This window comes from Acidovorax sp. GW821-FHT11A03 (assembly GCF_058809075.1).
The window spans coordinates 219,060-276,430 of record NZ_JBXASG010000004.1; the positions used below are offsets into that span (position 1 = coordinate 219,060).

Annotated in this window: 47 protein-coding genes (2 of these 47 cut by a window edge); 33 read left to right on the plus strand and 14 right to left on the minus strand. The window is 69.1% G+C overall.

The window, feature by feature from the left end; all coding sequences use genetic code 11:
* Positions 1-304: the beginning of a bifunctional [glutamate--ammonia ligase]-adenylyl-L-tyrosine phosphorylase/[glutamate--ammonia-ligase] adenylyltransferase gene (glnE, locus tag AC1RVY_RS11465; RefSeq protein WP_492806815.1), read on the minus strand. The gene continues 2,444 nt to the left of window position 1, outside the view; 304 of the gene's 2,748 nt are visible here — the first part of the coding sequence; the start codon lies at positions 302-304; its stop codon lies beyond the left edge, outside the window.
* Between the two features lie 98 nt (positions 305-402).
* On the opposite strand from glnE, the gene AC1RVY_RS11470 reads away from it, so the two are divergent.
* Genes AC1RVY_RS11470 through AC1RVY_RS11485 form a run of 4 tightly spaced genes read left to right on the plus strand, consistent with a single transcriptional unit; the run spans position 403 to position 8,064 of the window.
* Complete coding sequence (locus tag AC1RVY_RS11470) at positions 403-4,563, plus strand: YhdP family protein (protein WP_492806648.1); 4,161 nt, start codon at positions 403-405, stop codon at positions 4,561-4,563.
* Positions 4,563-5,378, plus strand: coding sequence for a carbon-nitrogen hydrolase family protein (locus AC1RVY_RS11475; protein ID WP_218297221.1), 816 nt, complete (start codon positions 4,563-4,565; stop codon positions 5,376-5,378). Before AC1RVY_RS11470 ends, AC1RVY_RS11475 begins: the two co-directional genes overlap by 1 nt.
* A complete protein-coding gene (locus tag AC1RVY_RS11480; RefSeq protein WP_492806649.1) occupies positions 5,375-7,435 on the plus strand; it encodes a two-component system sensor histidine kinase NtrB in 2,061 nt (686 codons plus the stop codon). The genes AC1RVY_RS11475 and AC1RVY_RS11480 overlap by 4 nt, the downstream gene beginning before the upstream one ends.
* Positions 7,435-8,064 carry a response regulator transcription factor gene (locus AC1RVY_RS11485; RefSeq protein WP_218297133.1) on the plus strand — a complete coding sequence of 210 codons (630 nt, stop codon included), beginning with the start codon at positions 7,435-7,437 and terminating at the stop codon, positions 8,062-8,064. The genes AC1RVY_RS11480 and AC1RVY_RS11485 overlap by 1 nt, the downstream gene beginning before the upstream one ends.
* Positions 8,065-8,106: 42 nt before the next feature.
* Here the strand turns inward: AC1RVY_RS11485 and AC1RVY_RS11490 are convergent, their stop codons facing one another.
* On the minus strand, positions 8,107-8,754 hold the full coding sequence (locus tag AC1RVY_RS11490; RefSeq protein WP_218297132.1) for a YiaD family glycine zipper/OmpA-like lipoprotein: 648 nt from the start codon (positions 8,752-8,754) through the stop codon (positions 8,107-8,109).
* Between the two features lie 204 nt (positions 8,755-8,958).
* A complete protein-coding gene (locus AC1RVY_RS11495; RefSeq protein WP_492806650.1) occupies positions 8,959-9,123 on the minus strand; it encodes a hypothetical protein in 165 nt (54 codons plus the stop codon).
* 295 nt (positions 9,124-9,418) lie between these two features.
* Here AC1RVY_RS11495 and mltA point away from each other — a divergent pair, with 295 nt between their 5' ends.
* A complete protein-coding gene (gene mltA / locus AC1RVY_RS11500; RefSeq protein ID WP_369643732.1) occupies positions 9,419-10,549 on the plus strand; it encodes a murein transglycosylase A in 1,131 nt (376 codons plus the stop codon).
* 117 nt (positions 10,550-10,666) lie between these two features.
* Here mltA and AC1RVY_RS11505 read toward each other — a convergent pair whose 3' ends face one another.
* The 3 genes from AC1RVY_RS11505 to AC1RVY_RS11515 form a co-directional block, all read right to left on the minus strand.
* The gene (locus AC1RVY_RS11505) at positions 10,667-11,110 is read right to left on the minus strand and encodes a hypothetical protein (RefSeq protein WP_255594852.1); all 444 of its coding nucleotides are present in this window, start codon (positions 11,108-11,110) and stop codon (positions 10,667-10,669) included.
* 122 nt (positions 11,111-11,232) lie between these two features.
* Positions 11,233-12,972, minus strand: coding sequence for an MFS transporter (locus AC1RVY_RS11510; RefSeq protein ID WP_218339426.1), 1,740 nt, complete (start codon positions 12,970-12,972; stop codon positions 11,233-11,235).
* Between the two features lie 153 nt (positions 12,973-13,125).
* Positions 13,126-13,611: an Lrp/AsnC family transcriptional regulator gene (locus tag AC1RVY_RS11515; protein ID WP_218297128.1), complete on the minus strand. Its 486-nt coding sequence runs from the start codon at positions 13,609-13,611 to the stop codon at positions 13,126-13,128.
* A gap of 190 nt (positions 13,612-13,801) precedes the next feature.
* Between AC1RVY_RS11515 and AC1RVY_RS11520 the strand changes: the two genes are divergently transcribed.
* The 5 genes from AC1RVY_RS11520 to AC1RVY_RS11540 all read left to right on the plus strand — a co-directional run bounded on the left by AC1RVY_RS11520 (position 13,802) and on the right by AC1RVY_RS11540 (position 23,426).
* A complete protein-coding gene (locus tag AC1RVY_RS11520; protein ID WP_492806651.1) occupies positions 13,802-17,380 on the plus strand; it encodes an indolepyruvate ferredoxin oxidoreductase family protein in 3,579 nt (1,192 codons plus the stop codon).
* A 300-nt stretch (positions 17,381-17,680) separates the two neighbouring features.
* Entirely contained in the window at positions 17,681-18,016 is a 336-nt protein-coding gene (gene yajC, locus AC1RVY_RS11525; RefSeq protein ID WP_218297126.1) for a preprotein translocase subunit YajC, read from the plus strand.
* Positions 18,017-18,172: 156 nt separating this feature from the next.
* Positions 18,173-20,056: a protein translocase subunit SecD gene (gene secD / locus AC1RVY_RS11530; protein WP_218297125.1), complete on the plus strand. Its 1,884-nt coding sequence runs from the start codon at positions 18,173-18,175 to the stop codon at positions 20,054-20,056.
* Between the two features lie 26 nt (positions 20,057-20,082).
* Positions 20,083-21,033 (plus strand): protein translocase subunit SecF, encoded by a 951-nt coding sequence (gene secF, locus AC1RVY_RS11535; RefSeq protein ID WP_218297124.1) that lies wholly within the window; start codon positions 20,083-20,085, stop codon positions 21,031-21,033.
* 17 nt (positions 21,034-21,050) lie between these two features.
* On the plus strand, positions 21,051-23,426 hold the full coding sequence (locus AC1RVY_RS11540) for a DUF1631 family protein (protein ID WP_369643735.1): 2,376 nt from the start codon (positions 21,051-21,053) through the stop codon (positions 23,424-23,426).
* Positions 23,427-23,490: 64 nt separating this feature from the next.
* Here the strand turns inward: AC1RVY_RS11540 and dprA are convergent, their stop codons facing one another.
* Both dprA and AC1RVY_RS11550 read right to left on the minus strand, forming a co-directional pair.
* The gene (dprA, locus tag AC1RVY_RS11545) at positions 23,491-24,675 is read right to left on the minus strand and encodes a DNA-processing protein DprA (protein WP_492806652.1); all 1,185 of its coding nucleotides are present in this window, start codon (positions 24,673-24,675) and stop codon (positions 23,491-23,493) included.
* A gap of 90 nt (positions 24,676-24,765) precedes the next feature.
* A complete protein-coding gene (locus AC1RVY_RS11550) occupies positions 24,766-25,983 on the minus strand; it encodes a LysM peptidoglycan-binding domain-containing protein (RefSeq protein WP_218297121.1) in 1,218 nt (405 codons plus the stop codon).
* A gap of 199 nt (positions 25,984-26,182) precedes the next feature.
* Between AC1RVY_RS11550 and def the strand changes: the two genes are divergently transcribed.
* The 12 genes from def (at position 26,183) to AC1RVY_RS11610 (ending at position 36,260) form a co-directional block, all read left to right on the plus strand.
* Positions 26,183-26,692 carry a peptide deformylase gene (gene def / locus AC1RVY_RS11555; protein ID WP_492806653.1) on the plus strand — a complete coding sequence of 170 codons (510 nt, stop codon included), beginning with the start codon at positions 26,183-26,185 and terminating at the stop codon, positions 26,690-26,692.
* Positions 26,693-26,727: 35 nt separating this feature from the next.
* Positions 26,728-27,198 carry a hypothetical protein gene (locus AC1RVY_RS11560; RefSeq protein ID WP_492806654.1) on the plus strand — a complete coding sequence of 157 codons (471 nt, stop codon included), beginning with the start codon at positions 26,728-26,730 and terminating at the stop codon, positions 27,196-27,198.
* A 28-nt stretch (positions 27,199-27,226) separates the two neighbouring features.
* A complete protein-coding gene (gene fmt, locus AC1RVY_RS11565) occupies positions 27,227-28,216 on the plus strand; it encodes a methionyl-tRNA formyltransferase (RefSeq protein WP_492806655.1) in 990 nt (329 codons plus the stop codon).
* Positions 28,213-29,037 (plus strand): AzlC family ABC transporter permease, encoded by an 825-nt coding sequence (locus tag AC1RVY_RS11570; protein ID WP_369643740.1) that lies wholly within the window; start codon positions 28,213-28,215, stop codon positions 29,035-29,037. The genes fmt and AC1RVY_RS11570 overlap by 4 nt, the downstream gene beginning before the upstream one ends.
* Positions 29,034-29,387 carry an AzlD domain-containing protein gene (locus tag AC1RVY_RS11575; RefSeq protein WP_492806656.1) on the plus strand — a complete coding sequence of 118 codons (354 nt, stop codon included), beginning with the start codon at positions 29,034-29,036 and terminating at the stop codon, positions 29,385-29,387. The genes AC1RVY_RS11570 and AC1RVY_RS11575 overlap by 4 nt, the downstream gene beginning before the upstream one ends.
* A gap of 99 nt (positions 29,388-29,486) precedes the next feature.
* Positions 29,487-30,686, plus strand: coding sequence for a phosphoglycerate kinase (locus AC1RVY_RS11580; RefSeq protein WP_492806657.1), 1,200 nt, complete (start codon positions 29,487-29,489; stop codon positions 30,684-30,686).
* A 209-nt stretch (positions 30,687-30,895) separates the two neighbouring features.
* Positions 30,896-31,585 carry a hypothetical protein gene (locus AC1RVY_RS11585; RefSeq protein ID WP_218297114.1) on the plus strand — a complete coding sequence of 230 codons (690 nt, stop codon included), beginning with the start codon at positions 30,896-30,898 and terminating at the stop codon, positions 31,583-31,585.
* Positions 31,582-32,139 (plus strand): FlgO family outer membrane protein, encoded by a 558-nt coding sequence (locus AC1RVY_RS11590; RefSeq protein ID WP_218297113.1) that lies wholly within the window; start codon positions 31,582-31,584, stop codon positions 32,137-32,139. Before AC1RVY_RS11585 ends, AC1RVY_RS11590 begins: the two co-directional genes overlap by 4 nt.
* A 166-nt stretch (positions 32,140-32,305) precedes the next feature.
* Positions 32,306-33,133, plus strand: coding sequence for an orotidine-5'-phosphate decarboxylase (pyrF, locus tag AC1RVY_RS11595; RefSeq protein WP_218339420.1), 828 nt, complete (start codon positions 32,306-32,308; stop codon positions 33,131-33,133).
* A gap of 54 nt (positions 33,134-33,187) precedes the next feature.
* Positions 33,188-34,084 (plus strand): LysR family transcriptional regulator, encoded by an 897-nt coding sequence (locus AC1RVY_RS11600; protein ID WP_218339419.1) that lies wholly within the window; start codon positions 33,188-33,190, stop codon positions 34,082-34,084.
* Positions 34,085-34,281: 197 nt separating this feature from the next.
* Positions 34,282-35,271: a Bug family tripartite tricarboxylate transporter substrate binding protein gene (locus AC1RVY_RS11605; RefSeq protein ID WP_492806658.1), complete on the plus strand. Its 990-nt coding sequence runs from the start codon at positions 34,282-34,284 to the stop codon at positions 35,269-35,271.
* Positions 35,268-36,260 (plus strand): M14 family metallopeptidase, encoded by a 993-nt coding sequence (locus tag AC1RVY_RS11610; protein WP_369643742.1) that lies wholly within the window; start codon positions 35,268-35,270, stop codon positions 36,258-36,260. The genes AC1RVY_RS11605 and AC1RVY_RS11610 overlap by 4 nt, the downstream gene beginning before the upstream one ends.
* A gap of 80 nt (positions 36,261-36,340) precedes the next feature.
* On the opposite strand, the gene AC1RVY_RS11615 is transcribed toward AC1RVY_RS11610, so the two are convergent.
* Together AC1RVY_RS11615 and AC1RVY_RS11620 are read right to left on the minus strand one after the other, a co-directional pair.
* Complete coding sequence (locus tag AC1RVY_RS11615; protein WP_369643743.1) at positions 36,341-37,459, minus strand: helix-turn-helix transcriptional regulator; 1,119 nt, start codon at positions 37,457-37,459, stop codon at positions 36,341-36,343.
* Between the two features lie 333 nt (positions 37,460-37,792).
* Entirely contained in the window at positions 37,793-40,393 is a 2,601-nt protein-coding gene (locus AC1RVY_RS11620) for an FG-GAP-like repeat-containing protein (protein ID WP_492806659.1), read from the minus strand.
* A 319-nt stretch (positions 40,394-40,712) separates the two neighbouring features.
* Between AC1RVY_RS11620 and AC1RVY_RS11625 the strand changes: the two genes are divergently transcribed.
* The 6 genes from AC1RVY_RS11625 (at position 40,713) to AC1RVY_RS11650 (ending at position 45,368) form a co-directional block, all read left to right on the plus strand.
* Positions 40,713-41,393, plus strand: a complete 681-nt coding sequence (locus tag AC1RVY_RS11625) for a hypothetical protein (protein ID WP_492806660.1) — start codon at positions 40,713-40,715, stop codon at positions 41,391-41,393.
* A gap of 60 nt (positions 41,394-41,453) precedes the next feature.
* The gene (locus AC1RVY_RS11630; protein ID WP_218297106.1) at positions 41,454-42,788 is read left to right on the plus strand and encodes a right-handed parallel beta-helix repeat-containing protein; all 1,335 of its coding nucleotides are present in this window, start codon (positions 41,454-41,456) and stop codon (positions 42,786-42,788) included.
* Positions 42,789-42,844: 56 nt separating this feature from the next.
* Positions 42,845-43,534, plus strand: coding sequence for an IPTL-CTERM sorting domain-containing protein (locus AC1RVY_RS11635; RefSeq protein ID WP_492806661.1), 690 nt, complete (start codon positions 42,845-42,847; stop codon positions 43,532-43,534).
* Positions 43,535-43,607: 73 nt separating this feature from the next.
* On the plus strand, positions 43,608-44,024 hold the full coding sequence (locus AC1RVY_RS11640; protein WP_218297104.1) for a globin domain-containing protein: 417 nt from the start codon (positions 43,608-43,610) through the stop codon (positions 44,022-44,024).
* Between the two features lie 12 nt (positions 44,025-44,036).
* A complete protein-coding gene (locus tag AC1RVY_RS11645) occupies positions 44,037-44,402 on the plus strand; it encodes a hypothetical protein (RefSeq protein ID WP_218297103.1) in 366 nt (121 codons plus the stop codon).
* 42 nt (positions 44,403-44,444) lie between these two features.
* A complete protein-coding gene (locus AC1RVY_RS11650; RefSeq protein WP_492806662.1) occupies positions 44,445-45,368 on the plus strand; it encodes a DKNYY domain-containing protein in 924 nt (307 codons plus the stop codon).
* Positions 45,369-45,463: 95 nt separating this feature from the next.
* Here the strand turns inward: AC1RVY_RS11650 and AC1RVY_RS11655 are convergent, their stop codons facing one another.
* On the minus strand, positions 45,464-45,904 hold the full coding sequence (locus AC1RVY_RS11655; RefSeq protein ID WP_492254202.1) for an acyl-CoA thioesterase: 441 nt from the start codon (positions 45,902-45,904) through the stop codon (positions 45,464-45,466).
* 255 nt (positions 45,905-46,159) lie between these two features.
* Between AC1RVY_RS11655 and AC1RVY_RS11660 the strand changes: the two genes are divergently transcribed.
* Positions 46,160-48,142 carry a methyl-accepting chemotaxis protein gene (locus AC1RVY_RS11660; RefSeq protein WP_492245158.1) on the plus strand — a complete coding sequence of 661 codons (1,983 nt, stop codon included), beginning with the start codon at positions 46,160-46,162 and terminating at the stop codon, positions 48,140-48,142.
* A gap of 56 nt (positions 48,143-48,198) precedes the next feature.
* Here the strand turns inward: AC1RVY_RS11660 and AC1RVY_RS11665 are convergent, their stop codons facing one another.
* Both AC1RVY_RS11665 and ompR read right to left on the minus strand, forming a co-directional pair.
* Positions 48,199-49,602 carry an ATP-binding protein gene (locus tag AC1RVY_RS11665; RefSeq protein ID WP_492806663.1) on the minus strand — a complete coding sequence of 468 codons (1,404 nt, stop codon included), beginning with the start codon at positions 49,600-49,602 and terminating at the stop codon, positions 48,199-48,201.
* Positions 49,599-50,354, minus strand: coding sequence for an osmolarity response regulator transcription factor OmpR (ompR, locus tag AC1RVY_RS11670; RefSeq protein WP_492245156.1), 756 nt, complete (start codon positions 50,352-50,354; stop codon positions 49,599-49,601). The genes AC1RVY_RS11665 and ompR overlap by 4 nt, the downstream gene beginning before the upstream one ends.
* Positions 50,355-50,570: 216 nt before the next feature.
* Between ompR and AC1RVY_RS11675 the strand changes: the two genes are divergently transcribed.
* On the plus strand, positions 50,571-51,167 hold the full coding sequence (locus AC1RVY_RS11675) for a hypothetical protein (RefSeq protein ID WP_492806664.1): 597 nt from the start codon (positions 50,571-50,573) through the stop codon (positions 51,165-51,167).
* A 53-nt stretch (positions 51,168-51,220) separates the two neighbouring features.
* Positions 51,221-52,192 carry an alpha/beta hydrolase gene (locus AC1RVY_RS11680; RefSeq protein WP_492806665.1) on the plus strand — a complete coding sequence of 324 codons (972 nt, stop codon included), beginning with the start codon at positions 51,221-51,223 and terminating at the stop codon, positions 52,190-52,192.
* 82 nt (positions 52,193-52,274) lie between these two features.
* Here the strand turns inward: AC1RVY_RS11680 and uvrA are convergent, their stop codons facing one another.
* Complete coding sequence (uvrA, locus tag AC1RVY_RS11685; protein WP_492806666.1) at positions 52,275-55,319, minus strand: excinuclease ABC subunit UvrA; 3,045 nt, start codon at positions 55,317-55,319, stop codon at positions 52,275-52,277.
* A 117-nt stretch (positions 55,320-55,436) separates the two neighbouring features.
* On the opposite strand from uvrA, the gene cysC reads away from it, so the two are divergent.
* The gene (gene cysC / locus AC1RVY_RS11690; RefSeq protein WP_369643755.1) at positions 55,437-56,021 is read left to right on the plus strand and encodes an adenylyl-sulfate kinase; all 585 of its coding nucleotides are present in this window, start codon (positions 55,437-55,439) and stop codon (positions 56,019-56,021) included.
* Positions 56,022-56,290: 269 nt separating this feature from the next.
* Positions 56,291-57,371, plus strand: partial view of an MFS transporter gene (locus AC1RVY_RS11695; RefSeq protein ID WP_218339409.1) — the 5' portion only. It continues 98 nt past the right edge of the window; 1,081 of the gene's 1,179 nt are visible here — the first part of the coding sequence; its start codon is at positions 56,291-56,293; its stop codon lies off the right edge, out of view.

Consider the following 57,371-nt stretch of genomic DNA (forward strand, 5'->3'; position numbering starts at 1 on the left):
CGGCCAGCTCGGTGACGGCGCGGGTGATGTCGGCGAGCGGCGCCTGCGCGTCGCAGTCCAGCTGGACGAGCCGTTCCATGACGAGCTGGCGCAGCACGCGCAGGGCCGTGCCCGTGTCGCAGCCGCGCGAGCGCAGCGCATCGTAGGCCGTCTCCATGGTGGCCAGGACCGGCGCCCCTGCGGGCAGCAGGGACAGATCGTCCGCATAGCGGCGGTGCAGGCGCTGGTAGAAGCGCGAATGCGCGGCCAGCGGGCCCTCGGGACGGGGCTGGTGGCAGCGGGGATCAGCGGGAGACGCGGGCATGGCAGACATGGCAAGGGGCCACATACATAAGGACACTGGTTTGTAGTGAACCCGCGCTAAGGCCGCGGGTCATAATTCCTGCCACATTCAATCCCACCATGATCGCTCCCACCACGCACCCCACCCGCCTGCTGAAATTCGTGGCAGGTCTCGCGCGGTGGTCGCTGGGTTTGCTGCTGGCCTTCTGGCTGCTGCTGGCCATCGCGTGGGGGGCACTTCATGGCTGGATTGTGCCGCGAATCGGCGATTTCCGCCCGCAGCTGGAGGCGCATGCCGCACGGGCCCTGGGGGTTCCGGTGCGGATCGGGGCCATCGCGGCGCACACGGAGGGCCTGATCCCATCGGTCGAACTCTCGGATGTCGCGCTGCTGGACGCCGCGGGCCGTTCCGCGCTGCGCCTGCCGCGCGTGGTCGTGGCGCTGTCGCCCCGCTCCTTGCTCAATGGGGGTTTCGAGCAGCTCTACATTGAAGGGCCCGAGCTGGAGGCGCGGCGCACCGCCGACGGGCGCATCCAGGTGGCAGGCCTGGACTTTTCCCAGCAGCAGGGCGAGGACAACGCCGCGGCCGACTGGCTGTTTTCGCAGGGCGAAGTGTTCATCCGCAATGGCACGGTGCGCTGGACCGACGAGCAGCGCGGTGCCCCCGAGCTTGCCCTGGAGAAGGTGGACCTTCTGCTGCGCAATGGCAACTGGCACCACCACCTGCGGCTGGACGCCACCCCGCCGGAGGCCTGGGGCGACCGCTTCACGGTGGTGGGGCTGTTCCGCGCGCCGCTGCTGAGCGCACGCGACGGCAACTGGAAGCACTGGAACGGGCAGGTGTTTGCAGATTTCGCGCGGGTGGACGTCTCGCGGCTGCGCCACCACGCCGACGTGGGCGTGGAGGTAGCCCACGGCCGTGGCGCGCTGCGCGCCTGGGCCGACGTGCAGCGCGGGCAGATCGTGGGCGGCACGGCCGACCTGGCGCTGGCCGACGTCAACGCGAAGCTGGGCCCCGATTTGCAGGCGCTGGTGCTGCCCTCGATCCAGGGGCGTCTCGGCGGCCGCCGGCTGAACGGGGGTTTCGAGTTTTCAACCCAGGGCCTGCTGTTCCAGACCGATGACGGACTGACCTGGCCGGGCGGCAATTTGCGGCTGGTCCACACGGCCGCCGCGGGCAAGGTGCCCGCCCAGGGCGAGTTCCGCGCGGACCGCCTGGACCTGGCCGCGCTCGCGCAGATCGCGAGCCGCCTGCCGCTGGGGGCCACGGCACACGATGCGGTCCGCACCTACGCGCCGCAAGGCCTGGTGGATGAGATCCAGGCCACCTGGAAAGGCCCTCTGGACAACCTGCAGCAGTACCAGCTGCGCGGGCGCATCCGCGGCCTCGCGCTGGCCGGCGATACCTCCGCCGGGGCCACCGCCCACCTGGGCCTGCGCGGGGCCACGGTGGACGTGGACATGACCCAGGGAGGGGGCAAGGCGGCCCTGACCATCGCCTCGGGCGCCCTGGTGCTGCCCGGCGTGTTCGAGGACCCCGTGCTGCCCCTGGACCGGCTCAGCGCCGACGTGCGCTGGCAGCTCGAGGGCAGCCGCATCGCGGTGCAGGCCAACGACGTGCAGTTCGCCAACGCCGACGCGCAGGGCGAGGCACGGGCGACCTGGCACACGAGCGATGCGGCCAAGGTGCCGCACCAGTCGCGGTTTCCCGGCGTGCTGGATCTCACCGGCACGCTGCACCGCGCCGACGGCACCCGCGTGCACCGCTACCTGCCGCTGTCCATTCCGGCGGATTCGCGCCACTATGTGCGCGACGCGGTCGTCACGGGCAGCGCCAGCAACGTGCAGTTCCGCGTGAAGGGCGACCTGCACCACCTGCCGTTCAACGACCCCAGACAGGGCGAATTCCGCATCGCCGCGCGCGTCAAGGACGTGACCTACGCCTACGTGCCCCCCAGCCTGCAGCCGGCGGGCACCCTGCCCTGGCCCGCGCTGACGGAACTGGGCGGCGAGCTGATCTTCGAGCGCTCGTCCATGCAGGTGCGCGGCGCCACCGGCAGCTTCGCGGGGCGCCAGGGCCTGCGCCTGTCCAAGGTGGATGCCCGCATCCCGGACCTGGCCCACACCGTGGTCAGCGTCAGCGCCGACGCCCGGGGGCCGCTGCCCGAACTGCTCGCGCTCATGGGCACGTCGCCCCTGGGCCGCATGACCGGCAACGCGCTCGATCAGGCCAGCGGCACGGGCAATGCGGACTTCCAGCTGCGCCTGTCCCTGCCCATCAGCGACATCAACAAGTCCAAGGTCCAGGGCAGCGTCACGCTGGCCGGCAACGAACTGCGCATCACGCCCGACACCCCCGCGCTGAGCCGCGTGCGGGGCGTGGTGCAGTTCACCGAGGGCGGCTTCTCGCTCAACGCCGTGCAGGCGCAGGCGCTGGGTGGCAGCGTCAAGCTGGAAGGCGGCATGCGCGCGCTGCCGGCCCACGCGCCGGCGGCCGAGTCGGCCGTGCAGGTGCGCGCCCAGGGCACCGCGACGGCCGAAGGGCTGCAGCAGGCGCCGCAGCTGGGCATGCTCTCGCAGCTGGCGCGCCACGCCACGGGCAGCACGCCGTACGCCATGACGCTGGCGTTTCGCCGGGGCGTGCCGGAGGTGCAGGTGACGACCAGCCTGCAGGGGCTGGCGCTGGCGCTCCCGCCGCCGCTGGGCAAGACCGCGGAGACCAGCCTGCCCCTGCGCTTTGAAACCCAGGTGGCGCGCGAATCCCTGGCCGGCGTGACCCAGGCCGGGCACGGGAGCGGTGCCGAAGCCCCGCCCCTGCGCGACCAGGTCACGGTGGACCTGGGCGCGCTGGGTTCGGCCGTGTACGTGCGCGATATCAGCGGGCCCCAGGCCCGGGTGCTGCGGGGCACCATCGGCGTCGGCCTGTCGGGTGGCGAATCGGCCCCCATGCCCGCCCAGGGCGTGGCCGCCAACATCAACCAGGGCAAGCTGGATGTGGATGCCTGGGAGGACGTGCTGACGCAGGCCACCTCCCGCGTGGAAACCGCCGCGCGCGCGCCGGCCGCCGCGGCCCCGGCCAGCGCGCACAGCCTGGCGCAGGACTACCTGCCCACCACGCTGGCCCTGCGTGCGCGCGAGCTCACCCTCCAGGGCCGGACGCTGCACAACATCGTGGCCGGGGCCCTGCGCGACGGCACCACCTGGCGCGCCAACCTCGATGCCACCGAACTCAACGGGTACCTGGAATACCGCCAGCCCGGCGCCGCCGACCAGCCCAACGGGCGCCTGTTCGCACGACTGTCCCGCGTGAACATGCCGCAAAGCGATGTGAACCAGGTCGAAGCGCTGCTGGATGAACAGCCCGGAGCCCTGCCCGCGCTGGACATCGTGGTGGACGACTTCGAGTTGCGCGGCAAGCGGCTGGGGCGCGTGGAGATCGAAGCGCAGAACCGCGGCGGCGATGGCGCGCAGCGCGAATGGCGCCTCTCCAAATTCAACATCACCGCCCCCGAGGCGAATTTCACCGCCAACGGCAACTGGGCGGTGATGAATGCCGCGGGAGGCGGGCCGCGCACCCCCGACCGGCGCACGGTGCTCAATTTCAGGCTGGACATCCGCGACTCCGGCGACCTGCTGGGGCGCATGGGCATGCCGGGCGTGGTGCGGCGCGGCAAGGGACGCATGGAGGGCCAGGTGGCCTGGATGGGCGCGCCCTTCAGCCCGGACTACCGGTCCATGACGGGCCAGATCAACGTGAACATCGAAGCAGGCCAGTTCCTCAAGGCCGAGCCGGGCCTGGCCAAGCTGCTCAGCGTGCTCAGCCTGCAGTCGCTGCCGCGGCGCCTCACGCTCGATTTCCGCGACGTGTTCAGCGAAGGCTTCGCGTTCGACTTCGTGCGCGGCGACGTGCGCATCGAGCAGGGCGTGGCCACCACGAACAACCTGCAGATGAAGGGCGTGAATGCCGCCGTGCTGATGGAGGGCAGCGCCAACATCGACCACGAGACCCAGGATCTGCGCGTGGTGGTGGTGCCCGAGATCAATGCCATGACGGCATCGCTGGTGGCCACCGCCATCAACCCCGTGATCGGCCTGGGCAGCTTCCTGGCCCAGGTGTTCCTGCGCGGACCGCTCATCGAGGCCGCCACGCAGGAGTTCCGCATCGACGGCACCTGGACAGACCCGCGCGTCGTGCGCGTCCCCCGCCGCGGGCGCGAGCCGGGCCCCGCCAGCGACGCAGCGCCCCGCACCAGCCCCGCCAGAACCGGAGAAGCCTCATGATGAAAGTCGCCGCGATCCAGATGGTGTCGGGCACCCGCCTGGAAGACAACCTGCGCGCCGCGCGCACGCTGCTGGAGCAGGCGGCCGGCACCGGCGCCGAGCTGGCGGTGCTGCCCGAGTACTTCTGCGCGATGGGGCACAAGGACACCGACAAGCTCGCGCTGCGCGAGACCCTGGGCGAAGGCCGGATTCAGGATTTCCTGGCCAGCGCGGCGCGCGACCTGCGGATGTGGGTGGTGGGCGGCACCTTGCCGCTGCAGACCGCCGCGCCGGACCGGGTGCGCAACACCACCCTGGTGTTCGACCCCACGGGCGGCTGCGTGGCGCGCTACGACAAGATCCACCTCTTTTACTTCGACAACGGCCGCGAGCAGTACCACGAAGGCCGGGTCATCGAGGCCGGTGGCACGCCCGTGCAGTTCGAGCTGCCATCGCGCGACGGCCACCGCTGGCGGGTGGGCCTTTCCGTGTGCTATGACCTGCGCTTCCCCGAGCTGTACCGCCTGCATGCCAGCGCCGGAGCGGACCTCCTGCTCGTGCCCAGCGCGTTCACCCACACCACCGGCCAGGCGCACTGGGAGGTGCTGCTGCGCGCCCGCGCCGTGGAGAACCTGGCGTACGTGCTGGCCCCCGCCCAGGGCGGCGTGCACGAGAACGGCCGGCACACCTGGGGCCACAGCATGCTGGTGGACCCCTGGGGCACCATCCTGGCCGAGCAGGACCAGCAGGCGGGCGTGGTGTCGGGCGTGGTCGACGCGCAGCGCCTGCGCGACGTGCGCCTGCAGCTTCCCTCCCTGTCGCACCGCGTCCTGTGAAGATCCCGCAGCAGCGCACACTTTTCAGGCGCTGGCGGGGCGCATGGCGGCGCTGGTCGCTGTGGACCCTGCTGGTACTGCTCGTGATCTCCATGCTCGCCACCATGGTGTGGCTTGCGGGGCGGTACGAGGCCAGCCAGGTGCAGTCGCGCCTGGAGCGCGACACGGCCGACGCGGTGTCCGACATCCGCGTGGCGCTCACGCGCAACCTGCAGAGCCTGCAGGCGCTGCACGCGGGCGACCCGGGCCAGCTCGCCTGGGAAGTGGATGCCTCGGAGCTGCTGCGCAACCGGCGCGAGCTGGTGCGCATCGAGTGGCGGGATACCAGCCTGCGGGTGCGCACGCATGCCCAGTCGCCCTACCGCCCCGTGGCCTGGGACGCGCGGCTGCGCGAAGGCAACCAGTCCGACGCCGCCATTGCCTGCGCCAATGCGCGCCGCCTGAGCAGCCCCGCCTATTCCAGCAGCTACTTCCAGCCGCACGGCGACGGGCTGGGCTCGGAAATGATGGAGCTGTGCCTGCCCCTGAGCTCGGGGGGGCGCAGCACAGGCTTCCTCGTGGCCACCTACTCCCTGCAGGACGTGCTGATCAACCTGGTGGCGCACAACCTCACGCGCAGCCAGGAGGCCTCCTTCACCGAGGCCGACGGCACGCGGCTGGCCGTGCTGGGCGCCGCGCGCCGGGGCTCGCGCATGTTCACGGCCACGCACCTGCTGGATCTGCCCGGCAGCACGCTGGTGCTGCGCATGGACACCTGGCACAGCGCGCCCAGCCTGTTCCCCAATGTATTGACCGCGCTGGTCACCGCCATGTCGATCGCGCTGGTCACCGTGATGGTGGTGCTGGTGCGCGACAACCGCCGGCGCCTGCGCGCCGAGCGCGACCTGGCCGACGCGCTGGCATTCCGCAAGGCGATGGAGGACTCGCTGGTCACGGGCCTGCGCGCCCGCGACCTGGAAGGCCGCATCACCTATGTGAACCCCGCGTTCTGCGCCATGGTGGGGTTCAGCGCCCCGGAACTGCTGGGCCAGAGCGTGACCGCACCCTACTGGCCGCCCGAGCGCGTGGAGGAGTACCGCCAGCGCCAGGCCATCCGCTTCGCGGGCACCATGCCGCCGCGCGAGGGGTTCGAGTCCGAATTCATGCGCAAGGACGGCACGCGCTTTCCGGTGCTCATCATCGAGGCCCCGCTCATCAACGCCCAGGGCCTGCACACGGGATGGATGAGCGCGTTCCTCGACATCAGCGAGCAGCGGCGGGTGGAGGAGCTTTCGCGTGCCTCGCAAGAGCGGCTGCAGGCCACCGCCCGGCTGGCCACCGTGGGCGAGATGGCCTCGCTGCTGAGCCACGAACTCAACCAGCCCCTGGCCGCCATCTCCAGCTACGCCACGGGCTCCATCAACCTGCTGGAGGCGCCGGCGCCCCAGGCGGGAAGCCCGGCGGGCGCCGCACCCAACGCGGAGCAGCTGCAGGACGTGCGCATGGCCATGCAGCACATCGCGCGGCAGGCCGAGCGCGCCGGCAAGGTGATCAAGAGCGTGCACGACTTCGTGCGCCGCCGCGACCAGGCGCGGGAGGCCGTGCAGGCGCGCCAGCTGCTCGACGCCATCCTCCCGCTGGTGAGCCTGCAGGCGCGCAAGCTGGCCGTGCGGGTGAACACCACGGTGGAGCCGAACCTGCCCCCCGTCCTGTGCGACCGCACCATGGTCGAGCAGGTGCTGCTCAACCTGGCGCGCAACGCCATGCAGGCCATGGACGACCCCGCCATTCCCACGCGCGTGCTCGACATCCGCGTGCGGCGCGCCGCCTCGAACCAGCACAGCGGATGGATCGAGTTCGCGGTGACGGACCTCGGAACCGGCATCGCGGCGGACGTGGCGAAAAAACTCTTCACGCCCTTCTTCACCACCCGCGCCGAAGGCATGGGCCTGGGCCTCTCGATGTGCCGCACGGTGATCGAGCAGCACGGTGGTTTTCTCGGATTTGCCCCCCACGAGCCGCGTGGTACGGTCTTTACCTTCACGCTGCCCGTTCCCCAACCTTCGCCTGACACCTGATGGAACCCGTATCCAACGCCACCGTGTACATCGTGGACGACGACGCCAGCGTGCGCGAGGCGCTGGCCTGGCTGCTGCGCTCGCGCCGGCTCCCGAGCGAATCGTTCGACAGCGCCGAGGCGTTTGATGCCATGCTGCAAAGCCGCCCGGCGCAGCGCCAGCCCTGCTGCCTGCTGCTGGACGTGCGCATGCCCGGCATGAGCGGCCTGGCGCTGTTCGACCTGCTCGCCGTGCGTGGCGACCTGGCCACCATGCCGGTGATCTTCCTCACGGGCCACGCCGACGTGCCCACGGCCGTGGACACGGTCAAGCGGGGCGCCTTCGATTTTTGCGAGAAGCCCTTTTCCGACAATGCCCTGGTGGACCGGATCGAGCAGGCGCTGGCGCAGTCGGCGGAGCGGCTGGCGCAGCTGCGCGAGCGCAGCGACCTGCAGGTGCGGCTCGCGGACCTGACGGAGCGCGAGCGCGATGTGATGGACCTGGTGGTGGCGGGCCTGCCCAACAAACTGATCGCCGACCAGCTGGACATCAGCGTGCGCACGGTGGAAGTGCACCGCTCGCGGGTGTTCGACAAGATGCAGGTCAAGTCGGCGGTGGAGCTGGCCAACCTGCTGCGCACGGGGCAGTAGGCTGGCCCCCGCGCCCGCGCGCCGGGGTGCGGCGGCTAGCCGCTAGCCGCGCGGGCGCTCACCCACGAAGATTTCCACCCGCCGGTTGCGGGCGCGGCCATCGGCCGAGTCGTTGGTGGCGATCGGGTAGCGCTCGCCCATGCCATCGATGGCGATGCGGCGCCCGTCCACGCCCCGTGCCGTGAGGTAGCTGCGCGTGCTGGCGGCGCGGTCCACCGAGAGCGGGTTGTTGATGGCGTCGCTGCCGGTGTTGTCCGTGTGGCCCACGATGCGCACATCGGTGTTGGGGTTGTTGCGCAGGCCGGCAGCGAACTGGTCGAGCACCGGGGCAAAGTTGGGCTGGATGTCCGAGCGACCCACGGCGAACGAGATGTCGCTCGGGATGTTGAGCATGAGCTGGTTGTCGGCCGTCTGCGTCACGGCGATGCCGGTGCCCTGGGTCGCACGCTCCATCTCGCGCTTTTGCCGCTCCATGTTCTGCGACCAGATGTAGGTGCCCAGCGCCCCCACGCCCGCGCCCACGACCGCCCCCGTGCCGGCGCTGCCGCCGGTGGCGGAGCCGATGACGGCGCCGGCCAGCGCGCCCACGCCGGCCCCTGTGGCGGTACGGCGCTGGGTGTCGTCCATGCTGGCGCAGCCCGTGGCCAGGACGATGACGGCGGTGGCGCCGAGAAGAATGTGTTTGCGCATGGTGGTGCTCCTTGAAAGATTCGTTGGAGCTGGGCGCTTCGGGAGTTCCGTTCGCGTGCCGTGTGGCCTGTCCTTGGCCCCGGCCTCGGGTGCGCCCAGCTCAACGCCATCGTGGCCGCGGGCTGGCATGGGCGCCATCGGCACAGCGGCACCCTGGCTGTAGGACGGCACCGCCTGGCGCCCGCGCCCCGCGCGCATGCCAAGTCACTGCGCCGGGGGCGGTGGAGGGGCGGCGGCGGGCGGCGGCGGCGGGGAATCCTTCGGGAGCTGCTGCAGCTCACCACCCTTGCGGCCTGAGAACATGGTCCACCAGACGATGGCGACCAGCAGCACCAGCGCGAGCAGCGCTTCAAGCAAAATCAGCCCCATGAAATTGACACTCCCAAGAACGTATTTACGGTCACCCCGTGGCCGCGCAGAGGCCTTTGCGGGATGGGATACAAGGCGCGGTGTGCGGCCCATGGCCCCGCTATTGGCAAGCGCCGCCACGCAGCAGACCGACCGCAAAGCCCTCGGCCCTTCGGGCTGGAGTGAAAACGGGCGATGGGACGCCCCGGCTGCTTGCACAAGCGCGAGCCCCTGCGGCGCATCCGAGCCATCCACTCATCCCGAAGGCACTCCAACACGGCCACGGCATGATCGCAAACACCTTCTAGGCCTTGTATTGACGGCACTGATTGTAGGAACGCTGGCCGCCTGCTCGAGCCCACCGCCCGCAAGCCCCTCCCGCCCCCCGGCCATCCCGGCGCCCCTGCCGCCCGGCGCGGTGGTTCTGCCGGGCGACACCGGCCCGCTGCCCCCGCCGATGTCCCAGCCCAAGAGCCGCTGGGTGCCCGTGCGCTGGGCCGAGCTGCCCGGCTTCACCGAAGACGCGCTGCACGAGGCCTGGAACGCCTGGATCAAGAGCTGCGAGCGGCCCGCGCCGCCCTTCACCTCGCTGTGCAGCGACGTGCGCCAGCTGAGCATCGCCACAGGTGAGGAGCAGCGCGCCTGGCTCATCGCGCGGCTGCAGCCCTACCGCGTGGAGGCGACCGACGGCAACCCCGACGGCCTGCTAACGGCCTACTACGAGCCGATGATGGAGGGCTCCCGCCAGCCCGGCAACGGTTTCAACGTGCCGGTCTACCGCGTGCCCGCCGGGCTCGGGACGCGCAAGCCCTGGTACACGCGCCAGCAGATCGAGACACTGCCCGAGGCCCAGGCCGCGCTGGCCGGCCGGGCCATCGCCTGGCTGCGCGACCCGGTCGAATCGATGGTGCTGCACATCCAGGGCTCGGGCCGCCTGCGCATCGCCGAGGCGGACGGCACGGTGTCGCTGGTGCGCGTGGCCTACGCGGGCACCAACGACCAGCCCTACCAGAGCATCGGCCGCTGGCTGCTGGACCAGGGCTACACCCGCGACGCCACCTGGCCCGGCATCCGCGCCTGGCTGGCCGCCAACCCCCAGCGCACGAATGAGCTGATGTGGACCAACCCGCGCTACGTGTTCTTCCGCGAGGAGCCGCTGAGCCCGCTGGACGCGGGCTTTGGCCCGCGCGGCGCGCAGGGCGTGCCGCTCACCCCCGGCCGCTCCATCGCCGTGGACCGCCAGAGCATTCCCTACGGCACGCCCGTGTGGCTCGCGTCCAGCGGGCCGCAGGTGCAGCTCAACCGCATGGTGATGGCCCAGGACACCGGCAGCGCCATCCTGGGCGCGGTGCGCGCGGACTTCTTCACGGGCTGGGGACCGGAGGCGGGCGACATCGCCGGGCGCCTGAAGCAGAACCTGCGGCTGTGGGCGCTGTGGCCCCGGTGATTTTTTTAGGTCATTTTGGCTTCCAGCCCTTATTGGACAAGCGCTAAAAGCTATTGAATCAGGAGCATTTTCTTCAAGTGTCCCTGTGCCCCAACGCACCGCGACGGGCAGCCCCGTTCACGGGCACGGCACCCGCGCCGCATCGGTTTCCACCCGCTGGGCCGCAGCGGCCGCCGCGAACGCCATGGCCGGCGGCACGGTCACGGTGTGCAGTTGATCGCCTTCGATGCGGTACTCGTACTCGCGCGTCGAGCCCACCATCTCCGTCCTGAAGGTGCTGCCCGCCATGGTGGCCGCATACACCCGGGGGCGGACGACCTGATACCGGTACGTGGTGGTGGCCGTCCCGCTGGTGGTCTTGCAGGTGGATTCGAACTGGTCCGCCTTGAATTGCAGGGTGCAGCGGCCGGAGGTGTCTTCGGCCTTTTCGCCATCCGGGGCGGTCAGCACGATCCTGGCGGCGCGCCAGCAACCGAGCAGGGAGGGGTCGGGGGCCGCCGCGCAGGCCCAGGAGGCCGCGAGCGCAAGGGAGAGAAAGCTGGAACGCGTGAAGCACTTCATAGGGAGGTCAACGTGCAAGGTCAGGGGCTGGGGCGGGCCTTTGCAAGGCATCCCGCGATGGTAGAGGCATCGTCCCTGGCGCCCCGCGCTGCAGGGCTGCCCGCCCCCGGGGCCCTGGCGCCCTACGGCTCCACCGTCCACCGCGTCACCCGCGGCGGCGCATCGCCCACGTGGAAGGCCAGCTTGCGGTCGCGCAGGGCCACGTCCGAGGCCGTCACCCGGTCGAAGCGCCGCAGGTGCTCGGTCCACGACTCGTCCTCGATGCGCTCCACATACCGCGCGGGCTGGCTGATGTCGTGCAGCAGCTGCCAGCCCAGGGCGCCCTGGCGCAGGCGGCTGCGGCGGCTTTCCTGCATGGCGGCGCGGAATTCGGCTGCGCGGGCCGGGTCGATGAAATACTCGATCGTGACCACGAGGTGCCCCGCCCCCGGCGGCACGTCGGCCACGGGCGCCTGGAAGGCGCGCGAGGGGCTCAGGTCCTCCTCCATGCTGCGGTCGGCCACCAGGCGCTGCACCAGCAGCATGGCCACCACGCCGGTGCCTGCGGCGATTCCCAGGCTCGCGTGCACGTCGCTCACCGTGGCCACCTGGCCCCACACGGCGGCACCCAGGGCCGTGGAGCCCATGATGGCCATCTGGTAGATCGACATGCCGCGCGCACGCACCCAGTTGGGCAGCGCCAGCTGGGCCGACACGCTCAGTGAATTGGCCGTGGTGATCCACGCCATGCCGGCCACGAACATCGCGGGCACGGCCACATACACGTTGGGGGCCACGGCCATCACGCCGGTGGCCGCCGCCTGCAGCAGCGTGCCCCGGATCACCAGCACGTCGCGCGCCATGGCCTGGCGCAGGCGCGGCAAGAACATGGCGGCGGTGATGGCCCCCGCGCCCATGGACGCGAGCAGCAGCGTGAAGGTGCCCGCGCCGCCGCCTTCCAGGCCCCGCGCCAGCAGCGGCAGCAGGGCCAGCAGCGCGGTGGCGTGCAGGAAGAAGATGGAAATGCGCCACAGCACGGCCCGCATGCTGGGCGACTGCCGCACGAACTGCAGGCCCACGCGCATGGCGCTGGGCAGCTTCTCGCGGCCGAGCGGGCTGGGCACGTGGGTGCGCTTCCAGCGCATGATGACCAGGCCCGAGATGACGGACAGCACGGCGTTGAGCACGAACACCCAGGCGCTGCCCGCGCTGGCGATGATGGCACCGGCCAGCAGCGGGCCGATGATGCGCGAGGCGTTCATGGCCACGCCGTTGAGCGCCAGCGCCGCGGGCAGCTGCGGGCGGCTGACCAGCTCGGGCACGATGGCCGCGAACACCGGCCAGCGCATGGCCAGGCCGATGCCGTTGGCGAACGTGAGCGCGAGCAGCAGCGGCGCCGTCATGCCGCCCGCCATGATGGCCACGCACAGCACCAGCGCCACGGCGGCCACCCAGAACTGCGTGGCGATGAAGTAGCGCCGCCGGTCCAGGATGTCGGCCAGCGCACCGCTGGGCAGGCCCAGCAGGAACACGGGCAGCGTCGAGGCCGACTGCACCAGGGCCACCAGGATGGGCGAGGTGGTGAGCGTGGTCATGAGCCAGGCGGCCGCCACGTCGTTCATCCACATGCAGGTGTTGGCCGCCACCCAGGTGAGCCAGAGCATGCGGAACACGGGCACCGACAGCGGCGCCAGGGGCGAGAGCGAGGCGGAGTGGTCGAGCCGCGCCGCCACGGATTCTTCCGTGCCCTGGGCGAGGGCCGCGCGGTCCGCGGCCGCTTCACGCGCCGCGAGGTCGGCGGGCGCTTCGGGGGCCGGGCTCAGTTCAGGAGGGGGCGGGGGCGCAACGCTGCGCGTGCTTTCGTGGGACGGCAAAGGTGGCATGTCCGCGCATTGTGCGACGGGTTCTGCCGCCGCGCTGCGCCCGGCGGCGCGTCCGACGCCGGTGCAGGGGCATGGCCCGGGCCGGCGGCCCGATGCCTTTTGGGCACCTGGCGCTTTCCCAGCAAGCGCCACAAGCTATTAAAATGATAGCAATCAGGATTTGGCGCGCGCCAGGTGCGTGAGCGGCAGCGCGCTGCTGGCCTTGACCTCGCCCAGCGAAAAGCTGGTGTGCATGTCTTTCACGTTGGGCAGGTTGAGCAGCACGTCGCGCGCGAACTGCGAAAAGCTGTCCAGGTCGCGCGCCACCACCTGCAGCTCGAAGGTGCCCGTGCCGCTGATGTAGTGGCAGGCCACCACCTCCGGGATGCGCGCGATCGCCGCCTCCATCTCGCGCGTGAGGTCGCCGGTGCTGCGGTCGGCATCCAGCCGCACGAACGCCAGCACCCCCAGGCCGATCTTGTGCCGGTCGATCTCGGCGCGGTAGCCCTTGATGAAGCCCTGCTCCTCCAGCGCCCGCACCCGCCGCCAGCAGGGCGCGGCCGAAAGGCCCACGCGCTGGGCCAGTTCGGCGTTCGTCAGGCGTGCGTCAGCCTGCAGCTCATTGAGGATGGCGATGTCGAATTTGTCGAGAGTGTTCACAAAATGGCCGTACCGAGAAAGATCCTTTCTCAGAATAGCCCAAACACGGCACAGAACGCAAAGACATATCAGCAATGCAGACATACACTTCTCTGCACACTGGAGTCGCTGCCCTAAACGGGCGGAAGGACTGCGCCCCGACCGGGCCCACAAGGCCCGGCCCCACAAAAAAGCCATTGGAGACATAGCCATGAACGCCCCACTGCCCGAGCACATCCGCAAGGCCCTCGAAACCGTCACCCTCGACGACAAATACTCTTTGGACCACGGCCGGGCGTTCATGAGCGGGGTGCAGGCCCTGGTCCGCCTGCCCATGCTGCAGCGCCAGCGCGACGCCGTGGCCGGCCTGAACACCGCCGGCTTCATCAGCGGCTACCGGGGCTCGCCCCTGGGCACGTACGACCAGGCGCTGTGGGCGGCCAAGAAGCATCTGGCGGCCAACAACATCGTCTTCCAGCCCGGCGTGAACGAGGAACTCGGCGCGACGGCCGTCTGGGGCACGCAGCAGCTCGACCTGTATCCCCAATCCAAGAAGTTCGACGGCGTCTTCGGCATCTGGTACGGCAAGGGCCCGGGCGTGGACCGCTGCTCCGACGTGTTCAAGCACGCCAACATGGCGGGCACCGCCAAGCACGGCGGCGTGATCGCGATTGCCGGGGACGACCACATCAGCAAGAGCAGCACGGCCGCTCACCAGAGCGACCACATCTTCAAGGCCTGCGGCACGCCAGTGTTCTTCCCCAGCAGCGTGCAGGAAATCCTGGACATGGGCCTGCACGCCTTCGCCATGAGCCGCTTCTCGGGCGTGTGGTCGGGCATGAAGACCATCCAGGAGGTGGTGGAGTCCTCGAGCAGCATCTCGGTGGACCCGGACCGCGTGAAGATCGTGATGCCCGAGGACTTCGTGATGCCGCCCGGCGGCCTGCACATCCGCTGGCCCGACGCGCCGCTGGAGCAGGAAGCGCGCCTCATGGACTACAAGTGGTACGCGGCCCTGGCCTATGTGCGTGCCAACAAGCTCAACTACAACGTGATCGAAGGCCAAAACGACCGCTTCGGCATCATCGCCAGCGGCAAGGCCTACAACGACACGCGCCAGGCCCTGGTGGACCTGGGCCTGGACGATGACACCTGCCGTCAGCTGGGCATCCGCGTGCACAAGGTCAACGTGGTGTGGCCGCTCGAAGCCACCATCACGCGCGACTTCGCCCAGGGCCTGCAGGAGATCCTGGTGGTCGAGGAAAAGCGCCAGGTCATCGAATACCAGCTCAAGGAAGAGCTCTACAACTGGCGCGCCGACGTGCGCCCCAACGTGCTGGGCAAGTTCGACGAGCCCGAGGGCGATGCCACGGGCGGCGAATGGTCCATGCCCAACCCCAGCCAGAACTGGCTGCTGCGCGCCAAGGCCGACCTGACGCCGGCCATCATCGCCAAGGCGATCGCCAAGCGCCTGAAGAAGCTGGGCGTCTCCGGCGACATCATCGCGCGCATGGATTCGCGCATCGCCATCATCGAGGCGAGCGAGCGCGGCATGGCCGAGCTCAAGGTGGACACGGGCGAGCGCGCCCCCTGGTTCTGCAGCGGCTGCCCGCACAACACCAGCACCCGCGTGCCCGAGGGCTCGCGCGCCGTGGCCGGCATCGGCTGCCACTACATGGCCAACTGGATGCCCGACCGCAACACGTCCACCTTCACGCAGATGGGCGGCGAGGGCGTGACCTGGGTGGGCCAGGCGCCGTTCACCACCGACCAGCACGTGTTCGCCAACCTGGGCGACGGCACCTACTTCCACAGCGGGCTGCTGGCCATCCGCCAGAGCATCGCGGCGGGCACCAGCATCACCTACAAGGTGCTCTACAACGACGCCGTGGCCATGACCGGCGGCCAGCAGGTGGGCGAACGGCCCGAGGGCCACTCGGTGCTGCAGATCATGAACAGCCTGAAGTCCGAGGGCGTGGTCAAGCTCATCATCGTGACCGACGAGCCGCAGAAGTACGACGGCGTGGCGCTGGCCGAGGGCGTGACGGTGCACCACCGCGACGAGCTCGACACGCTGCAGCGCCAGTTCCGCGAGATCAAGGGCTGCACGGTCATCATCTACGACCAGACCTGCGCGACCGAAAAGCGCCGCCGCAGAAAGCGCGGCACCCTGGCCACGCCCGACAAGACCGTCGTCATCAACGAGCTGGTGTGCGAGGGCTGCGGCGACTGCTCCACCAAGTCCAACTGCCTGAGCGTGGAGCCGGTGGAGACGGAATTCGGCCGCAAGCGCCGCATCAACCAGAGTACCTGCAACAAGGACTACTCGTGCGTGAACGGCTTCTGCCCGAGCTTCGTCACAGTGGAAGGCGGCAAGCTCAAGAAGCCCAAGAAGGAAAAGAAGGGCGACCTGGCCAGCCTGCCGGCCATCCCTGAGCCGGTGCTGCCCGTGGCCGAAGCGGCCTGGGGCATCGTGGTCGGCGGCGTGGGCGGCACGGGCGTGATCACCATCGGCTCGCTGCTGGGCATGGCCGCGCACCTGGACGGCAAGGGCGTCATCACCCAGGACGCCGGCGGCCTGGCCCAGAAGGGCGGCGCCACCTGGAGCCACATCCAGATCGCCAACCGGCCCGAGGCCATCTACACCACCAAGGTCGACACCGCCAAGGCCGACCTGGTGATCGGCTGCGACTCCATCGTGGCGGCGCACAAGTACACGCTGGCCGTGATGCAGCCGGGCCGCACCTTCGTGGCGCTGAACACGCATGGCACGCCCACAGCGGCCTTCGTGACCAACCCGGACTGGCAGTTCCCGGGGGCCAACTGCGACAGCGCCATCGCGGCGGCGGTCGGCGCGGGTGGCGTGGGGAGCTTCGATGCCGAACAGGTGGCCACCCAGCTGCTGGGCGACAGCATCTACACCAACCCGCTGATGCTGGGCTACGCCTGGCAAAAGGGCCGCGTGCCCTTGACCTACGCGTCGCTGATGCGCGCCATGGAATTGAACGGCGTGCAGGTGGACAACAACAAGGCGGCCTTCGAATGGGGCCGCCGCTGCGCCCATGACCTGGCCTCGGTGCAGGCGCTGTTTGCCGCCGCGCAGGTGATCCAGTTCGTCAAGAAGCCTTCGCTGACCGAAATGATCGCCAAGCGCGTGGAGTTCCTCACGGGCTACCAGAATGCCGCCTACGCGTCCGAGTACACGGCCTTCGTAGAGAAGGTGCGCGCCGCCGAAAGCAAGCTGGGCACCACCACCCGCCTGTCGGAGGCCGTGGCCCGCTACCTGTTCAAGCTGATGGCCTACAAGGACGAGTACGAGGTCGCGCGCCTGCACACCGACAAGGCCTTCACGGACAAGATCGCGAACATGTTCGAAGGCGACTACAAGCTGGTGCACCACCTGGCCCCTCCGATGACGGCCAAGAAGAACGACAAGGGCGAACTCGTCAAGCAGCCGTTCGGCCCCTGGATGCGCAGCGCCTTTGGTCTGCTGGCCAAGATGAAGGGGTTGCGTGGCACGGCACTGGATGTGTTCGGCAAGACCGAGGAGCGCCGCATGGAGCGCGCGCTGATCGTGGAATACCGCGCCTGCATCGAGGAGCTGCTGGCCCGCCTGAACGCGGACAACCTGGCCCTGGCCGTGGAGATCGCCCGCATCCCCGAGGAAATCCGGGGCTATGGCCACGTGAAGGAGCGCCACCTGTCGGCCGCACGCCCCAAGTGGGACGGCCTGATGGCGCAGTGGCGCGCCGGCGGCACCACCGCCCAGCCGCAGCGCCAGGCGGCGTGAAGCCGGCTGCCGTGGCAGCCCTGCCGTGAAAAGCCCGCGCACCGCGCGGGCTTTTTACTATCAAGTCAGGAGCATCAAATGATTGACAGGCCGGCGTCAATGGCCATTTTGATCTGATTTTTTCCCGCCATCGCGGCGCACCGCCCGCCCGCGGCAAACACCCGCCAGCGGCTTGGGTCTTCCCCCTTGGGCCGCGCACAGGGGGCCGCATACAATGCCCTGTTCCGCCCTGGAAGGCGCCCTCGCGCCGGCCCCTGGCGGGTTTTGTGAATTTTGACCATCCGTTGTGGAGTCCAGTCCGTGTTTATTTCTTCCGCTTTTGCCCAAACCGCACCCGCCGCAGCCGCTGGTGGTACCGACATCATGTCCTCGCTGACCGGCATGCTGCCCCTGGTGCTCATGTTTGTGGTGCTCTACTTCGTCATGATCCGCCCCCAGATGAAGCGCCAGAAGGAACACCGCGCCATGATCGACGCCATCGCCAAGGGTGATGAAGTGGCCACCTCCGGCGGCATCGTCGGCAAGGTCACGCGCCTGTCCGAAGGTTTCCTGCACATCGAGATCGCCAACGGCGTCGAAGTGCAGCTGCAGCGCAGCGCCGTGGTTCAGGTCCTGCCCAAGGGTTCGGTCAAGTAATCAATGAACATTCCCCTGAGGCGCTGCGCGCCTTCCCCTTGCCCCCGCGCCGCGCGGGAGGGGGACGACGCCCCCGGACTGGCAGAGCCAGATCCACGGCGTCCCTGGCAGGGGTCGGCGCATGGCGCCATGCACAACTGAGATAAGAGCGCGATCATGAACCGTTATCCGGTCTGGAAGTACGCGATCCTGGTGATCGTGCTGCTGGTGGGGGTCCTGTACACCCTGCCCAATTTCTTTGGCGAAGCGCCTGCGGTGCAGGTTTCGTCGGCCAAGGCCACCGTCAAGGTGGACACCGCCGTGCAGCAGCGGGTGGAAGAAGCGCTCAAGGCCGCGGGCGTCACGCCCGACTTCGTGGCGCTGGAGGGCAACTCGGTGCGCGCGCGCTTTGACACGCCCGACACCCAGCTCAAAGCCAAGGACGCGATCCAGAAGGCCCTGGTGCCCGATGCCAGCGATCCGTCGTACATCGTGGCGCTGAACCTCGTGTCCCGCTCGCCCGTCTGGCTCAAATCCCTGCATGCCAACCCCATGTACCTGGGCCTGGACTTGCGCGGTGGCGTGCACTTCATGCTGCAGGTGGACATGCAGGCGGCCCTGACCAAGAAGGCCGAGTCCTATGCGGGCGACATCCGCACCGCGCTGCGCGACAAGAGCATCCGCCACGGCGGCATCAGCCGCGAAGGCCAGAACATCGACATCAAGGTGCGCGACGAGGCCATGCTGACGGCGGCCCGCAACCTGATCGCGGACCAGTTCACCGACCTGCAGGTCGCCAGCACGCCTGAAGGCAGCGAATTCAAGCTGCGCGCCTCCATCAAGCCCGAAGCCACGCGCCGCGTGCAGGAGCAGGCCCTCAAGCAGAACATCGTCACGCTGCACAACCGGATCAATGAGCTGGGCGTGGCCGAGCCCGTGATCCAGCAGCAGGGCCTGGACCGCATCGTGGTGCAGCTGCCCGGCGTGCAGGACACCGCCAAGGCCAAGGACATCCTGGGCCGCACGGCCACGCTGGAAGTGCGCATGGTGGACGAGGGCACCGAGGCCCGCACCGCCGAGACTGGCCGCGGCCCCGTGCCGTTCGGCTCCGAACGCTACCTGGAGCGCAGCGGCCAGCCCGTGATCGTCAAGAAGCAGGTCATCCTGACCGGCGAGAACCTGACCGACGCGCAGCCCGGCTTCGACGGCCAGACGCAGGAGCCGACCGTCAACCTCACGCTGGATGCCAAGGGCTCGCGCATCTTCCGCGACATCACGCGCGAGAACGTGGGCAAGCGCATGGCCATCGTGCTGTTTGAAAAGGGCAAGGGCGAGGTGGTGACGGCCCCCGTGATCCGCAGCGAAATCGGCGGCGGCCGGGTGCAGATCTCCGGCCGCATGACCACGGCGGAAGCCAACGACACCGCGCTGCTGCTGCGCGCGGGCTCGCTGGCCGCACCGATGGAAATCATCGAGGAATTCACCATCGGCCCGACGCTGGGCGCAGACAACATCGAACGCGGCATCCACAGCGTGGTCTGGGGCCTGGCGGCCATCGCGGTCTTCATGTGTTTCTACTACACGCTGTTCGGCGTGTTCTCCAGCATCGCGCTCGCCGTGAACGTGCTGCTGCTGGTGGCCATCCTGTCGATGCTCCAGGCCACCCTGACCTTGCCGGGCATTGCCGCCATGGCGCTGGCCATCGGCGTGGCCATCGACTCGAACGTGCTGATCAACGAACGCATCCGCGAGGAACTGCGCTCCGGCATGTCGCCGCAGGCGGCCATCCATGCGGGCTACGAGCGCGCCTGGGCGACCATCCTGGACTCGAACGTGACGACGCTGATCGCGGGCCTGGCGCTGCTGGCCTTCGGCTCCGGCCCGGTGCGCGGCTTTGCCGTGGTGCACTGCATCGGCATCCTGACCAGCATGTTCTCGGCCGTGTTCTTCTCGCGCGGCCTGGTGAACCTGTGGTATGGCCGCCAGAAGAAGCTCAAGAGCGTGTCGATCGGCCAGGTCTGGAAGCCGGACGCCGATGCCGCCGTGGCCAAGACGAACTAAGAAACTCCAAGCAAGGAACAAAGATCATGGAGTTTTTCCGCATTCGAAAAGACATCCCGTTCATGAAGCACGCGTTGATCTTCAACGCGATCTCCTTCATCACGTTCGCGCTGGCCGTGTTCTTCCTGCTCACGCGCGGGCTGCACCTGTCGGTGGAGTTCACGGGCGGCACGGTCATGGAAGTGGCCTACAGCCAGCCGGCCGAGCTGGCCAAGGTCCGCGAGACGGTCTCCGGCCTGGGCTATCCCGACGTGCAGGTGCAGAACTTCGGCACGGCCCGCGACGTGATGATCCGGCTGCCCGTGCAAAAGGGCGTGACGTCGGCGCAGCAAAGCGAACAGGTACTGGGCGCGCTCAAGGCCGCCAACCCCGAGGTCACGCTGCGGCGCACCGAGTTCGTGGGCCCGCAGGTGGGCGAGGAACTGGTGCACGGCGGCTTGATGGCGCTGGCCATGGTCGTGGTGGGCATCGTGATCTACCTGGCCTTCCGCTTCGAGTGGAAGTTCGGCGTGGCGGCCATCATCGCCAACCTGCACGACGTGGTGATCATCCTGGGCTTCTTCGCGTTCTTCCAGTGGGAGTTCTCGCTGTCGGTGCTGGCGGCCGTGCTGGCCGTGCTGGGGTATTCGGTCAACGAATCGGTCGTGATCTTCGACCGGATCCGCGAGGCCTTCCGCAAGTACCGCAAGATGACGACGCACGAGGTGATCGACCACGCCATCACGAGCACGATGAGCCGCACGATCATCACCCACGCGTCCACCGAGGCCATGGTGCTGTCGATGTTCTTCTTTGGCGGCCCGAGCCTGCACTACTTTGCCCTGGCGCTCACCATCGGCATCCTGTTCGGCATCTACTCCTCCGTGTTCGTGGCCGCGGCCATCGCCATGTGGCTCGGTGTGAAGCGCGAAGACCTTGTCAAGCCCGTGAAGAAGGATGGGGATCCGAACGATCCCCATGCCGGGGCCACCGTCTGAACCGCTAATATCGGTCCATGCAAGCCACGCCCCCTTCCGTTCCACAGCGCCGCCTGGCCCGCCAGGCGCGCCAGCGGTTCGTAGAGGGGCTGTGCGGCGGACTCCCGGACCTGGACAAGACGGTCCTGGATTTCCTGACAACGCTGATGTCCCAGACGGGCACGGCGCGCCAGATGCAGGCGCACCGGGATGCCTGGATGTTGTACCAGCAGCACCATGCCGCCTGGACCGAACGCACCGGCAAGGCATGGCGCGATGCGCTGGCGCCGCACAGCAGCACCACCCGCGGCACCCTCGCCACCGGCGGCGCGAGCCCCCAGTTCGAGCTGCTGAGCGACGACGTGGTGGAAAACAAGATCCTGGCTTCCCGCATGGCCCTCACGGTCAGCGAACAGGTCAGCCACCAGTTCGACACCTTGCGCCAGCGCACCCAGTCGCTGGAAGGGCAGGAGCTCGACAGCAGCGACATCCTCCGGCCCGATGCCGTGTGCCTGCTGCTGGTCGAGCAGTGGGTCGAGGCCGGCCTGCCCCGCACCGACCTGCAGACCGTGGTGGACCCGTTGCAGCGGGAACTGGCCAACCTGCTCCAGAAGCAGTACCAGGCCGTCAATGTGTTCTATGTGGAGCAGGGCGTCACGCCCCAGGCCGACCTCAAGTCGCGCGTGCGGCGCACTTCGGGCGGCACGGTTGCCGGTGGCGCCAGCAACTCTGGTGCCGGGGGCCTGGCGTCCCAGGCGCTGGCCCAGACGCGGGAAGCCATGGCTGCGGCGCGCGGCGGCGGCATCCCCCAGCCGGGCGGCGGTCACCCCATGCCCCAGCATCACCTGCCCGGCGGCAGGCCGCCGGCGGGCTATCCGCGGCATGGCCTGCCCACGGGGTTTGCCACGGGCATGACCCCGCTGGCGCGGGCCCGCCAGCGGGCGCAGGGCGTGATGGGGCAACTGCGCAGGCTGCTGACGCAACCGGCGACCGGGTTCGACATGGTCAATGCCCCGCCGGCTTCGGCCGCGCTCGCCCATGCCCTCACCGCCCACCGCGTGCACGCCGACACCTACTACAGTGGCGTGGCCACCCTGATGGAAGACTACAGTCCCGCGGCCGTGGTGCAGTTGGCGGGCGCGGTGCGCGAACGCTCGACCGAGCTCAAGAAGAAGGCCTCCACCGCCGGGGAAAAAGCCATCATCGAAGTGGTGGCCCTGATGTTCCAGAGCATCCTGGCCGAGGACCGCATCCCGCCGGCCGTGCGTGTCTGGTTTGCCCGGCTTCAGGTGCCCGTGCTGCGCGTGGCGCTGGCCGAGCCAGAGTTCTTCAGCAACCTCAACCACCCCGCGCGCCAGTTGATCGACCGCATGGGGGCCTGCGTGATGGGCTTTGATGCCACCAGCATCAATGGCAGCGCGCTGGAGGCGGAAATCCGCCGCGTGGTCCAGGTGATCGAGCAGTACCCCGAGACCGGCCGGCGTGTGTTCCAGCTGGTCTACGACGAGTTCGAGAAATTCCTGTCCAAGTTCCTCACCGAAAAGCAGGCCACCTCGCGCCTGGTCACGGTGGCCCAGCAGGTCGAGCAGAAAGAAACCCTCGCGATCCAGTACACCATCGAGCTGCGCACGATGCTGCGCGACATGCCGGTGCGCGACGAGATCCGCGAGTTTCTCTTCAAGACCTGGGCCGAGGTGCTGGCCCTGTCGGCCGTGCGCGACGGCCCGCAGCACGCAGACACCGTATCGCTCAAGCGCACGGCCGCGGACCTGGTCTGGGCGGCCAGCGCCAAGCCCAACCGCAGCGACCGCGCGCAGGTCATCCAGAATCTTCCGGGCCTGCTGCAGCGCCTGCGCCAGGGATTGGCCCTGATGGGGGTGAACGGCCCGGCGCAGGATGCGCAGATCAAGGTCCTCACCGACACGCTGGCCGACGCCTTCCTGTCCAAGACGGCATCCATTCCGCAGGCACACATCGACGCCATGGCCAAGCGCCTGGCCAACCTTGAGGATTTCATCAACGACGCGACGCTGGGCGACATGCCGCTCAACGCCGACAACATCGAGATGATGCTGGGCATCGATGCCTCATCCATCCATGTGGTCGCCGACAACGGCGCGCCCGTTCAGGACGACATGGTCGCCTGGGCCCAGGAACTGCAGCCTGGCACCTGGTACACGCTGGACCACAACGGGGCATCGGCCCAGGTGCAATATGCTTGGCAAAGCCAGCGCAAGCAGCTGCATTTGTTCGCCGCTGTCGACGGCAGCAGCTACCTGATCCAGTTGCGCAGGCTCGCAGCCTATCTGCAGGCCGGCTTGCTCGTGGCCCAGGAAGAAGAGGGCCTGACCTTGCGCGCCACGCGCGATGCGCTGGCCAAGCTGGACGCCAACCCCGAGCGGCTTCTGGACTGACCAGGCCCGGGCGCACCGAACGAAGCGGCGCGCGCCCGAACCACCACCGTCCAGAGGGGGCGCCTCAGGCGGTCCCCAGCCGCTGGAACAGGCCGCCCGGCAAACGGGCAACGCGGCCCTCGAGCTCCAGCTCCAGCAACGCCACCTGCAGCGACGCCGCATCCATGCCGGTGCGGGCCACCAGGGCATCCACGCCCATGGGGTCAAAACCCAGGGCCTTCAGCACAGGGCTGTCTGCCCCTCCGTGGATGCCCGGGTCGGTGTTGCTGCATGCTGACCCGGAGTCAACGAGCTGCCTGTCCACCGCCGGGGCGGAAGGCAGGCGCAACTCTTCCAGTACGTCCTGCGCGGACTCCACCAGCTTGGCCCCCTGGCGTATCAGCGCATGGCAGCCCCGTGATTGCGGTGCGTGGATGGAGCCGGGAATCGCAAACACTTCGCGGCCCTGTTCGGCCGCCATTCGGGCAGTGATCAGCGACCCCGAGGCCAGTGCCGCCTCGACCACCAGAGTCCCCTGGGAGAGGCCGGAAATGATGCGGTTGCGCTTGGGAAAATTGGCGGCCAGCGGTGGCGTGCCCAGGGGGTACTCGCTGACCAGAAGCCCGTGCGTGGCGATGCGGTGCGCGAGGTCCAGGTTCTTGCGCGGATAGACACGGTCGAGCCCCGTGCCCACCACGGCAATGGTGGCAGGTGCAACCTGCGCCGCGGCTTCAGTGACAACATCCAGCGCCCCTTCATGGGCCGCAGCATCCACCCCCAGCGCAAGCCCCGAGACAATGGTGAGGCCCGCCCCGCGCAGTGTCCGGGAAAAAAGCCGCGCGTTGTCCGCGCCTTGGGCGGTGGGATTGCGGCTTCCGACCACCGCGAGGCACCGGCCAACGGGAAACGGGGCCTGCGTGACCAGCCGGGCCGGGCCCATCAGGTACATCAGCAGCGGCGGGTCTTCGGTATCCAGCAGAGACTGTGGATACCGGTGGTCACCCAGCGTGACCACCGCGCGCGCAGGCCCCTGGGGATCGGCGCCCTCCAGCCATTGCCAGGTGGTATCGAGCAGCGCTTCCCATTCGCTGGGCACGGTGCACAGCGCCTTGGCCTGGGCCAAGGTCACACATTGCTGCAGCGCAGACTCCGATTGCTGGAAGACCGCCTGGGGCAGGCCAAAGCGCGCCAGCAGGCGCCGTGCGGCGCCATTGCCCACCCCCGAGGAGAGGGTGAGGCGCAACCATGCTCCCAGCTCGTCGCGGTCCATGATGGCGGTTGTAGAAGGCAAACAGCAGCAAAACAGGCCAGGGCCCGTGCCGCCCCTGGGCGGCTTCGCGGCCCCGGCAGGTCCGCGCAGTTACTCCTGGGGATTCACCAGGCGGTCGCCAACCCGCACGCCACTGCGAATCTCCAGGATCAGGGCATACGAAACCCGGTCGAAGGTCCGGAACACCATGGCGGTCCCGTTGTTCTCGCTGGGCAGCTTGACCATGGTCTTCGCATCGCCGGTCACATCCTTGATGCGATCGCCCTTGGTCAGCAACGACAGCACATGGCCCGGCTCGATGCCGTCCTGTGAGCCCAGGTTGATCGCAACCACCTGGTTCTGGGCGGCGTAGGCCGCCGAAAAGCTACCGTAGATGGAGACGACCCGCGCGTCGACGTCGATATGGGGCGCACGGGGTGTGTAGCTGGTAAAGACCCGGGCGGGCGCGGGCAGGATGCGGTCCCCCGCGCGGATCTCCTCCTTGGTGCCCGACAGATCCACCGTGGCAGGCACATACTCGGAAATATAGCCGCCCTTGCCGTTGGGGATGTCCTCGAAAGACTCTCCCCGCACCAGCTCGGCCTTGCCCAGATACTGCGCTTCGTACCCCAGGATTTCACCCGTCACGGGATCCTTCATGGCCACGGCATCGCGAAAGACACGGAAGAAACGGGGCTCGCCCGCCTCGGCTCGAACGGGGGCGGAGGCATCCCCGCGCACATAGGCCCGGTCGCCACTGGCCATCAGCACCCGGTCTTCGGTGGTAGCGATGATGCGGGGAGCGCGCTGCAGCACCTGGGCATCCACCACCAGGGGCTCCACGAGGAAAGGCTCGATCAGGTGGGGCTTGAGGGTGGGCAGCGCGGTGCTGGCCAGGCTGTCGCTGCGGGTGCGCGGAGACACGCGCACCGTCTGCGTCTCGGGTTCCGCCACGCCCGGGGGCGTGGTCCGCAGGCGTGCGTAGCCTCCATCCTTGTCCAGATACAGCGTCTGGCCCGGGTAGATCAGGTGGGGGTTCGGAATGGACTGGAGGTTCATGCCCCACAGCTCGGGCCAGCGCCAGGGACGCTTGAGGTACATGCCCGAAATGCCCCACAGCGTGTCGCCGCGCTTGACGGTATAGGTATCCGGTGCGTTGGGCGCCAGCTCCGAAAGGGGAACGCCACGCTCCGATACCTGCTGTGCGGTCGCGCGCTGGCCGCTGGAGATGGGGTGGTTCTGCGCCTGGGCCGGGGCGATCAGCAAAGCGCCAGCGATCATGGTGAGCGCGCCCAGGGCGGTCCGCCGAACGCTGGTGAATGCCGTCATGTTGTTCCTCTTCTCATGCATTGTGAAACGCCCCCTCACTGGCGCCTCGGTGCCAGCAGCATGCGGGCGACCGGGCAAATACGTTACAAACCCTCTTAGATTCTCTGCTCAAGCCCTTGATTCGGCAACGATTATTGGCCTGCAACGCTGCGGCGAACCTCAAAAGTGGCGAAAATAGCGACATCTCTCGGCAGCATCCATGGCAATCCTTCCCATTCTCTGTTACCCGGACCCCCGGCTCCACAAGGTCGCCCGCCCCATCGAGGCGGTGGATGACCGCGTCCAAAAGCTGGCGGCCGACATGCTCGCCACCATGTACGACGCCCACGGCATCGGCTTGGCCGCCACCCAGGTGGACGTGCATGAGCGGCTGGTCGTCATCGACGTGTCCGAGGAGCGCGACGCGCCCTTGGTGCTGATCAATCCGGAACTTGTCTGGACCAGTGCGGAAAAACACCTCAACGACGAGGGCTGCCTCTCGGTGCCCGGTATCTATGACGGCGTGGAGCGCTTCGATGCCGTGCATGTGCGGGCACTGGATGCGCAGGGACAGTCGCGCGTCATCGAGGCCAATGGCCTGCTGGCCGTCTGCATCCAGCACGAGATGGACCACCTGATGGGCAAGGTGTTCGTGGAATACCTCTCGCCGCTCAAGCGCAACCGCATCAAGACCAAGATGATCAAGCAGCAGCGGGGGGCGCGCGAGTGATCCGCCCGGCGCTCTGCACCCTCAGGGGTGGCGGAGTGCTGGCGCTGTCGGCGCTGGTGGTCCAGCTCGCGGGCTGCGCGCTGCCCGCCCGTGAAGCGTCCGGCGCGCTGCGCGCCGATGTCATCGCCAGGCTGGGACCACCCACCGCCACCTTCTCCCTGCCGGGCGGCGAGCGGCTGCTGTACTCCGAGCTTCCCGCGGGGTTTGCGGCCTACAACCTGGATTTCGACGCCAGCGGCAAGCTGGTGCGCAACGAACAGGTGCTGACGCAGACGCGCTTTGAGAACATCCCCGTCGGAGCCTGGACCCTCGCCGATGTGCAGCGCACCTTCGGCGCCCCCTTGCGCGTGGAACGGGTGGCGCGTTTTGATGGCGACATCTGGACCTACCGCTTCCGCCAGAATTCCGACCCGCGCCTGGCCCATGTCCACCTGGACCGCCAGGGCGTGGTGCGGCTCGTGATGTTCACGGACGAACAGCCCAACTTCGACAACACGCGCGACTGACCTGCCGCGCACCACCCCATTGGTTTCCATGAGAGTCATTTTTGCCGGCACGCCCGAATTCGCCCGCGCGGCGCTGGAACAGCTTCTGGCCGCGGGCTTCACCGTCCCGCTGGTCCTCACCCAGCCCGATCGCCCCGCGGGCCGCGGAATGAAGCTCCAGGCGTCTCCCGTCAAGCAGTGCGCGCTGGACCACCGCATTCCCGTCGCCCAGCCGCGCAGCCTGCGCCTGGACGGCAAATACCCGGACGATGCCGCCGCAGCGCGCGACGCCCTGCTGGCCGCCCAGGCCGATGTGATGGTGGTGGCCGCCTATGGGCTCATCCTGCCGCAGTGGGTGCTGGACCTCCCGCCACGGGGATGCCTGAACATCCATGCCAGCCTTCTGCCGCGCTGGCGCGGCGCGGCGCCCATCCACCGCGCCATCGAAGCCGGGGACGGGGAAACCGGCATCACGATCATGCAGATGGACGCTGGCCTCGATACCGGGCCCATGCTGCTCACGGAGCGGCTGGCCATCACGCCGACGGACACGACCGCCTCCCTGCACGGCCGGCTGGCCTCCCTGGGCGGCCGCATGATCGTGGAAGCGCTCGAACTGGCCGCCTGCGGGGGCCTGCGGGCAGAGCCCCAGCCAGCCGAAGGCATCACCTATGCCCACAAGATCGAAAAAGCCGAAAGCACCATCGACTGGTCTTTGCCTGCCACGCTGATCGGGCAGCGCATCCGGGCCTTCGATCCCTTTCCTGGCGCCAGCACCGAATGCGCAGGAGAAACGATCAAGGTATGGAGCTATGAAATAGATAGCAATACACCAAATACTGGCAAGCGCCACGGCCAGATACTCTCGGTGGACAGCCAGGGCGTGGCGGTGGCCTGCGGCGAAGGCGCGCTGCGCCTGACCACCTTGCAGCGCGCCGGCGGCAAGCGGCTGGCGGCAGCGGATTTCCTGCGGGGGTTCGACCTGCAGCCCGGCATGGTGCTGGGCGCCGCGCCCGCCGCGGCGGTGGCGCCGGCATGAGCCGCAGGGACCTCGTCGGCCGCACGCTGCGCCACCCCTCCTTTCGCATGGCCGCCACCGACATGGTGGGCACGGCCGTGGGCATTGGCGCGTGGGGCCTGGTCACCGGGGTGGTCATGGTCAAGAGCGGCCTGCCCATCGGCATGGCCGTCTTCATGTCCCTGGTGGTGTATGCCGGCAGCGCGCAGCTGGCGGTCATCCCGCTGATGGCGGCGGGCGCGCCGCTGTGGGTGGTCTGGCTCACGGCCAGTTGCGTGAACCTGCGCTTCGTGATCTTCAGCAGCATGTGGCGTAGCTACTTCGCGCACCTGCCCGTGCGGCAGCGGCTGGCCGTGGGCTATTTCAGCGGCGACGTGATCTATGTGGCCTTCATGAAACGCTTTCCCGAACCGCGCCCGCAGCCCGAGCAGTTGCCGTACTTCTGGGGCGCGGCGGCCACCAACTGGCTGGCCTGGCAGGTGCCGTCCATCGCGGGCATCTTCCTGGCCAATGCCGTGCCGCTGTCCTGGGGCCTGGGGTTCGCGGGCGTGCTGGCGCTGCTGGGCGTGCTGCTGTCGCTGCTGTTCGACCGGGCCACCTGGCTCGCCACGGGCGTCGCCGCGACGGCCGCGATCGCGGCCTTCGCGCTGCCGCTCAAGCTCAACATCCTGGTGGCCCTGGCCGCCGCCGTGGCCGCGGGGTTGCTCATGGAGGCCGTGGACCGCCGCCGCCACAAGCCGGAACTGCTGCTGGTGCCCGCCGACAGCGTGATGCCGCCCGAGGAACGCGAACACGTCGAGGCGGGCGACATCGTGCCGCTGCGCGAGGAGCGCCACCCATGAACGCGCCCTGGTCGTCCTGGTGGGATCTGCTGGAACCCTTCATCGCCGTGGCGGGGCTGGCCGTCATCACGGTGGTCTCGCGCTCCTTCTTCATGATTCCCGAGCGCGAGCTGCCCCTGCCCGACTGGCTCAAGCGCGGCCTCAAGTACGCGCCACTGGCCGCCCTGACGGCCGTGATCGCGCCCGAGATCCTCATCACCCGGGGCGAGCTCATCGATACGCTCATGGACGCCCGGCTCCCCGCCGTCCTGTGCGCGAGCGCGTACTACTTCTGGCAGCGGGGCATCCTGGGGACCATCGTGGTCGGCATGGCCGTGTACCTGCCGCTGCACATCGGATGGGGCTGGTAGGGATCGGTGGCGGGGCAGGGCCGCGGGATGGGGCCGCGGGTGGGGCCGCCTAAAATGGCGGCCCTGATCCACGTGCCCCCACCAGGAAGCCTCCCTCCCATGAACATCCTCCGCTTTTCCGATCTCTGTGCCCAGGGCAAGGCCCAAGGCCAGCGCGTCTTCATCCGCGCCGACCTGAACGTTCCACAGGACGACGCCGGCCGCATCACCGAAGACACCCGCATCCGCGCATCCATTCCCTGCATCCGCATGGCGCTGGACGCCGGCGCCGCGGTGATGGTGACCAGCCACCTGGGCCGTCCGACCGAAGGCGAATTCAAACCCGAGGATTCCCTGGCCCCCGTGGCCGCGCGCCTGGCCGAGCTGCTGGGCCGCGAGGTGCCCCTGGTCTCGAACTGGGTGGACGGCGTCGCCGTCGCCCCCGGCAAGGTCGTGCTGCTGGAGAACTGCCGCCTGAACGTGGGCGAGAAGAAGAACAAGGAAGACCTGGCCCGCAAGCTGGCCGCGCTGTGCGACATCTTCGTGAACGATGCCTTTGGCACCGCCCACCGCGCCGAAGGCACGACCTACGGCATCGCCCAGTTCGCACCGATCGCCTGCGCCGGCCCGCTGCTGTCGGCCGAGATCGATGCCCTGACCAAGGCCCTGGCCCATCCCCAGCGCCCGCTGGCGGCCATCGTGGCGGGCTCCAAGGTATCGACCAAGCTCACCATCCTCAAGAGCCTGGCCGACAAGGTGGACCAGCTCATCGTGGGGGGCGGCATTGCCAACACCTTCATGCTGGCGGCGGGCCTGCCCATCGGCAAGAGCCTGGCCGAGCCCGACCTGCTGGAAGAAGCGCGCGCCGTGATCGCCGCCATGAAGGCGCGGGGCGCGGAAGTGCCGATCCCGACCGACGTGGTCACCGCCAAGAGCTTTGCCGCCGACGCCCCCGCCACCGTCAAGGCCGCGGCCGATGTGGCCGAGGACGACCTGATCCTGGACATCGGCCCCGACACCGCCGCCCGCCTGGCCGCCCAGCTCAAGTCGGCGGGCACCATCGTCTGGAACGGCCCCGTGGGCGTCTTCGAATTCGCCGCCTTTGAGAACGGCACGCGCGAGATCGCCAAGGCCATCGCCGACTCGCCCGCGTTCAGCATCGCCGGTGGTGGCGACACCCTGGCGGCCATCGCCAAATACGGCATCGACAAGCAGGTGGGCTACATCTCCACGGGAGGTGGGGCCTTCCTGGAAGTGCTGGAAGGCAAGACGCTGCCCGCGTTTGAAATCCTCGGAAAACGCGCCGTTACCAGTGTTTGAAATTTGTTACACGCGGACGCACAAGCAAATGCAGCCGCGCGTAAGCAAGCACGCCAATCTGTGACCAAAAACAACGAATTGCGTGTGTCTGGGCGTAGTTACCTCAATTTTTTCTTGTTTTTGTTGAGTATCGCGCCCAGAATTATTTTTCAATCGCGTGGGATGTATCTGTTCATGTCCCCGCCTCTCAAAGTCCGTAGGAGGGAATCATGAAATTTTCAAAGGCAGTCAGCTTGGCGGTGCTCGCCGGCGCTGTGGCTACTTTGGCGGGATGTGCTTATCGTTCGCCCATTCCCCTGGCGGAAAACTTTGAGCTCACGGTACAACCCAAGGTCCGCTCCGCCGGTCACTGGGAACTGGTTTCCAACGACGTGGTGGCGCAAACGCTCAGCACGCTCGACAAGTCTGGCATGGCTCCGGGCACGCCGCTGCATGTGGCCTTGCCGCCCAACCCCAGCCCGTTCGACCTGGCGTTCCGCGACTTCCTGATCACCAAGCTGGTCCAGAGCGGCGCCCCCGTGCTGCAAGACCCCGGCCAGACGCTCAACGTGACCTACAACACGCAGGTCGTTCGCCACAACAGCCCGCGCCCCCATTTCATTCCCGGCCAGTTCACCATGATCGCCGCGGGCCTGATGGCCGCCTATGGCCTGCGCCACGAACACCTGGACGCGCAGATGCTGGCCACGCTGGGCCTGACCTCGCTGGCCGACTACGGCGCCAGCATCAACTCGGGCGGCCCCACCAACACCGAAATGATCCTGACCACCACCGTGACGCGGGGCGGCCAGTACGTGGCACGCAAGACCGATGTGTACTACCTGGAAAACGCGGACACGCCGTTGTTCCTGCGCCCCTCGTACTACAAGAACGTCAACATGAAGGTGGTCTCGCAATGAAATCCACAGCACTTCTGACCGCGCTGGCCGCCGCAGCCCTGCTGGCAGGTTGCGCCAACAACGGCACGCCCGTGCGCACGGAGCCCACGTACCAGGAAGCCGCCAACAACCAGTTCCTGGCCAACAGCCGCGATGCCGTCGCCAAGCTCACCGCGGGCTTTGACCTGAGCGCCGCAGGCAGCGGCCCGGTCCTGGTGGCCACCGTCGTGAACGTGAACGACCTGAGCCGCTCGGCCCCCCTGGGCCGCACGCTGTCCGAGCAGTACGCCTCGCACATGGCGTCCAGCGGCTTCAACGTCAAGGAAATCAAGCTGCGTGGCGACGTGTTCGTGCGCGAAGGCGCCGGCGAGCTGCTGCTGTCGCGCGAGATCAAGGACATCGCGCGCAGCCACAACGCGTCGCTGGTGCTCGTCGGTACGTACTCGGCCGCGGCCAACTACACCTACGTGAGCCTGAAACTCGTGCGCACCGAAGACAGCCGCATCATCCGCGGCTACGACTACGCACTGCCCAACGACCGCGACGTGCAGCGCCTGCTGGCCGTACAGCGCTGAGCGGCCGGCCGCAAGCCGGTCCCGCACAAGAGCAACAAAAAAGGCCGTCTCGACGGCCTTTTTTGTTGCCCGCCGGCGGCCACCAGGCCATGCCGGTGCCACGGCAGCCGTCCCGGCCGCCAGAAAACCCCGCCGCGGCGGATGCCCCCACCTAAAATCACGCCCCATGACTTTCACCGACATGCTGCGCGACGCCACGGCGCAGAACAACTCCCTGCTGTGCGTGGGCCTGGACCCGGAACCCACGCGGTTTCCCGCGGGAATGCAGGGCGAAACGCACAGGATCTACGACTTCTGCGCGGCCATCGTGGACGCCACGGCCGACCTGGTCTGTGCGTTCAAGCCCCAGATCGCCTACTTCGCCGCGCATGGCGCCGAAGACCAGCTTGAGCGCCTGATGCAGCACATGCGCGCCAACGCGCCGCACGTGCCGGTGATCCTGGACGCCAAGCGGGGCGACATCGGCTCCACGGCCGAGCAGTACGCCAAGGAAGCCTTCGAGCGCTATGGCGCCGATGCGGTCACGCTGTCGCCCTTCATGGGGTTCGATTCCATCGAGCCCTACCTGGCCTACCACGGCAAGGGGGCCTTCCTGCTGTGCCGCACCTCCAACCCGGGCGGCGACGACCTGCAGACCCAGCGCCTGGCCAGCGTCGAAGGCCAGCCGCTGATGTACGAGCACGTGGCGCGTCTGGCGCAGGGCCCCTGGAACAAGAACGGCCAGCTGGGGCTGGTGGTCGGCGCCACCTACCCGCAGGAGATCGAACGCGTGCGCGGCATCGCGCCCACGCTGCCGCTGCTGATTCCCGGCGTGGGAGCCCAGGGGGGCGATGCCGTGGCCACGGTGCGGGCGGGGCTGCGCGACGGGGGGCCGATCATCGTGAACTCGTCGCGCTCGATCCTGTACGCATCCAAGGGCGGCGACTTTGCGGCCGCCGCCCGTACCGAGGCCCAGCGCACCCGCGCGGTGCTCGAAGCGGCGCGCGCGCGCTGATCCGCACCCGCACGGCCCCCAGCCCTGCGCCGCCGCCGCACCCCGGATCGGCCCATGCAGCTCAAGTGGCTTGAAGACTTCATCGTTCTCGCGCAGGAGCGCAGTTTCACGCGCGCGGCCGAACTGCGGCATGTGACGCACCCCGCATTTGGCCGGCGCATCCGCGCGCTGGAGGCCTGGGCGGGAACGCCGCTGGTGGAGCGGGGCGGCGGCCCCGTCTCGCTCACGCCCGCGGGGCAGAGCTTTCTGGAGACCGCAGGCCACATGGCGCGCAGCCTGGCGCAATCGCACGAGGAACTGCAGAGCCTGGCCGGCCGGCAGGCCCGCACCGTGACGCTCGCCACGGGCCGCACGCTGGCACGCACCGTAGTGGCCGACTGGCTCGTGCGGCTGCAGCCCCTCCTGCAGAACGGCGAGCTGTGCATCCGCACCCGCGCCCTGGCCGACACCGTGGCGATGCTCGAGCGCAACGAGGCCGACTTCTCGCTGGTCTACCACCATCCGGCACTGGCGATCCGGCTGGACGCGCGCCAGTTCACGCACGTCACCGTGGCCTCCGACCGGCTGGTGCCCGTGTCGCGCGCCACCGCGCAGGGCCAGGCGCTGCACCGGTTCGGGCAGGGCACGGCACTGGTGCCCTACCTGGCCTACGCGCCCCAGCTGGCCCTGGGCCGGCTGGTGGAAGACCACCTCACGCAGAACCCCCACGCGCCGCGCCTGCAGCGCGTGGTGGAGTGCGACTCCGCCGACGCCCACTACGAATACGTGCAAAAGGGCCTGGGCGTGGCCTGGCTGCCCTGGTCCATGGTGCATGCCGACTGCAAGGCCCGGCGCCTGGCGCCCGCGGGCGACGCGCGCATGGAAGTGCGCTTCGACGTGCGCCTGTACCGGCCCAAGCGCCGCCTGGGGCCCCTGGCCGAGGCGCTGTGGAAAGCCCTCTCCCAGCGCTGAAGCCCAGGGGTTTCCACCAGGGCCTGCAACCCATTTGGCAACAGACCGTGCCGTTTCGGCACCACGCTGGGGGGCGCGCCTTTTCACAATCGTGCCACCCACCGCGCGTGCCGCCGGGGCCGGCCTGCATGCATGCATGCACCGCCGGCCCGGGGCGCGCGGTGCCCAGCCCCCACGACGACCCAGGAGCCCGAACCATGCCCCACATCTTTTCCCGCCGCCGTGCCACGGCCGCCGCCACCGCCCTGCTGTGCGGCCTGTGCTTGCCCGCCGCGTCCGCGCTGGCGCAGGACGCCTACCCCTCCAAGCCCATCACCATCGTCGTGGGCTACCCGCCGGGCGGCAGCACCGACCTCACCGCGCGTACCGTGGCCACGGAGCTGGGCAACAAGCTCGGCGTGCCCGTGGTGATCGAGAACGTCGGCGGCGCGGGCGGCGCCATTGGCGCGCAGAAGGTGGCCAGCGCGGCCCCGGACGGCTACACCCTGCTGGTGGGCGCGAGCAACGAGATCGCCATCAACAAGCTCGTGACCAAGAAGGTGAAGTACGACGTGAAGGACTTCACCGCCATCGGCCTGATCGCCTCGCAGCCCCTGGTGCTCGTGGCGTCCACCGGCTCGGGCGTGAAGAACCTGGCCGAATTCACGCAGAAGGTCTCGAAGAACCCCGGCAAGTTCAGCTACGGCAGCTCGGGCGTGGGCACCTCGCTGCACCTGGCGGGCGAGATGGTCAAGGAGCAGGGCAAGCTGTTCATGACGCACATCCCCTACCGCGGCGTGGCGCCGCTGACCAACGACCTCATGGGCAACAACCTGGAGTACGGCGTGTTCGTGCTCTCCAGCGGCCTGCCGCACATCCGAAGCGGCAAGGTGATCGCCCTGGGCACCACCGAGGCCAAGCGTTCGGCCACCACGCCCGAGATCCCGGCGCTGGCCGAAACACCGCAGTACAAGAACGTGGACATCGGCGTGTGGTTTGCCCTCATGGCACCCGCGAACCTGCCCAAGCCGGTGTTCGACAAGGTGAAGAAGGCCTTGAACGACAGCCTGCAGTCGCCCGAATTCCGCAAGAAGATGGAAGCCACCGGCTCCACCGTGGCCGCCACCAACGTGAACATCGACCAGTTCCTGTCCGCCGAAGTGGCCAAGTACAAGAAGATTGTTGAATTCGCCAAGATCGAAGAATGAACGCCCAACACGACCACAGCAACGCGGCCCAGCCGCTGCGTTTTGAACTGCCCGCACCCGACCTCGGCGCCTGGCGCGCGGGCAACACCGGCACCGAGGGCGTGTGGCATTTCGACTCGGGGCAGCCCGGGCGCCACGTGATGGTCAGTGCCCTGGTGCATGGCAACGAGCTGTGCGGCGCGTGGGCCCTCAAGGGACTGCTCGAAGCGGGCGTGCGCCCCGAACGCGGCACCCTCACGCTCGCGTTCTGCAATCTCGATGCATTCGACCGGTTCGACGCCCGCCAGCACGACGCCTCGCGCTTCACCGATGAAGACCTCAACCGCCAGTGGCTGGACGAGCGCATCGACGCGGCCGACACGGCCGAGCGCCGCCGCGCCGCCGCGCTGCGGCCCTTCGTGGCGCGCGCGGACTGGCTGCTCGACATCCACTCCATGCACGAGCCCTCGGCGCCCCTGCTGCTCACCGGCATCCAGCCGCGCAACCTGGAGTTGGCCCGCGCCATGCGCTCGCCCGAGCACATCGTGGTGGACGCGGGCCACAAGGACGGCGTGCGCATGCGCGACTACGGCCGCTTTGGCGAGCTGGAGGACAACGGCACCCGTTCGCTGCTCATCGAATGCGGCTTCCACGGCGACCCCGCCAGCCGCGCCGTGGCGCAGGACCAGTGCGTGCGTTTCCTCGCGCAGTCCGGCGCGCTCGGCGACGAGGCACTCGCACGGCAACTGCCCGGCTGGCGCCTGCCCGACGCCCCGCGCCAGTGGGCGCTGGAGGTGACCGGCCCGGTGGTGGCCACCAGCAGCGCCTTCCGCTTCGTGGCGCCTTACACCGGGCTGGAGGTGTTCGAGAAAGCCGGCACCCTGATTGGTGACAACGACGGCGTGCCCGTGACCACGCCCTACGACGACTGCGTGCTGGTGATGCCCTCGGTGCGGCAGGCGCGGGCGGGCGTGACGGTGGTGCGCTACGCGCGGCGGCGCCTGCTGTAGGCGGTGGCCAGATCATCAAGATGCTTCTAATTTGATAGCATTCTGCGCTTGATGAGCAAGCGCCAGCAGGTCATTGACGGCTATTTCATCAGATAGGCCTGCAGCTCCTTGCGGCTCTGGACCCCCAGCCGCGTGTAGATCTGCCGCCGGTGGTACGTGGCCGTGTTGGCGCTGATGCCCATGCGCGTGGCGATCTGCTCCCCGGGCACTCCGCGCGCCAGCCAGTACGCCAGCTCGTGCTGGCGCTGCGGCAGGCCCAGCGCGCGCAGCGTGGGCAGCAGCCGCGCCACGCGCGCCACCCGCTGCGTGATGTGGATGCCCACCGCCCGGCCGCCGTCGAAGTCGCCTTCACCGGCCCCCGCCGCGGCCGCCATCTGCGTGGCGCGCAGCGAAAACCAGCCGCTGGCGTTGTGCAGGTCCAGTTGCGGCAGCGCTGGCGCCCGGCCCCGGCCGGTGCCGCCCTGCTCCACCCAGCGCAGGCGCTCCAGCAGCACGCACAGCGCGTGTGGCAGCTCGTTGCGGCGGTACCAGCGCATGCCAAAGGCCAGCGCCATCAGCTGGTCTGCCTGGGGCGATGTCCACAGCAGCCTGCCCTGCGGCGTGGCGACCAGCATGGCGCTGTCATGCACCACACTGTCCTGCGCATCCAGCTCGCCCGGCTGCAGGGCACGCGCCAGCCAGGGCGAGGTCCGTTCAAGCAGGGCGATGTCTTCAGGCGCAAAGCGCGGCGCGCCAGGCCTGCGGCACAACTTGAGCGAGCCCACGCCCCGGCCTTGCGGCGTGCGCAGCACCAGGCTCAGAAAATCCTGCCACTCCGACGGCCGCGCCAGCTCGTTGTAGAAATCGCTGCGGATGAATTCGTGGTGAGTGACCTGGAGGATCTGCTCCATCAACAGCACCCCATGCTCATGGCGCACGGCCGCGTCGAAGTCGTGCAGGCTGTAGCGCACTAGCTTCAGCTCCTGCGCCTTCATCCGCGGGTCGAAGTACAGGTGCATCCACTCGCGCGCGGGTGAGGGCTCGATGTAGGCGTCCAGCGCCCCCTGGGCATCCGGATAGAAAAAAACCCCGCTATCGAAGCCGATGAGGCGGTGCAGTTCGTGCAGCACAGGCTCGATGAGCTGCAGCCCGCTGAAATCCAGGCAGGCCATCTGCCGCAGGCGCGCCAGGGCCTGCTGCTGCGTGCGGGAAAGGGACATGGACATAGGGCGCGTGGCAGGTGCGCCGCATCCATGCGGCACCTGGCGGGAGCGTAACGCATCGCACCGCCCCTGCGCCCCGCCCCCAGGGGTGGGGCACCGGGGGCGATGGGAACTCCTGTCGTGTCAGTGGCAGGGGCTGGCCCGGACACGCCACGAAAAAACTCCCCGCGTTCCTGGCCCCGGCCACCGGCGTCCACATGGGCGCGAGCGACGGCCCGCCTGGAAGACCAGCGAGGAGCACGCCACCCTGTTCGCCTGCGGCCCGCCGGGATGACATGCCTGCCAACGTTGTCGCAGGAGGAAAGCAGGCCCTCGGCCCCCGGGGGCGCGTTACCGCCCCATGCGGCGCCGGACCAGGGCCAGCATGGCCAGGGACAGTCCCATCAGTGCCAGCGGACTGTTCGCGGGCACCGACACAGGGCCACCGCCACCGCCGGGCGGGATGGATCCCGCGATGTTCGTCAAGGCAAACGTCTGCGTGATGGGTTGCTCCAGCACGGTGTCGTACACAATGGCGCTGACCTGGTGCAGGCCCACCGTGGCATCAGCGGTGGCCGTGACTTCCGCGAACCCACCGGCATCGGCCAGCGCGCTTTCCGCAGACAGCACCACCCCGCCGGAGGTGATGAAATAGACACGCACCTGCGGCGTGTTGCTGCCGTCCCAGCCAGTGACTTTCACGCGCAGTTTCTGGGCAAAGGTGGTATTGATCGGCGTGCTTTGGGGCGTGCCGCTCACTGTGGTCATGAACTTGGGCAGATCGGCCACGTTTCTCAGCAGACGGGTTTGGGGGCTGACCAGCGCACTGCCCTGCACGCTGGCCTTCACCGAGTAGGTGCCGACAAGCCCGTTGGCCGTCCCGCTCACCTGCGCGTTGCCTGCGGCATCGGTCACCGCCGTCAGTGCAGAGAAACTCGCCGTGGCACCCGAGACCGGATCGGTCGTGATGGCAAAAACAACCGTTGCGCCTTGCACCGGGTTGCCAAAAAAGTCCTGCACGTGCGCCGTGACGGGTGCCGAGAACGGCTTGGTGACATACGTCCATTGCGGCGTGGACACGTCAAAGGCAATGGCGGCGGCGGCGCCGGCCGGTGCGGAGTTCGACAGCTTGACAGAGGCACCGGTGGTGCCAGGCGCCGTGGCACTGACACTGTAGGCGCCAGACTTGCCCGTGGCGGTGGCCGTGACCGCCGCGAACCCGTTCGCATCCGTCACGGCCGTGGACGACGACAGCACCACGCGCGACGGTACGCTGGGGCCGCCGAACGTCACCGTGACGCCGGCCTTCGGGTTGTTCGAGGCGTCGGTCACCCGCACCTGCAATGGCGTGCCAAAGGCCGTGTTGACCAGCGTGGTCTGGTTGTTGCCCGCCGTGACCGCCAGACTGTCCGTGTTGGTATTGCACAAATTGAAGAGCGGCACATTGCCCAGGCCGGTGATGAATCCCTTCATCTGATAACAACCCATCACGCCATTGGCCACCGGGGTGTAGCTGAAGACACCTTGCGCATTGGTGGTGCCCGAGCCCGTGGACGCGATGGGCAGGCTGGGCCCCGGGTTCACCGGGGTCATGCTCACCGCCAAGCCCGGCACGCCCACGCCATTGCTGTCGAGCACCTTGATCGACAGGGGTTGCGCAAAAGGGGTACTGAAAACGGTGCTCTGCGGCGTGCCGGTCGTCACGATGGACGAAGCAGCAAGGGCAATGGTCTTGAAAACCGCAATTGTTCCGGCCCCCGGGCCTGACGCCACGAGATCGGCGCGGCCATCGCGATTCAGATCAATGGCGGCGAGCATGCGCGTGACCGAATAGCCGATATGCTCATTCAATACAAAGCTGTGGTTGGCCTGCTGCAATCCCACATAGCCATCGGAGATTACGTCCAGCCGGCCATCGCCATTCACATCGGCGACGATGACTCGCCCCATGTCACGGCCGCCTCCGCTGGAAACCCCCGTGGCAAAAAGCTTGGTGCTCGGTAAAAAGATACCGTTGCCCACGCCCTTGGCCAGCCAGACACCTTCGCCGTACTGGTTCTGCAAGAGCAAATCCAGCTTGCCATCTCCATCGACGTCAGCGATTTCAATATCTTCAATATTACCGACGCCGGCGCCTACACCAAGAAGTTGCGCTTGCGGTGCAAATGCTCCGTTGCCCGTACCTTTCAGCCATGAAACCGTTGGACTATTAACATCGTCGACAAAAACCAGGTCTGCTTCCCCATCGCCATCAATGTCGGCCAGCTGTGTTTCACGTATAGTGTTATAGGAGGCCAGACCGCTGTAGGACACCTCATATTGACCCGTCAATATGAAAAATCCCAAGCCGGCGTTCTGCAAAACCTCAAAATAGTGATTTCCGCCAAAATCGCCTGGTTCATAGACGCCGACAACAATGTCCAATTTCCCGTCATGGTTCAGATCGGCAAGCATGGGGTTTTGAGCACCATAATCACTCGCATCCGCCAGCCCGGGCCGGGCCAGGGCACTGAAATCCCCATTGTTGTTGCCCGACCCTTTCAATATGGATACACCCAGACGGTCGGTAATGACCAGGTCCATCTTGCCGTCCCCATCCATGTCGCCCGCAGAAATGCCGTTGGGTGTTTGCAGGCCGAACACCAGGTTATTGAAATCATGCTTGAGCGCCAGGCCGCCAATGGGAGTGCCGAGATAGATGAGAAGCTGGTCGGTCTGAGCATTGAGAACCGCCAGATCGGGATAGCCATCGTTATTGAAGTCAGCACTCACGGCCGCTGTCGAAACATTAGGGGCGTTGCTGGCGCTATTGGCCTGCAAATCTGGCGGGCCATAGATATTGGCCGCTTGCGCTGGCAGCGCTGCCACGCAGAACGCGGCGGCGGCTGCAATGCCCATGGCAACGCCTTTCGCCCTTTTTATCCATCTGGTTGCTGTTTTGGGAGTTTTCATGGCTCTTGAATCCGACTGTTTCACTGGAAATCAGTTTAGGAAGCCAAGTCCCCCGGCGCCCCACCCCTGGGGATAGGCGCATCCACAAACAATCCGGCATCCCGGATCAACCGGGTGCAAGCCAGTGGATGACTGTGGTGGCGCGCAAAGCGAGCCCTTCGCCATCCCGCCCCTGGGGGTGGGGCGCAGCGGCGGGGGAATCCATAAACTGGGCGGCAGGCGCGAAATTGCTCCTGAAAACATAGCGTTTTGCGCTTGATGGGCAAGCGCTGGGGCAGTTTTTCTGCCACTTTTCGCCCACCACATCCACACACCACCCATGCGAAAACACCTTGCCCTGCTGGCCCTGGCCGCCTTCGCCCACGCGGGCGCCTGGGCCGCCACCTACAGCTACACCAACAACGGCTACGCCCCCGCCAGCCTGCACAACTACACGGCGCCGTGCAGCGCGGGCAACTGCGCCAACTTCACCGCCGCCATGGCCCCGACGGCCACCTTCACCACGGCCGTGCCGCTGGCGCCCAACCTCGCCAACGCCGATGTCCTTTTTCCGGGCGGCAACATCCTGGCATTCACGGTGTTCGACGGGGTTACCACCTATACCCTGGGGGACCCGCAGGTGGCGGGGTTGTACCAAGTGAATGTCTCCACCGATGCCGCGGGCCAGCTGACGGCACTGTCGATGATCGTCCTGCGCTGGCAGAACCCCGGCCCGCACAGCGGCGCCAACATGCGGCTGGACTCGGTCAACACCGAGGGCGGCGCCTACCACAACGTGATATGCCAGGCCATCGATGTCGAAGACCGATGCACCGTCTGGGAAGCGCCCGGCAGCATCGACGGCAATACCAGTTGGGCCAATGTGGGCACGGCGCCCGCAGCCGCCGTGCAGAGCGTGCCCGTAGACAACCCCTTTGCCTTGGCCATCACTGCCGCCGGCCTGCTCGGCCTCTCCGGGCAGACGCTGCGAAGACGTCGCAAATTGCTCCCCAAAAAATAGCGCGCAGCGATTGATCCACCACCACTGAAGGCGCTTTTCATTTCGGAAACGCCACACCCCATGAAAAAACACATTGCGCTGCTCGCGCTGGCTGCATTCACCCACGCCGGGGCGCAGGCCGCCACTTTTGTGGTCGATGCCACGGCAGACCTGATCGACCCCACCCCCGGTGACAACATCTGCGGCACGGGTGCTGCGGGCACCTGCTCGCTACGCGCCGCCATCATGGAAGCCAACGCGCTGGCGGGCGCCGACACCATCACGCTGCCCGCGGGCACCTTCACACTGACGCGCGTGCCCGCCCCCAGCAACCTCCTGCAGATCACCAGCGACCTCACCATCAACGGCGCGGGCGCGGGCGACTCCTTCATCGTGGCCAGCAGCGGCAGCGGCGGCGACCGCATCGTCCTCCAGATCCTGGGCAGCCCCACCGTCAACCTCAACAACCTGGCCATCACCGGCGGCACCGGCGCGGGCGCGTCGTATGGGGGTGGGCTGTTCATCGGGGGCGGCACGGCCACGCTCGACCATGTGGCGGTGCACGGCAACAGCGCGGCCGGGTCCTCCACCCAGCAGGGCGGCGGCATCTACGTGTATGAGACGGCCACGCTCCACCTGATCGACAGCGAAGTCTCGGGCAACACCGCCCCCAGTGGCGGGGGCGGCATCGCGGTGCGCCAGACCGGCATTGCCAACATCACGCGCAGCACCATCACGGGCAATACCATGCCCCATCCTGGGGGCAGTGGCGGCGGCATCGCCAACAACGGCACGCTGAACCTCACCAACTCCACCGTCTCGGGCAACACGGCGGTGGGGGCCGGGGGCGGCATCTCGGGGGGCAGCGGCGGCACCACCACCATCCGCTTCAGCACCATCGCCCACAACACCACCGGCGCAGGCAATGGGCAACTGAGCGTCTTTGGCGCCACGGCCCACATCAGCGGCAGCATCGTCGCCAACCCGGCGGCGGGCCTCAATTGCCGGTTCCAGGCGGGCGCCCTGGTGTCCGGTGGCAACAACCTCGACAGCGGCACCACCTGCGGCTTTGGCGCGGTGGGCGATATCGCCAGCGCCAACCCCCTGCTGGCGCCGCTGGCCTACGCCAACAGCCTGCCCAACCAGACCCACGCACTGCTGCCGGGCAGCCCCGCCATCAACGCCGGCCCCACCACCGACCTGCCCGCCACCGACGAGCGTGGCACCCCACGGGTGCAGATGGGGCGCGCCGACATCGGCGCCTATGAATCCGCCCTGGCCCCAGGCGCCGGGCCGGGGAATGGGGGCGGCGTGCAGGCAGTGCCCGTGGACAGCCCCATCGCCCTGGCGCTGTCTGCCTTGGGTCTGCTGGGCCTCGCGCTGCGCGGCGGGCACAGGCTGCTTCTAAAGAAATAGCTGCATCGCTTTAGTTCTGAACGCTTGAGGCATTTCTTTACTCCCCCAAAAGCCCCATGAAGAAGCACCTTGCGCTGCTCGCGCTGGCCGCAGGTACCCACGCGGGCGCCTGGGCCGCCACCTACACGTATACCTATACCGGCAACCCCTACACCGCGCCCACCCTGTACAACTTCACCCACTGCACAGTGGGCAACTGCGGCAGCTTCACCACGGCGATGTTCCAGTCGGGCTGGTTCACCACGGCGGCGCCCTTGCCGCCTGGCCTGGGCAATGCCGACATCTCCGCCCTGGTGACAGGCTTTGTGTTTTCAGACGGGCTGACCAGCTATTCCAGCGCGGCGGGTGACACGCTGTATTCCGCCTCCGCGGACACCGATGCCAACGGCGCCTTCACCAACGCCAGCCTCACCTTCTTCCACTGGGAGACACCGGCTCCCCATGCCGTGGGCGACCGCGTGAACCTCATGGGCCTGCATGAATTCGTCAATCACAACTACGAATGCCAGCAAGTTCCCGCTCCCTACAGCGGCGTGTGCACGACGGCGGTGGCAGGCACTTCGGGCAGCTACATCGACAGCCATCCCCACACCACAGGCTCCTGGCTCGTGACCGTCCTGCCTGCAGCGCCGGGCGCAGGCGTCAGCGCGGTGCCCACGCTGGGCGAAGGGGGCCTTCTGCTGCTGGCCGCCTTCATGGCGGGCACCGGCATGGTGATGCGACGCAAGGCGCCCCGCGACTTTTGAAAGAGGCCGGCCACGCCGCAGGGGCCTCGCAGACTTTACCTATCGACATCTTTCCGTTTCAAGGAGTTTCCCCATGTCCCCCGAACAGATCCACCTCGTGCGCCAGAGCTTTGCGCAGGTTGCGCCCGTCGCTGCGCAGGCAGGCGCGCTTTTCTACTCGAAGCTGTTCGCGCGCGACCCGGCCATCCAGGGGCTGTTCGGGTCGTCCGACATGCACGTGCAGGCACGCAAGCTGCTGGACATGATCGGCGATGCCGTGCGCCTGCTTGACCACCCCGAGCGGCTGGACGCCGCGCTGCGCGCCCTGGGCCAGCGCCACACGGGCTACGGCGTGCAGGCCGCGCACTACGACACGGTGGGCGCCGCCCTGCTGGAGACGCTGTCCGACGCGCTGGGCGGTGCCTTCACCCCCGCCACGCGCGAGGCCTGGGGCGCCATGTATGCCCACGTGGCGCGTACGATGCAGGCGCAGGCACAACTGCAGCACTAGCCAGAAAGCCCCATGACCCCCACCACGCCCCGCCTTCGCGCCCGCGCCGCCGCCTGCCTGGCGGCCGCACTGGCCATCTCTTGCGTCACTGCCATGGCCCAGACCGCAACGCCCCTGCTGTTCAAGATCGTCACGGTGCGCGACGAGATCCTTGTCGCCGTGCCGCCGGACGAGGCCGGGGCTCCGCGCCCCGAGGCGGCCGCCATCGGCCAGGCCCTGGCCGCCAAGGGCGCGCTCAGCCTCTGGCAATACGCCCCGCGCAAGGGCACCGACGGCGCGCTGGAGCTGGCCCCCCGCGCCAGGATCAGCGTGCTGGCGCACGACAGCCTGCGCGTGGAGCCGTACCCGCCCGCGCTGCGGGTCGTGCCGGTGCCATAAGCCCGCCGCGCACCGCGCCGTGAGTGCCTGTCCACGATCCCCATGCGGGTCCGCACGCCTGCGCTGACAGGAACGGCGGCCGCCGGGCTCGCCCGCGCCTGCGCGCTGGCGCTCGGGGCGCTGGCCGCGCTGTGCGGCTGCGACGGCAGTGGCACGGGCTACCAGCGCGGCTGGGCGGGCGCCTGGACCTACGGCGGCGCGGCCTTCGCCCCGGCCGACCCGGCCACGTTCCAGCCGCTCTCGCCGCACTTCGGGCGCGACGCGCGGCAAGGCTACTGCCGGGGCAGTGCCGTGGAGGGCAGCCAGGGCGCCACGTTCGAGGCGCTGTCGGAGCACGAGGCGCGCGACGGCCGCGCGGTCTACTACTGCAGCACCTACCGCAAGGCGCAGGAGTACTGGGCCTACCAGCACCTGCGCATCGCCACCATTCCCGGAGCCGACGCGGCCAGCTACCGCGTGCTGGCCCACCGCCATGCCCGCGACCGGCACCGCGCCTACGACCGGGGCCAGCCCTTCGCGGTGCGCGATGCGGCCAGCTTCGAGCCGCTCAGCCCCCGCTACGCGCGCGATGCGCAGCGCGGTTATTTCGAGCATGCCGACATCCCCGGCAGCCACGGCGCAAGCTTTGCGCTGATGGACGAAGACGATCCCGGCTACGCCCGCGACCGCGCGCACGCCTGGCACGGCCACATCGAGGTCAACCAGCCGAACCGGGGCCCGCACCCGGTGCTGCGCCCCTTGCAGGGCGCCGACATGGCCACGCTGCGCGCCCTGGGGCGGGGCTACGCGGCCGATGCGCGGCGGGTGTGGTACCAGGGCGAGCCGCTGGCGCGGGCGGATGCGGCCAGCTTCACGGTGCTGACCGAGGCGACCGCGGAGGTGGACGCACGCGACCGCGCGCAGGCATGGCAGCGCGGGCGGGCCGTTGCGGGCAACGATCCAGGCCCCAGCCCCGGCGTGAGGTGAGGCACGCCGTGTCCCCACCCGCCGCCCTCCAGGGGCAGGGGCCTGCCGCGCGTTGCCAGGGCCACCGGCGGGCGGAACAACGCCGCCCGCCCCCGTCACTGCGCCGCGCGCGCGGCCTCCACATGCGCCTTCACCCGCTGCGCCAAGGCCATGTCGCCCGGGGTTTCGGGGCTCCACCTGTCGATGGCGCGGGGCTGCTCATCGGCGTCCACGGCCGTGTACACCGCCACGCAATGCAGCACCTCGTGCTGCGGCTCGCCATGGATGCCGCCGCTGCGCACCTCCACGGCCAGGTGCATGCCGGTCTCGGTGGTGAAGGCCAGGCGCGCATGCACTTCCACCAGGTCTCCGGGCCGGATGGGGCGCACGAAGTGCGCGCCGCCCACGAACTCGGTGATGCAGGGGCCCTTGGCCCAGGCGCTCGCACAGGCAAAACCCGCCTCGTCCACCCAGCGCAGCACGGTGCCGCCGGGCACCCGCCCCGCCTGCGGCAAGGTGCTTTGAGACGCCAGGAAACGCAGGGTGATGGATTGCATGCCGGGGTGCTCCACGGGGGTTGGTGGGCCATTATTCTCCAGCCCCTGGCGGCGGCGCGGGGCGGTGCGCGGGCGGCCCCCCTCGAAGGCGCGCGCACCCGCACCTTGACCTGAGTCAAAACCCTGCGGGCGACAGTTGCCTACATTGCGTAACAACTCTGCGGGCCCCTGCGACACCGGGCCCGCCCAGCCGGGGCAATGGCCGCCCCCGCCGACCCGGCCTTCCCTACCCGCACGCCCAGCGTGTCTTCTGCCATGTCACTGCTTCACCGACTGAACCTGCTCGAGAAATTCCTCATCCTGGGAACCATCGGGTTGATGATGAGCGCGCTTCCCACATACCTGTATGTGTCCGATGCGCTGCGCGCCATCGGCCACGCCCGGCAGGAGGCCCGGGGCGTGCCGCCCGCGCAGGCGCTGACCCGCGTGGTGCAGCTGGTGCAGGTGCACCGGGGGCTGTCGGCGGGCATGTTCGGCGGCGACGAGTCGCTGGCGACGCGGCGCCCCGCCGCCCGCGACGCGGTGGAAAAAGCCCTGGCCGACGCCGCCGCGCACTTCGCGGCAGCCCAGGTGCCGGCGCAGCAGATGGCCGCCTGGACCGATGCCCAGCAGGCCTGGCGCACGCTGGAGCAGGCGGTGGCCGCCCGCAGCATCGGGCTGGCGCAAAGCACGGCGCAGCACACCCAGCTCATCGCCGCGCTGCTGCAGCTGACCGAGTCGCTGGTGCACGCCTACGGCCTGCAGGTGGACCCCGAGGCACCGACGCATGCGCTGATCCAGGCATCGCTGGTGCAGGCGCCGCAGCTGGGCGAGAACCTGGGCATGCTGCGCGCCCAGGGCGCCGGGGCGCTCGGCCGTGGCGAACTCTCGCCCCAGGGCAAGGGCCAGCTGCTCGTGCTGCAGCAGCGGGTGGCGGAGCTGCAGGCCGACACCTTCCGCGGCCTCGGCCGCGCCCTGCAGGGCAATGCGCAGTTCAAGCAGGCGCTGGGCAGCGGGGTGCAGGCCATCCAGGGCCAGATCCAGCAGTCGCTGCAGCTGGCCGAGCGCGAGGTGATGAACGCCGGCGAGCTCAAGTTCGCCTCCAAGGATTACTTTGACGCGTTCACCCGCACCATCGATGCGCTCAACACGCTCAATGCACAGTCGCTGTCGAGCCTGGACCAGGCCCTGCAAGACCGCGTGAGCGCGCTGCAGCGCCGGCTGCTGTGGGTGGCGCTCGCCCTCGCCGTCACGCTCTCGGCCACCAGCGCCATGGCCCTGGTGTTCGTGCGCTCCATGACGGGGCCGCTTTCGCAGGCCGTGGCGCTGTCGCGCGCCGTGGCCCAGGGCGACCTGAGCGGCAGCGCGCTGGCCCACGGCACCAACGAGGTCGGCCAGCTGCTGGAGGCCCTGATGCAGATGCGCGCCCAGCTCACGCAGGTGGTGCGCCAGGTGCGCAACGGATCGGAGAGCGTGGCCACGGCCAGCGTGCAGATCGCGCAGGGCAACAGCGACCTGTCGGCCCGCACCGAAAGCCAGGCCAGCGCGCTGGAGGAAACCGCCGCGTCGATGGAACAGCTCAGCTCCACCGTGCGCCAGAACGCCGACAGCGCGCGCCAGGCCAGCACGCTGGCCCACAGCGCGAGCACCGTGGCCGTGCAGGGCGGCGAGGTGGTGGCCCAGGTGGTGGACACGATGCAGGGCATCAACGCCTCGTCGCAGAAGATCTCGGACATCATCGGCGTGATCGACTCCATCGCGTTCCAGACCAATATCCTCGCGCTCAACGCCGCCGTCGAGGCGGCCCGCGCGGGCGAACAGGGCCGGGGCTTCGCGGTGGTCGCGTCGGAGGTGCGCTCGCTGGCCGGGCGCAGCGCCGAGGCGGCGCGCGAGATCAAGGCCCTCATCAGCGCCAGCGTGGAGCGCGTGGAGCAGGGCACGGCCCTGGTGGACCGCGCGGGCACCACGATGAACGAGGTGGTGACCGCCATCCGCCGCGTGACGGACATCGTGGGCGAAATCAGCACGGCCAGCCACGAGCAGTCGCTGGGCGTGGCCCAGGTGGGCGAGGCCGTGACGCAGATGGACCAGGTCACGCAGCAGAACGCCGCGCTAGTGGAAGAAATGGCCGCCGCCGCCGGCAGCCTCAAGGTGCAGGCCGAAGACCTGGTGCACGTGGTGTCGGTGTTCCGGCTGGGCGACGAAGGCCAGGGCCAGCACAGGGCGCTGCGCCCGGCAAACTCGCTACAAATTCAGTAGCCATTGGCGCTTATCCATCCATCGCTGGCGGCCAATTTCATTCAGATTCTGCGCCCCTATTCCCCTGGGGGCTGAGCCGCAGCGGCCGGCCCCGCCAGCGGCAGCACCAGCCGCGCGCGCAGGCCCTGGCCGGGTGCGCTGTGCAGCTCCAGCGCTCCCCCATGGGCGCGCGCCACGCGCTCGGCAATCGCCAGGCCCAGCCCGGCCCCGGGAACACCCGCGCGCGCCGCGCCGCCGCCCCGCGCGAAAGGCTGGCGCATGTGGTCCAGCTCTTTGGCGTCCATGCCGGTGCCGTGGTCGGCCACCTCGATCCACGCCTGCTGCGCGCTGCCGCCCGTGCGCAGCACCACCGGGGCGGCGCCGTGGCGCCAGGCGTTTTCCACGAGGTTGTCCAGCGCACGGCGCAGCGCCTGCGGGCGCACGGGCAGGTTGGGCAGGCCGCCCAGTTCCAGCGCCAGCACACGGCCGTGGTCGGCCTGCGCTTCGGCCACGGCCTGGGCCAGGTCGTTGAGCGATGCGGTGGCGGGCGCCTCGGCCTCGCCCGCGTCAGCGCCCACCCGCGCAAAGTCCAGGAACTGGCCCACGATCGCATCCATCTCGTCGATGCTGCGCGCCATGCTGGCCGCCAGCGGCGCATCCACCTGTGCCCCGGCGATCTCCACGCCCAGGCGCAGCTTGGTCAGCGGCGTGCGCAGGTCGTGCGACACACCGGCCAGCATCAGCGCGCGCTCGTGGTCGGCGGCGGCCAGGCTCTGCGCCATCTGGTTGAAACTGCGGCCCACGGTGGCGATTTCTTCGGGCCCGGCCTCGGGCAGCACCGCGGGTGTCTGGCCCCGCGCGAGCTGCCGCGCCGCCGCCACCACCTGGGCCAGCGGCTGGTGGATGTGGCGCTGCAGCCACCACGCGCCCAGCAGCGCCAGCAGCATGCTGGCCAGCGTGGCCACCAGCCAGGCCCCGGTGAACTCGCGCGTGGGGAACACGCTGGGCAGGTTGAGCCAGTAGTCAGCGCCCTCGTGCACCATGCGCAGGGCCAGCACGCCGGTGCTGTCGCGGCGCCACAGGGGCTGCGGGCTCTGCGCAGGCGCATCACCCACACCCAGGCGGCGGGACACCGCCTGCACAAACTGCCGCTCCAACGGCGACAGCAGCGCGCGCCGCGCTGCGCTTTCCGGCGCAACGGGCGGCGTGGCCAATGCGGCCTGCCGGTTGAACGCCTCCACAAACGCCACACGCTGCGCCGGGGGCAGCGCCTGCAGCCCCGCCCGCAGCGCGGCCACATTGCGCGCCACGCCATCGGCCACCTGCGCCACGCGGGGCTGGAAGATCATCTGCCGCACCAGCACCGCCGCCACCAGCTGGCCCAGCACGATGAGCACGGCCATCAGCAGCAGGTTGCGCCCGAGCAGGCTGCGCGGCCAGAGCCCCCCGTGGCGGCGGGCGGGGGTTGCGGGTGTCGTCATGGCTGCCGCCCTCCGGCGGGCGCGGCGCCATCGGGCACGAACACATAGCCCACGCCCCACACGGTGCGGATGTGGCGCGGCTGGGCCGGGTCGGCCTCGATGAGTTTGCGCAGCCGCATGATCTGCACGTCAATGCTGCGGTCGGTGGCCGTGTGGTCGGGGCCATAGGCCAGGGCCATGAGCCGGTCGCGGCCCAGCGGGCGCTGAGGGTTCTGGGCCAGGGCCAGCAGCAGGGCGAATTCACCGGTGGTGAGGGGCACGTCCTCGCCGGCCCTCGCGCCCGCCCGCTCCAGCCGCCGTTCAGTCGGCAGCAACACGAAGTCGCCGAACGTCAGGCGCCCGTGCGTTCCCTGGGGCCCGGTGTGCGCGCCCAGCATGCGCTGGCGGCGCACCATGGCCTGGATGCGGGCCAGCAGCTCGCGCGGGTTGAAGGGCTTGGGCAGGTAGTCGTCCGCCCCCATCTCCAGGCCCACGATGCGGTCCACCGGGTCGCCACGCGCGGTGAGCATCAGGATGGGAATGGTCTCGCCCTGCGCACGCAGGCGGCGGCAGATGGCCAGGCCGTCTTCGCCCGGCATCATCACGTCCAGCACCAGCACATCAAACCTCTCGCGCTGCAGCAGCACGTCGAGCGGGCCCGCGCCCTCCACCGTGCGCACGGCGTAGCCCTGGTCGCTCAGGTAGCGCTGCAGCAGGGCGCGCAGGTCGGGCTCGTCATCGGCGACCAGGATCTTGGCCAGGGTGTCGGTCATGGGCAGGGAGCAACGTGGCAGGTGAAGGCGGCGTGGTGGCAATGGTAGGCGCTGGCGCGGGCCATGCACCCCCAGCCATGACAAGGCATGACGGGGCCGCAGGCGTTTGTCATGGTTTGTCATACATCGGCGGATTCCTGCCATCAATGGCTCACACCTGGGACCCACAGTACAGCCATGCCACGCCCCCAGGCAAACCCCAAGGAGTTGACCACCATGCCTTTGCCGACACGCCCCGCTGACAACGACCTGCTGCAACGCCCCGCACTGGCAGCGGGTGTGTTGGTGTTCTCCACCCTCGCCACCCTGGGGCTGAGCGCCGTGCTGGCGCTGGCCGCCCCCACCGAAGCGCAGGCCCGCACCCGCCGCAGCGTGGAACACAACGCCGATGGCAGCACCACCGCCCGCACCGGTGTGGCCCGCAGCGGCCCAAATGGCGCGGTGCTGCGCGGGCGCACAGCCACCACCGATGGGCAGGGCAACGCGAGCGTGACGAGCCGGGGCGCCGCCGTGGGTGCGCAGGGCGGAGTGGCCGAGCGCCAGGGCAGCACCACCCGACGTGCAGACGGCAGCGCCAGCCACAGCGGCACCGTGTCCGCCCAGAATGCCCAGGGCAGCCTGCAGAGCAGCGGCGGGGCGAGCCGCAACGCCGACGGCACCGTGACGCAGGCCCGCAGCACCACCGCCACCAACGCGACGACCGGCAACAGCGTGCAGGCGCAAAGCAGCTACAGCAAGGACAACGGCTGGAGCCGCAGCGCCACCTGCTACGACGCGAGCGGCACGGCCTTGGCTTGTCCAACGCGGCCTTGACGCCCTCTGGACCCAGCTACCGCTTGCCACCCTCTGACCTCAGGAGCCTCGCCATGTCCCCACGCCATCTTCTGACCATGACCGCCCTGGCTGCCCTCACGCTGGCCACCGCCAGCGTGCAGGCCCAGACCACCGCGCAGAACGGCGGCCGCCTGCGCGCCCTCATCGCGCAGAAGCAGGCCGCCGCCGCACCGGCCACGCTGGCCGCCGGCGTGCAGCGCATCGCCGATGTGCCCTACGGCGCCGACCCGGCGCAGCGCATGGACGTGTATGTACCCACCAGCCCCACCACAGGAACCAACAGCCTGGTGGCCAGCGCGGTGCGCGCGCCGGTCATCTTCATGGTGCACGGCGGCGGCTGGCGGCATGGCGACAAGGCCATGGGCCGCGTGGTGCAGGAGAAGGTGAACCGCTGGGTGCCCAAGGGCTTCATCCTCATCTCCATCAACTACCGCATGCTGCCCGATGCCCCCGTGGCCGTGCAGGAGCGCGATGTGCAGGCCGCCCTCATGGCCGCGCAGCAGCGCGCGGGCACCTGGGGCGGAGACCCGAGCCGCTTCATCCTCATGGGCCACTCGGCCGGGGCCCACCTGGTGGCCCTGCTCAATGCCCGTGCCCCGCAGGCACTGCGCGAAGGCGCCTGGCCGTGGCTGGGCACGGTGTCACTCGACAGCGCCATGATGAACGTGCCCGCCCGCATGCGCGCCCCGCACCTGCCGCTGTATGACGACGCCTTTGGCACTGACCCGGCATATTGGGTGGCCATGTCGCCCTTGCACCAATGGACGGCGGGCGCCCCGCCGATGCAGATGGTGTGCTCGGCCCAGCGGGCTGACGACCCCTGCCGGCAATCCGATGCCATGGCCCGCCATGTGCGCCACCAGGGCGGCCGCGCCGAGGTGCTGCCGCAGGACCTGGACCATGGCGAAATCAACGCCCAACTGGGCCTGGACAGCGACTACACCCGGGCCGTGGAGACCTTCATGGGATCGCTGGACGCCGAGGTGGCCCGCCGCCTGCAGTGATGTAGCGGCAATTTGCGACCAAATCAATAGCTTATAGCGCTTGATAGATAAGCGCTAGCAGCCATTTTCATTCAGATTTCGTTCACAGGTAAGGCGCCAGGTAACGCCCCGTATGGCTTGCCGGGTTGGCCGCCAGGTCCTCGGGCGTGCCCACCCCCACCACGGTGCCGCCGCCCGCACCGCCCTCGGGGCCCATGTCGATGAGCCAGTCGGCCGTCTTGATGACGTCCAGGTTGTGCTCGATGATGACGATGGTGTTGCCCGCGTCGCGCAGCTGGTGCAGCACCTTGAGCAGCAGGTCGATGTCCGCGAAGTGCAGGCCGGTGGTCGGTTCGTCCAGGATGTAGAGCGTGCGGCCGGTGTCGCGCTTGGAGAGTTCCTGCGCCAGCTTCACGCGCTGCGCCTCGCCGCCCGAGAGCGTGGTGGCGGCCTGGCCCAGGCGGATGTAGGAGAGCCCCACGTCCAGCAGCGTCTGCAGCTTGCGCGCGATGGCCGGCACGTCCTTGAAGAACGCGTGCGCGTCCTCCACGGTGAGCTCCAGGATCTGCGCGATGTTCTTGCCCTTCCACAGAACTTCCAGCGTCTCGCGGTTGTAGCGCTGGCCGTGGCACACGTCGCAGGGCACGTACACGTCGGGCAGGAAGTGCATCTCCACCTTCACCACGCCGTCGCCCTGGCAGGCCTCGCAGCGGCCACCCGCCACGTTGAAGCTGAAACGCCCGGGGCCATAGCCACGCTCCTTGGCGGTGTTCACCTCGGCCATCAGCTCGCGGATGGGGGTGAACAGGCCAGTGTAGGTGGCCGGGTTGCTGCGCGGCGTGCGGCCGATGGGGCTCTGGTCGACGTTGATGACCTTGTCGAAGTACTCGATGCCCACGATCTCTTCGTGCGCGGCGGGCTCTTCGTGGGCGCGGTAGATCTGGCGCGCCACGGCGGCGTACAGCGTGTCGTTGACCAGGGTGCTCTTGCCCGAGCCCGAGACGCCCGTCACGCAGGTGAGCAGGCCCACGGGGAAGTCCACGGTCACGTTCTGGAGGTTGTTGCCCGTGGCGCCCGCCACGCGCAGCGCCTGCACCGCGCCCTGGCGCGCGTGGTGTTCGGCCATGCGCTCGGCGCGGCGCTTGCTGGCCTCGGTCTGCGGAAAGCGCGACTTGCCCTTGGCCTCCACCACCGGCGCCGCCTGCTCCACCACCGGCAGCCAGGGCGTGCGCCGCTTCGGCACGGCGATGGACAACGTGCCCGACAGGTACTTGCCGGTCAGCGATTCAGGGTGGCTGCGCACCGCGTCGTACGTGCCCTGCGCCATCACGCGGCCGCCGTGCACGCCGGCGCCCGGGCCCATGTCGATCACGTGGTCGGCCGCGCGCATCATGTCCTCGTCGTGCTCGACCACGATCACGCTGTTGCCGATGTCGCGCAGGTGCTGCAAGGTGGCGATGAGCCGGTCGTTGTCGCGCTGGTGCAGGCCGATGCTGGGCTCGTCGAGCACGTACATCACGCCGGTGAGGCCCGAGCCGATCTGCGACGCGAGGCGGATGCGCTGCGCCTCGCCGCCCGACAGCGTCTCGGCGCTGCGGTCCAGGCTCAGGTAGTTCAGGCCCACATCGTTGAGGAACTGCAGCCGCGTGGTGATCTCGCGCACCACCTTGTCGGCGATCTCGGCCTTGGCGCCCGTGAGCGTGAGCGCCTGGAACCAGCCGTGCGCGGCGCTGAGCGTGGCGTGGCTCACCTCGAAGATCGCGCGGGCCTGCGCGCCCTCGCCCACCTTCACGTGGCGCGCCTCGCGGCGCAGGCGGGTGCCGTGGCATTCCGGGCAGGGCTGGCTGCTGCGGTAGCGGGCCAGGTCCTCGCGCACCACGACCGAATCGGTCTCGCGGTAGCGCCGCGCCATGTTGGGCAGGATGCCTTCGAACGGGTGCTTCTTGGTGTAGACCTTGCCCTTGTTGGCGCCACTGTCCAGGATGTAGCTGAACGCGATCTCGTCCTCGCCCGAGCCGTGCAGCACGGCATGCTGCACGGCGGCGGGCAGCGACTCGAACGGCGCCTCCACGTCGAAACCGTAGTGCCGCCCCAGGCTCTCCAGCATCGCGAAGTAGTAGCCGTTGCGCCGGTCCCAGCCCTTGATGGCGCCGCTGGCCAGGCTCAAGCCGGGGAAGGCCACCACGCGCGCCACATCGAACACCTCGCGCTGGCCGATGCCGTCGCACGCCGGGCAGGCGCCCATGGGCGAGTTGAACGAGAACAGGCGCGGCTCCAGCTCGGCCAGCGAGTAGCTGCACACCGGGCAGGCGAACTTGCTGCTGAACAGGTGCTCCCGGCCCGTGTCCATCTCCAGCGCGAGCACGCGGCCGTTGCCGTCGTTGCCGCCCACGCGCAGCACGGCCTCGATGCTCTCGGCCAGGCGCTGCTGCATCTCGGGGCGCACCTTCAGGCGGTCGATCACCACGTCGATGCTGTGCTTCTCGGTCTTCTTGAGCGCGGGCAGGCTCTCGTATTCGTAGATGGTGCCGTCCACGCGAAAGCGGATGTAGCCCAGCGCCTGCATCTGCGTGAAGAGCTCGGTGAACTCGCCCTTCTTCTCGCGTGCCACGGGGGCCAGCAGCATGAGGCGCGTGTCCTCGGGCAGCGCCAGCACGGCGTCCACCATCTGGCTCACGGTCTGCGCGGCCAGCGGCAGGCCGTGGTCGGGGCAGTAGGGCGTGCCCGCGCGGGCGTACAGAAGGCGCAGGTAGTCGTGGATCTCGGTCACCGTGCCCACGGTGGAGCGCGGGTTGTGGCTGGTGGCCTTCTGCTCGATGCTGATGGCGGGCGACAGGCCCTCGATCAGGTCCACGTCGGGCTTGTCCAGCCGCCCGAGGAACTGCCGCGCATAGGCCGACAGGCTTTCCACGTAGCGGCGCTGGCCTTCGGCATAGAGCGTGTCGAAGGCCAGGCTGGACTTGCCCGAGCCCGACAGCCCCGTGATCACCACGAGCTGGTTGCGCGGGATGTCCAGGTCGATGTTCTTGAGGTTGTGCGTGCGCGCGCCGCGGATGCTGATGCGCTGCTCGCGCAGGGCATGGGCGAGGTAACGGCCAGCGTCGGACGGGGCAGCGGGCTCGGGGAGCGGGGCGGAAGGGGGGTTCACGGTGGGCGCGGCTCTGTGCAGGGAAACCCACCATGATAGGCCAGGCCCGCCGCGCCGGTGGGTGGCGGCCGTCATGCCATTAACATGGCGCCAAGTTCATCCGCACATTCCACCCCAGTGTCCGATCCCACCCCCCATATCCATGCCCAGGCGCTCACCGTCACCCGCAAGGAGCGCGAACAGCTCGGCGGCCACCCCGGACGGGTCATCTGGCTCACCGGCCTGTCCGGGGCCGGCAAGTCGACCATCGCCAACGCGCTGGAAGGCGAACTCCATCGCCAGGGCAAACGCACCTACATCCTGGATGGCGACAACATCCGGCAGGGCCTGAACCGGGACCTGGGCTTCTCCGACGCGGACCGGGCGGAGAACATCCGCCGCATCGCGCAGGTGGCCCGGCTGTTCGTGGATGCGGGGGTGATCGTCGTGGTGGCCTTCATCTCGCCCTTTCGCGCCGAACGCCAGGCGGCCCGGGACCTGTTCGCGGCGGGGGATTTCGTGGAGATCTTCGTCGACGTTCCACTCGCGCTCGCGGAGCAGCGGGACCCCAAAGGCCTGTACCGGAAGGCCCGCACGGGCGAGCTGCGCCAGTTCACCGGCATTGATTCCCCGTACGAGGCGCCGCTGGCCCCGGAGCTGGTGCTGCCCACCGCCGAGCTCACGCCCCGCGAGTGCGTGCAGCGGATCTGCGGCCTGCTGTGAGCCTACCGCCGCCGTCCGGCAGGGCACCGCCATGGTCCGCTGAACCGGCACCTTGCCGCCCGCGCACCGGCAGGGGCCTGCCGCCAGGCGCCGCCCCCGCAGAGGCCTTCGGCCCCCTTCGCTCGCCCCTGCGGACAGGCGCTTGCGCGCAATGGGCGAAAATCCCCGCTTTACCCGCCCCATAGGGCACCACCGTGCCGGAATCCTCTTCCCCTTCTTTTTTGGGCGCCGCCCCGCAGCCCCCGTCCCCGCCGCCTTCCGACAACGCAATGACACCGCTGGAGCGCCGCTCCAGCGTGAGTCTGGCGCTGATCTTCGCGCTGCGCATGCTGGGCCTGTTCCTGGTCCTGCCGGTTTTCGCGCTGGAGGCACGCAAGTACCCCGGCGGGGACGATCCGGCGCTGGTGGGACTGGCCATGGGCATCTACGGTCTCACGCAGGCGCTGCTGCAGCTGCCGCTGGGCATGGCCTCCGACCGGTTCGGGCGCAAGCGCGTGATCGTGCTGGGGCTTTTGGTGTTCGCCGCCGGCAGCCTGCTGGCGGCGCTGGCCGATTCGCTCACGGGCCTGCTCGCGGGCCGCGCGCTCCAGGGCGCGGGGGCCGTGTCGGCCGCCGTGACCGCCCTGCTGGCCGACCAGACGCGCGACGCCGTGCGCACCAAGGCCATGGCGCTGGTGGGCGGCAGCATCGGCCTGATGTTCGCCGTGGCGCTGGTGGCGGCCCCCGTGCTGGCGGCCCACATCGGGCTGGCGGGCCTGTTCGGCCTGACCTGCGCCCTCGCACTGGCCGGGGTGGCGGTGGTGATCTGGTGGGTGCCTGCGGAGCCCGCGCGGCACGGCGATGCCGCGCGGGGCCGCCTGGCCGACGTGTGGAGCCACCCGGATCTGCTGCGCCTGAACCTGGGCGTGTTCGTTCTGCACACCGTGCAGCTGTCGATGTGGGTGGCCGTGCCGGCCCTGCTGGTGCAGGCCGGCCTCGCCAAGGACCACCACTGGCAGGTCTACCTGCCCGCCGTGGTGCTGTCGTTCGGGGCCATGGGCGGGCTCTTCGCGCTGGAACGCGCCGGCAGGCTGCGCGCGGCGCTGCTGGGCGCCATCGCGCTGGTGCTGCTCGTGCAGGTGGGCCTGGGCACGCTGGCGTCCAGCGCCGCGCCGCCGACGCTGTGGGTGCTGGGGCCGCTGCTGTTCGTCTTCTTCTGCGGGTTCAACGCGCTGGAGGCCAGCCAGCCCAGCCTGGTCTCGCGCATGGCGCCGCCCCAGCTGCGCGGCGCCGCGCTGGGCAGCTACAACACGCTGCAGTCGCTGGGGCTGTTCGCCGGCGGCGCGCTGGGCGGCGCGCTGGTGAAATGGG

What these genes read in the sequence shown, in the direction of transcription:
- AC1RVY_RS11470 (WP_492806648.1), top strand. Translation starts at nt 403, where the DNA reads ATGATCGCTCCCACCACGCACCCCACCCGCCTGCTGAAATTCGTGGCA.
- AC1RVY_RS11475 (WP_218297221.1), top strand. Translation starts at nt 4,563, where the DNA reads ATGAAAGTCGCCGCGATCCAGATGGTGTCGGGCACCCGCCTGGAAGAC.
- AC1RVY_RS11485 (WP_218297133.1), top strand. Translation starts at nt 7,435, where the DNA reads ATGGAACCCGTATCCAACGCCACCGTGTACATCGTGGACGACGACGCC.
- AC1RVY_RS11490 (WP_218297132.1), bottom strand. Translation starts at nt 8,754, where the DNA reads ATGCGCAAACACATTCTTCTCGGCGCCACCGCCGTCATCGTCCTGGCC.
- AC1RVY_RS11495 (WP_492806650.1), bottom strand. Translation starts at nt 9,123, where the DNA reads ATGGGGCTGATTTTGCTTGAAGCGCTGCTCGCGCTGGTGCTGCTGGTC.
- AC1RVY_RS11505 (WP_255594852.1), bottom strand. Translation starts at nt 11,110, where the DNA reads ATGAAGTGCTTCACGCGTTCCAGCTTTCTCTCCCTTGCGCTCGCGGCC.
- AC1RVY_RS11510 (WP_218339426.1), bottom strand. Translation starts at nt 12,972, where the DNA reads ATGCCACCTTTGCCGTCCCACGAAAGCACGCGCAGCGTTGCGCCCCCG.
- AC1RVY_RS11520 (WP_492806651.1), top strand. Translation starts at nt 13,802, where the DNA reads ATGAACGCCCCACTGCCCGAGCACATCCGCAAGGCCCTCGAAACCGTC.
- secD (WP_218297125.1), top strand. Translation starts at nt 18,173, where the DNA reads ATGAACCGTTATCCGGTCTGGAAGTACGCGATCCTGGTGATCGTGCTG.
- secF (WP_218297124.1), top strand. Translation starts at nt 20,083, where the DNA reads ATGGAGTTTTTCCGCATTCGAAAAGACATCCCGTTCATGAAGCACGCG.
- AC1RVY_RS11540 (WP_369643735.1), top strand. Translation starts at nt 21,051, where the DNA reads ATGCAAGCCACGCCCCCTTCCGTTCCACAGCGCCGCCTGGCCCGCCAG.
- dprA (WP_492806652.1), bottom strand. Translation starts at nt 24,675, where the DNA reads ATGGACCGCGACGAGCTGGGAGCATGGTTGCGCCTCACCCTCTCCTCG.
- AC1RVY_RS11550 (WP_218297121.1), bottom strand. Translation starts at nt 25,983, where the DNA reads ATGACGGCATTCACCAGCGTTCGGCGGACCGCCCTGGGCGCGCTCACC.
- def (WP_492806653.1), top strand. Translation starts at nt 26,183, where the DNA reads ATGGCAATCCTTCCCATTCTCTGTTACCCGGACCCCCGGCTCCACAAG.
- fmt (WP_492806655.1), top strand. Translation starts at nt 27,227, where the DNA reads ATGAGAGTCATTTTTGCCGGCACGCCCGAATTCGCCCGCGCGGCGCTG.
- AC1RVY_RS11570 (WP_369643740.1), top strand. Translation starts at nt 28,213, where the DNA reads ATGAGCCGCAGGGACCTCGTCGGCCGCACGCTGCGCCACCCCTCCTTT.
- AC1RVY_RS11575 (WP_492806656.1), top strand. Translation starts at nt 29,034, where the DNA reads ATGAACGCGCCCTGGTCGTCCTGGTGGGATCTGCTGGAACCCTTCATC.
- AC1RVY_RS11580 (WP_492806657.1), top strand. Translation starts at nt 29,487, where the DNA reads ATGAACATCCTCCGCTTTTCCGATCTCTGTGCCCAGGGCAAGGCCCAA.
- AC1RVY_RS11585 (WP_218297114.1), top strand. Translation starts at nt 30,896, where the DNA reads ATGAAATTTTCAAAGGCAGTCAGCTTGGCGGTGCTCGCCGGCGCTGTG.
- AC1RVY_RS11590 (WP_218297113.1), top strand. Translation starts at nt 31,582, where the DNA reads ATGAAATCCACAGCACTTCTGACCGCGCTGGCCGCCGCAGCCCTGCTG.
- pyrF (WP_218339420.1), top strand. Translation starts at nt 32,306, where the DNA reads ATGACTTTCACCGACATGCTGCGCGACGCCACGGCGCAGAACAACTCC.
- AC1RVY_RS11600 (WP_218339419.1), top strand. Translation starts at nt 33,188, where the DNA reads ATGCAGCTCAAGTGGCTTGAAGACTTCATCGTTCTCGCGCAGGAGCGC.
- AC1RVY_RS11605 (WP_492806658.1), top strand. Translation starts at nt 34,282, where the DNA reads ATGCCCCACATCTTTTCCCGCCGCCGTGCCACGGCCGCCGCCACCGCC.
- AC1RVY_RS11610 (WP_369643742.1), top strand. Translation starts at nt 35,268, where the DNA reads ATGAACGCCCAACACGACCACAGCAACGCGGCCCAGCCGCTGCGTTTT.
- AC1RVY_RS11615 (WP_369643743.1), bottom strand. Translation starts at nt 37,459, where the DNA reads ATGTCCCTTTCCCGCACGCAGCAGCAGGCCCTGGCGCGCCTGCGGCAG.
- AC1RVY_RS11620 (WP_492806659.1), bottom strand. Translation starts at nt 40,393, where the DNA reads ATGAAAACTCCCAAAACAGCAACCAGATGGATAAAAAGGGCGAAAGGC.
- AC1RVY_RS11625 (WP_492806660.1), top strand. Translation starts at nt 40,713, where the DNA reads ATGCGAAAACACCTTGCCCTGCTGGCCCTGGCCGCCTTCGCCCACGCG.
- AC1RVY_RS11630 (WP_218297106.1), top strand. Translation starts at nt 41,454, where the DNA reads ATGAAAAAACACATTGCGCTGCTCGCGCTGGCTGCATTCACCCACGCC.
- AC1RVY_RS11635 (WP_492806661.1), top strand. Translation starts at nt 42,845, where the DNA reads ATGAAGAAGCACCTTGCGCTGCTCGCGCTGGCCGCAGGTACCCACGCG.
- AC1RVY_RS11640 (WP_218297104.1), top strand. Translation starts at nt 43,608, where the DNA reads ATGTCCCCCGAACAGATCCACCTCGTGCGCCAGAGCTTTGCGCAGGTT.
- AC1RVY_RS11645 (WP_218297103.1), top strand. Translation starts at nt 44,037, where the DNA reads ATGACCCCCACCACGCCCCGCCTTCGCGCCCGCGCCGCCGCCTGCCTG.
- AC1RVY_RS11650 (WP_492806662.1), top strand. Translation starts at nt 44,445, where the DNA reads ATGCGGGTCCGCACGCCTGCGCTGACAGGAACGGCGGCCGCCGGGCTC.
- AC1RVY_RS11655 (WP_492254202.1), bottom strand. Translation starts at nt 45,904, where the DNA reads ATGCAATCCATCACCCTGCGTTTCCTGGCGTCTCAAAGCACCTTGCCG.
- AC1RVY_RS11660 (WP_492245158.1), top strand. Translation starts at nt 46,160, where the DNA reads ATGTCACTGCTTCACCGACTGAACCTGCTCGAGAAATTCCTCATCCTG.
- AC1RVY_RS11665 (WP_492806663.1), bottom strand. Translation starts at nt 49,602, where the DNA reads ATGACGACACCCGCAACCCCCGCCCGCCGCCACGGGGGGCTCTGGCCG.
- ompR (WP_492245156.1), bottom strand. Translation starts at nt 50,354, where the DNA reads ATGACCGACACCCTGGCCAAGATCCTGGTCGCCGATGACGAGCCCGAC.
- AC1RVY_RS11675 (WP_492806664.1), top strand. Translation starts at nt 50,571, where the DNA reads ATGCCTTTGCCGACACGCCCCGCTGACAACGACCTGCTGCAACGCCCC.
- AC1RVY_RS11680 (WP_492806665.1), top strand. Translation starts at nt 51,221, where the DNA reads ATGTCCCCACGCCATCTTCTGACCATGACCGCCCTGGCTGCCCTCACG.